This is a genomic window from Actinotignum inguinis, from assembly GCF_051265835.1.
Lineage (GTDB): Bacteria > Actinomycetota > Actinomycetes > Actinomycetales > Actinomycetaceae > Actinotignum > Actinotignum timonense.
Genome location: NZ_JBOZDP010000008.1, coordinates 1 through 57,671, shown reverse-complemented (window position 1 = coordinate 57,671; position 57,671 = coordinate 1). Strand labels below are relative to the sequence as shown.

General features: G+C 63.4%; 47 protein-coding genes, 3 tRNA genes and 1 pseudogene (1 of these 51 running past the window's edge). 35 read left to right on the top strand and 16 right to left on the bottom strand.

What is annotated here, in order from left to right; translation table 11 throughout:
* The 3 genes and pseudogenes from recR to ACRQFC_RS05615 all read left to right on the top strand — a co-directional run.
* Positions 1-395, top strand: a pseudogene (recR, locus tag ACRQFC_RS05625) (recombination mediator RecR) (its annotated part extends 211 nt beyond the left edge of the window); the annotation flags it as partial.
* Between the two features lie 459 nt (positions 396-854).
* The gene (locus ACRQFC_RS05620) at positions 855-2,120 is read left to right on the top strand and encodes an aspartate kinase (RefSeq protein WP_087070336.1); all 1,266 of its coding nucleotides are present in this window, start codon (positions 855-857) and stop codon (positions 2,118-2,120) included.
* Positions 2,117-3,172, top strand: coding sequence for an aspartate-semialdehyde dehydrogenase (locus tag ACRQFC_RS05615; RefSeq protein ID WP_284896882.1), 1,056 nt, complete (start codon positions 2,117-2,119; stop codon positions 3,170-3,172). Before ACRQFC_RS05620 ends, ACRQFC_RS05615 begins: the two co-directional genes overlap by 4 nt.
* Before the next feature lie 75 nt (positions 3,173-3,247).
* On the opposite strand, the gene ACRQFC_RS05610 is transcribed toward ACRQFC_RS05615, so the two are convergent.
* Together ACRQFC_RS05610 and ACRQFC_RS05605 are read right to left on the bottom strand one after the other, a co-directional pair.
* Positions 3,248-4,501 (bottom strand): DUF4032 domain-containing protein, encoded by a 1,254-nt coding sequence (locus tag ACRQFC_RS05610; protein WP_435734652.1) that lies wholly within the window; start codon positions 4,499-4,501, stop codon positions 3,248-3,250.
* Positions 4,502-4,599: 98 nt separating this feature from the next.
* Positions 4,600-5,415 (bottom strand): ABC transporter ATP-binding protein, encoded by an 816-nt coding sequence (locus ACRQFC_RS05605; protein ID WP_284896880.1) that lies wholly within the window; start codon positions 5,413-5,415, stop codon positions 4,600-4,602.
* Between the two features lie 132 nt (positions 5,416-5,547).
* On the opposite strand from ACRQFC_RS05605, the gene ACRQFC_RS05600 reads away from it, so the two are divergent.
* The 4 genes from ACRQFC_RS05600 (at position 5,548) to ACRQFC_RS05585 (ending at position 9,587) form a co-directional block, all read left to right on the top strand.
* Positions 5,548-7,302, top strand: coding sequence for a serine/threonine-protein kinase (locus ACRQFC_RS05600; protein ID WP_284896879.1), 1,755 nt, complete (start codon positions 5,548-5,550; stop codon positions 7,300-7,302).
* A 204-nt stretch (positions 7,303-7,506) separates the two neighbouring features.
* Complete coding sequence (locus tag ACRQFC_RS05595) at positions 7,507-8,406, top strand: DsbA family protein (RefSeq protein WP_284896878.1); 900 nt, start codon at positions 7,507-7,509, stop codon at positions 8,404-8,406.
* A gap of 171 nt (positions 8,407-8,577) precedes the next feature.
* Positions 8,578-8,650: transfer RNA gene (locus tag ACRQFC_RS05590), tRNA-Thr, on the top strand.
* Between the two features lie 217 nt (positions 8,651-8,867).
* A complete protein-coding gene (locus tag ACRQFC_RS05585) occupies positions 8,868-9,587 on the top strand; it encodes a hypothetical protein (protein ID WP_284896877.1) in 720 nt (239 codons plus the stop codon).
* A 12-nt stretch (positions 9,588-9,599) separates the two neighbouring features.
* On the opposite strand, the gene ACRQFC_RS05580 is transcribed toward ACRQFC_RS05585, so the two are convergent.
* The gene (locus tag ACRQFC_RS05580; RefSeq protein ID WP_284896876.1) at positions 9,600-11,102 is read right to left on the bottom strand and encodes a hypothetical protein; all 1,503 of its coding nucleotides are present in this window, start codon (positions 11,100-11,102) and stop codon (positions 9,600-9,602) included.
* A gap of 135 nt (positions 11,103-11,237) precedes the next feature.
* On the bottom strand, positions 11,238-11,906 hold the full coding sequence (locus ACRQFC_RS05575) for a uracil-DNA glycosylase (protein ID WP_087070355.1): 669 nt from the start codon (positions 11,904-11,906) through the stop codon (positions 11,238-11,240).
* Position 11,907: 1 nt separating this feature from the next.
* Between ACRQFC_RS05575 and ACRQFC_RS05570 the strand changes: the two genes are divergently transcribed.
* From ACRQFC_RS05570 to groL, 3 genes are all read left to right on the top strand, one after another.
* On the top strand, positions 11,908-12,243 hold the full coding sequence (locus ACRQFC_RS05570; RefSeq protein WP_284883719.1) for a DUF3263 domain-containing protein: 336 nt from the start codon (positions 11,908-11,910) through the stop codon (positions 12,241-12,243).
* Between the two features lie 138 nt (positions 12,244-12,381).
* Positions 12,382-13,008, top strand: coding sequence for a LytR C-terminal domain-containing protein (locus ACRQFC_RS05565; RefSeq protein ID WP_284883255.1), 627 nt, complete (start codon positions 12,382-12,384; stop codon positions 13,006-13,008).
* A 321-nt stretch (positions 13,009-13,329) separates the two neighbouring features.
* A complete protein-coding gene (gene groL, locus ACRQFC_RS05560) occupies positions 13,330-14,952 on the top strand; it encodes a chaperonin GroEL (RefSeq protein ID WP_016443292.1) in 1,623 nt (540 codons plus the stop codon).
* Positions 14,953-15,148: 196 nt separating this feature from the next.
* Here groL and ACRQFC_RS05555 read toward each other — a convergent pair whose 3' ends face one another.
* Positions 15,149-16,651, bottom strand: a complete 1,503-nt coding sequence (locus ACRQFC_RS05555; RefSeq protein WP_284883253.1) for an HD domain-containing protein — start codon at positions 16,649-16,651, stop codon at positions 15,149-15,151.
* Between the two features lie 200 nt (positions 16,652-16,851).
* On the opposite strand from ACRQFC_RS05555, the gene ACRQFC_RS05550 reads away from it, so the two are divergent.
* Positions 16,852-17,667 (top strand): SDR family NAD(P)-dependent oxidoreductase, encoded by an 816-nt coding sequence (locus ACRQFC_RS05550; RefSeq protein ID WP_284896875.1) that lies wholly within the window; start codon positions 16,852-16,854, stop codon positions 17,665-17,667.
* Positions 17,664-18,416, top strand: a complete 753-nt coding sequence (locus tag ACRQFC_RS05545; RefSeq protein ID WP_284883251.1) for a lysophospholipid acyltransferase family protein — start codon at positions 17,664-17,666, stop codon at positions 18,414-18,416. The genes ACRQFC_RS05550 and ACRQFC_RS05545 overlap by 4 nt, the downstream gene beginning before the upstream one ends.
* A 5-nt stretch (positions 18,417-18,421) precedes the next feature.
* Here the strand turns inward: ACRQFC_RS05545 and ACRQFC_RS05540 are convergent, their stop codons facing one another.
* The 4 genes from ACRQFC_RS05540 to ACRQFC_RS05525 all read right to left on the bottom strand — a co-directional run bounded on the left by ACRQFC_RS05540 (position 18,422) and on the right by ACRQFC_RS05525 (position 23,775).
* Positions 18,422-19,987 carry a sensor histidine kinase gene (locus ACRQFC_RS05540; protein WP_284883250.1) on the bottom strand — a complete coding sequence of 522 codons (1,566 nt, stop codon included), beginning with the start codon at positions 19,985-19,987 and terminating at the stop codon, positions 18,422-18,424.
* A gap of 9 nt (positions 19,988-19,996) precedes the next feature.
* Positions 19,997-20,740, bottom strand: a complete 744-nt coding sequence (locus ACRQFC_RS05535; protein WP_026428430.1) for a response regulator transcription factor — start codon at positions 20,738-20,740, stop codon at positions 19,997-19,999.
* A 220-nt stretch (positions 20,741-20,960) separates the two neighbouring features.
* Positions 20,961-21,716, bottom strand: a complete 756-nt coding sequence (locus tag ACRQFC_RS05530; protein WP_035276494.1) for a PspA/IM30 family protein — start codon at positions 21,714-21,716, stop codon at positions 20,961-20,963.
* Between the two features lie 100 nt (positions 21,717-21,816).
* Positions 21,817-23,775, bottom strand: coding sequence for a TPM domain-containing protein (locus ACRQFC_RS05525; protein WP_284883249.1), 1,959 nt, complete (start codon positions 23,773-23,775; stop codon positions 21,817-21,819).
* Positions 23,776-23,989: 214 nt separating this feature from the next.
* On the opposite strand from ACRQFC_RS05525, the gene ACRQFC_RS05520 reads away from it, so the two are divergent.
* From ACRQFC_RS05520 to ACRQFC_RS05450, 15 genes are all read left to right on the top strand, one after another.
* Positions 23,990-24,367: a cold-shock protein gene (locus tag ACRQFC_RS05520; RefSeq protein ID WP_026428428.1), complete on the top strand. Its 378-nt coding sequence runs from the start codon at positions 23,990-23,992 to the stop codon at positions 24,365-24,367.
* Positions 24,360-25,193 carry a DUF3027 domain-containing protein gene (locus ACRQFC_RS05515; protein ID WP_284883248.1) on the top strand — a complete coding sequence of 278 codons (834 nt, stop codon included), beginning with the start codon at positions 24,360-24,362 and terminating at the stop codon, positions 25,191-25,193. The genes ACRQFC_RS05520 and ACRQFC_RS05515 overlap by 8 nt, the downstream gene beginning before the upstream one ends.
* A 16-nt stretch (positions 25,194-25,209) precedes the next feature.
* Positions 25,210-26,601, top strand: coding sequence for a mannose-6-phosphate isomerase, class I (manA, locus tag ACRQFC_RS05510; protein ID WP_284883247.1), 1,392 nt, complete (start codon positions 25,210-25,212; stop codon positions 26,599-26,601).
* A gap of 311 nt (positions 26,602-26,912) precedes the next feature.
* Positions 26,913-28,388: an NCS2 family permease gene (locus ACRQFC_RS05505; protein ID WP_284883245.1), complete on the top strand. Its 1,476-nt coding sequence runs from the start codon at positions 26,913-26,915 to the stop codon at positions 28,386-28,388.
* Between the two features lie 207 nt (positions 28,389-28,595).
* Entirely contained in the window at positions 28,596-30,281 is a 1,686-nt protein-coding gene (locus tag ACRQFC_RS05500) for an MFS transporter (RefSeq protein ID WP_284883132.1), read from the top strand.
* Positions 30,274-30,978, top strand: coding sequence for a metal-dependent transcriptional regulator (locus ACRQFC_RS05495; protein ID WP_284883131.1), 705 nt, complete (start codon positions 30,274-30,276; stop codon positions 30,976-30,978). The genes ACRQFC_RS05500 and ACRQFC_RS05495 overlap by 8 nt, the downstream gene beginning before the upstream one ends.
* Before the next feature lie 412 nt (positions 30,979-31,390).
* The gene (locus ACRQFC_RS05490; protein ID WP_284883130.1) at positions 31,391-32,125 is read left to right on the top strand and encodes a C40 family peptidase; all 735 of its coding nucleotides are present in this window, start codon (positions 31,391-31,393) and stop codon (positions 32,123-32,125) included.
* A gap of 101 nt (positions 32,126-32,226) precedes the next feature.
* On the top strand, positions 32,227-33,165 hold the full coding sequence (locus tag ACRQFC_RS05485; RefSeq protein WP_284901003.1) for a universal stress protein: 939 nt from the start codon (positions 32,227-32,229) through the stop codon (positions 33,163-33,165).
* 126 nt (positions 33,166-33,291) lie between these two features.
* Positions 33,292-33,363, top strand: a tRNA-Arg gene (locus ACRQFC_RS05480).
* Positions 33,364-33,572: 209 nt separating this feature from the next.
* The gene (locus ACRQFC_RS05475; protein ID WP_284896874.1) at positions 33,573-34,865 is read left to right on the top strand and encodes an AAA family ATPase; all 1,293 of its coding nucleotides are present in this window, start codon (positions 33,573-33,575) and stop codon (positions 34,863-34,865) included.
* Positions 34,858-35,406, top strand: coding sequence for an RloB family protein (locus ACRQFC_RS05470; RefSeq protein WP_284883127.1), 549 nt, complete (start codon positions 34,858-34,860; stop codon positions 35,404-35,406). Before ACRQFC_RS05475 ends, ACRQFC_RS05470 begins: the two co-directional genes overlap by 8 nt.
* Before the next feature lie 45 nt (positions 35,407-35,451).
* On the top strand, positions 35,452-36,765 hold the full coding sequence (locus ACRQFC_RS05465; protein ID WP_284883126.1) for a glycosyltransferase: 1,314 nt from the start codon (positions 35,452-35,454) through the stop codon (positions 36,763-36,765).
* Complete coding sequence (locus tag ACRQFC_RS05460) at positions 36,762-37,766, top strand: PIG-L deacetylase family protein (RefSeq protein WP_284896873.1); 1,005 nt, start codon at positions 36,762-36,764, stop codon at positions 37,764-37,766. The genes ACRQFC_RS05465 and ACRQFC_RS05460 overlap by 4 nt, the downstream gene beginning before the upstream one ends.
* Positions 37,767-37,835: 69 nt before the next feature.
* Positions 37,836-42,437, top strand: coding sequence for a PDDEXK-like endonuclease domain-containing protein (locus ACRQFC_RS05455; RefSeq protein WP_410374535.1), 4,602 nt, complete (start codon positions 37,836-37,838; stop codon positions 42,435-42,437).
* Positions 42,438-42,450: 13 nt separating this feature from the next.
* The gene (locus tag ACRQFC_RS05450; RefSeq protein ID WP_284896871.1) at positions 42,451-42,849 is read left to right on the top strand and encodes a hypothetical protein; all 399 of its coding nucleotides are present in this window, start codon (positions 42,451-42,453) and stop codon (positions 42,847-42,849) included.
* Positions 42,850-42,986: 137 nt separating this feature from the next.
* Here ACRQFC_RS05450 and mscL read toward each other — a convergent pair whose 3' ends face one another.
* From mscL to ACRQFC_RS05430, 4 genes are all read right to left on the bottom strand, one after another.
* Complete coding sequence (mscL, locus tag ACRQFC_RS05445; RefSeq protein WP_026428418.1) at positions 42,987-43,370, bottom strand: large conductance mechanosensitive channel protein MscL; 384 nt, start codon at positions 43,368-43,370, stop codon at positions 42,987-42,989.
* A gap of 50 nt (positions 43,371-43,420) precedes the next feature.
* The gene (locus tag ACRQFC_RS05440) at positions 43,421-44,053 is read right to left on the bottom strand and encodes an SAF domain-containing protein (protein WP_087070405.1); all 633 of its coding nucleotides are present in this window, start codon (positions 44,051-44,053) and stop codon (positions 43,421-43,423) included.
* Between the two features lie 108 nt (positions 44,054-44,161).
* The gene (locus ACRQFC_RS05435) at positions 44,162-44,371 is read right to left on the bottom strand and encodes an FmdB family zinc ribbon protein (RefSeq protein WP_081689984.1); all 210 of its coding nucleotides are present in this window, start codon (positions 44,369-44,371) and stop codon (positions 44,162-44,164) included.
* A 175-nt stretch (positions 44,372-44,546) separates the two neighbouring features.
* A complete protein-coding gene (locus tag ACRQFC_RS05430; protein WP_284883122.1) occupies positions 44,547-45,182 on the bottom strand; it encodes a 5-formyltetrahydrofolate cyclo-ligase in 636 nt (211 codons plus the stop codon).
* 161 nt (positions 45,183-45,343) lie between these two features.
* Here ACRQFC_RS05430 and ACRQFC_RS05425 point away from each other — a divergent pair, with 161 nt between their 5' ends.
* The 7 genes from ACRQFC_RS05425 to ACRQFC_RS05395 all read left to right on the top strand — a co-directional run bounded on the left by ACRQFC_RS05425 (position 45,344) and on the right by ACRQFC_RS05395 (position 52,513).
* On the top strand, positions 45,344-46,570 hold the full coding sequence (locus ACRQFC_RS05425; RefSeq protein ID WP_284883121.1) for a molybdopterin molybdotransferase MoeA: 1,227 nt from the start codon (positions 45,344-45,346) through the stop codon (positions 46,568-46,570).
* Positions 46,571-46,698: 128 nt separating this feature from the next.
* The gene (locus ACRQFC_RS05420; RefSeq protein WP_284883120.1) at positions 46,699-48,180 is read left to right on the top strand and encodes a DUF6667 domain-containing protein; all 1,482 of its coding nucleotides are present in this window, start codon (positions 46,699-46,701) and stop codon (positions 48,178-48,180) included.
* A 149-nt stretch (positions 48,181-48,329) separates the two neighbouring features.
* A tRNA-Ala gene (locus ACRQFC_RS05415) sits at positions 48,330-48,405 on the top strand.
* A 782-nt stretch (positions 48,406-49,187) separates the two neighbouring features.
* Positions 49,188-49,463, top strand: a complete 276-nt coding sequence (locus ACRQFC_RS05410) for a DNA cytosine methyltransferase (RefSeq protein WP_200807170.1) — start codon at positions 49,188-49,190, stop codon at positions 49,461-49,463.
* Between the two features lie 14 nt (positions 49,464-49,477).
* Positions 49,478-49,690 carry a hypothetical protein gene (locus ACRQFC_RS05405; RefSeq protein WP_284883119.1) on the top strand — a complete coding sequence of 71 codons (213 nt, stop codon included), beginning with the start codon at positions 49,478-49,480 and terminating at the stop codon, positions 49,688-49,690.
* 104 nt (positions 49,691-49,794) lie between these two features.
* Positions 49,795-50,079 (top strand): DNA cytosine methyltransferase, encoded by a 285-nt coding sequence (locus tag ACRQFC_RS05400; RefSeq protein WP_350309897.1) that lies wholly within the window; start codon positions 49,795-49,797, stop codon positions 50,077-50,079.
* A 157-nt stretch (positions 50,080-50,236) separates the two neighbouring features.
* Entirely contained in the window at positions 50,237-52,513 is a 2,277-nt protein-coding gene (locus tag ACRQFC_RS05395; RefSeq protein ID WP_284883118.1) for a prealbumin-like fold domain-containing protein, read from the top strand.
* Positions 52,514-52,633: 120 nt separating this feature from the next.
* Here the strand turns inward: ACRQFC_RS05395 and ACRQFC_RS05390 are convergent, their stop codons facing one another.
* Genes ACRQFC_RS05390 through ACRQFC_RS05380 form a run of 3 tightly spaced genes read right to left on the bottom strand, consistent with a single transcriptional unit; the run spans position 52,634 to position 55,964 of the window.
* Positions 52,634-53,281, bottom strand: coding sequence for an ABC transporter ATP-binding protein (locus ACRQFC_RS05390; RefSeq protein WP_284883117.1), 648 nt, complete (start codon positions 53,279-53,281; stop codon positions 52,634-52,636).
* 8 nt (positions 53,282-53,289) lie between these two features.
* Positions 53,290-54,585: an FtsX-like permease family protein gene (locus ACRQFC_RS05385; protein WP_284883116.1), complete on the bottom strand. Its 1,296-nt coding sequence runs from the start codon at positions 54,583-54,585 to the stop codon at positions 53,290-53,292.
* 14 nt (positions 54,586-54,599) lie between these two features.
* Entirely contained in the window at positions 54,600-55,964 is a 1,365-nt protein-coding gene (locus ACRQFC_RS05380) for an ABC transporter permease (RefSeq protein ID WP_284883115.1), read from the bottom strand.
* A 187-nt stretch (positions 55,965-56,151) separates the two neighbouring features.
* Between ACRQFC_RS05380 and ACRQFC_RS05375 the strand changes: the two genes are divergently transcribed.
* On the top strand, positions 56,152-57,636 hold the full coding sequence (locus ACRQFC_RS05375) for a threonine synthase (RefSeq protein WP_284883113.1): 1,485 nt from the start codon (positions 56,152-56,154) through the stop codon (positions 57,634-57,636).
* Positions 57,637-57,671: the final 35 nt, after the last annotated feature.

The window sequence follows — 57,671 nt, the reverse complement described above, 5'->3', positions numbered from 1 at the left end:
GTTCGCTGTGCTCAGATATCCGGCGTAGTGATGCCGTGATCTGCGTCGTCGAAGAAGCCAAAGACATTATGGTCATCGAACGCACCCGCGAATACCGCGGGCGCTACCACGTGCTAGGCGGCTCCATTAACCCCATCCAAGGTATCGGCCCGGAGGACCTGCGCATCCGCGAACTCCTCACCCGGCTCCAAGATGGCCGCGTCACCGAAGTTATTATCGCCACCGACCCCAATATTGAAGGCGATGCCACAGCGGCCTACCTCATCCGCCTCCTCACTCCCATCGGAATAGCGCTCTCCCGCCTCGCCTCCGGACTCCCCGTAGGCGGAGACCTCGAATACGCTGACGAAATCACGCTCTCGCGCGCTTTCGAAGGCCGCACCCGCATTACCAGCGGTACAACCGCGACTACCACCACTGACACCGGCACCGGCACAGGTACCATCCCCGCGGATACGATGACCACCGGCGCAGAAACCGGTACCACCACAAGCACAGAAACCACCGGCACGGGCACCACGAACACACCCGGCACGGGCACCACGAGCACGCCCGGCACCGGCATGACAGATACGGGACGAATGCCCTCGGTGATTCCGGGCACCACGCCTTCCGCCCCAGTTGCGGAAACGCACGGCGAGCACAACTAAGCAGCTCAGTCCGGGATCACCGTAAAGCACAGCGCCCCGCCCCAATGAGGCACCTCGCACAAAGCGATGCTTCGCATAATGAGGCACCTCGCTCACAAGAGCACCGAGCAGGAGAACAATCTCACCTGAAAATCTCGGAATGACCCGCAGGCGGCCCCGCGCTTCCAGTTACCATTAGTAAGTCTCGGAAAAATAGGAGTTAATGTGGCACTCATCGTGCAGAAGTTCGGGGGATCCTCGGTCGCCGATCCCGCCGGACTCAGACGAGTGGCGAAACGAATTGCCCAGACCAGCAAAGCCGGAAACAAAGTCGTTGTTGTGGTTTCCGCCATGGGAGACACCACCGATAATCTCTTGGACCTCGCCCACAACGTCACCGATAACCCGCCCGCGCGGGAACTCGATATCCTCCTCACCGCGGGGGAACGGATCTCCATGGCCCTCCTCGCCATGGCCGTCAATGACGAAGGCGTCGCGGCGCACTCGTTCACCGGCCAGCAAGCCGGCCTGCACACCGATGCACGCTACGGCAATGCCTCCATCACCGGGATCGTTCCCGAACGCATTTTCCGGACCGTGCAAGACGGCGCCGTCGCCATTATTGCCGGATTCCAAGGCGTGAACGACACCAATGACGTCACCACCCTCGGGCGGGGCGGCTCCGACACCACCGCCGTGGCCTTCGCCGCCGCCCTCGGCGCGGACGTATGCGAAATCTACACGGATGTGGATGGTGTGCTTTCCGCGGACCCGCGCATCGTCCCCGCGGCCAGCCAACGCCGCGAACTCAGCTACGAAGAAACGCTAGAATTAGCGGCACACGGAGCGAAAGTGCTCCACCTGCGGGCGGTGGAATTCGCCCGGAAATTCAATGTGGCCTTGCACGTACGATCATCATTCTCCGAGAACGAAGGGACGTGGATAGTGGAAGAAACCGCGAAACAGGGCGGATATGAAGACGCCGTCGTCGTCGGAGTGGCACACGACCGCAACCAGGGCAAAATCTCGGTCACGGGCGTGCCCAATCTTCCCGGATCCGCCGCGAAAATCTTCTCCTGCGTGGCCGAAGCGGACTGCAATATTGACATGATCGTGCAGAACACCGCGCTCACCCGGGTGGGCCTGAGCAATATTTCCTTCACGGTTCCCCGCGATCAGGTGGACCTCGCCGTCGCCGCGCTACGCGCCAACCAGGCCGAATTCGGTTTCGAGGACATCGCCGTCAGCTCCGAAATCGGCATCCTCTCCATCGTGGGCGCGGGCATGCGCTCCCACAGCGGCGTCTCCTCCAAGCTGTTCAAAACCCTGGGGGATAACGGCGTGAACGTGGATATGATCAGCACCTCGGAAATCCGCATTTCCGTGGTGGTAGACCCGAATGTGCTAGACGCGGCCGCCCGCGCGGTCCACACCGCCTTCGGGCTGGACGCCAGCGAAGAAGCAATCGTTTACGGAGGGACAGGCCGATGAGCATCACCTTGGCAGTAGTGGGAGCAACCGGGCAGGTCGGGCGGGTTATGCGCGCCCTGCTGGAAGAACGCGACGTTCCGGTGGGCCGGGTGCGGTTCTTTGCGACGGCGCGCTCAGCCGGCACCGAACTGCCCTTCCGGGGCGAAAGCATCGTGGTGGAAGATATTGCCACCGCTGACCTGGCCGGCATTGACATCGCGGTGTTCTCCGCCGGCGGGGATGCCTCGCGCACCTACGCGCCGAAGTTCGTTGCGGCAGGTGCCGTCGTCGTCGATAATTCTTCCGCGTGGCGCCGCGATCCGGACGTGCCGCTCGTCGTCTCCGAAGTCAATCCGCAGGATATTGCGCGCCGCCCCAAGGGCATTATCGCTAACCCGAATTGCACCACCATGGCCGCGATGCCCATCCTCAAGCCGCTGCACGATGCCTACGGGCTCACTCGCCTGATCGCCTCCTCCTATCAGGCGGTTTCCGGTTCCGGGGTGCGGGGCGTGCACGAGCTAACCACCGGGGTGCGCGCCGCGCTGGATGGTGACGTGGAAGCCCTTGCCCTGGACGGGCACGCCGTTGACCTGCCCGAACCTGAGGTGTACCGGGCACCCATCGCTTTCAACGCGGTCGCTTTTGCCGGGAACCTCGCCGAGGATGGCAGCGGCGAAACCGATGAAGAACAAAAACTGCGCAACGAATCGCGCAAAATCCTCGGCATCCCGGACCTCGCGGTAGCCGGGACGTGCGTGCGCGTGCCGGTGTACACCGCGCACGGGATGTCCGTCAACGCGGAATTTGAGAAGGAGGTCGACGTCGCAGCTGCAATCGAGCTCCTCAAAGGTGCTCCCGGTGTAGAAGTGGTGGACCTGCCCAATCCTCTGGATGCGGCTGGGAAGGATGCCTGCTTCGTGGGGCGCATCCGCCGCGATCCTTCGGTGCCGGGCGGGCGCGGGCTGGCCTTCTTCTGCGTGGCGGATAACCTGCGCAAGGGCGCGGCCCTCAATACTATTCAGCTGGCTGAACTGGTTATTAAGGAGCTCACAGAGAATAGCGCGGCCTAGCGGCTAGGCGCGGCACCGGTGCGACTAGCTCGCGGCACCGGGCGCGGCAGTCGCGACTTGCGCAATAAGCGCGCCTTATTCCGGCGTGGCCGCGACCGCCGGAATCTCCCCGGTTTCCCCGTCCAGGAAGGTGGATTCGTCACGCCGGTGGCGCAGCACTTTCTCCACGAAGGAGGCCACGGCTTCGGCCTGCGGCACATCGCGCTGCTGGTCTTCGGAGATGAACCAGCGGTGTTCCAGGATTTCGTGGAATAGCTCGGCCGGCTCCAGTTTCGCGGTGAGCTCGGGCGGGATCGCGGCCACGGTCGGTTCATAAACATCGGCGAGCCAATCGTGGGCGATCATCATATCGGATTTGCCGCTCTTATTGTGGAGGGCGGCGTATTCGTCAATATCGTTGAGGATCCGGCGAGCCTGGTTTTCTTCCACATCTAGGCCGGTCAGGCGCCACACCTTGCGCGAATAGTGCCCGGCTTCCACGATCTTCGGTTGGATGAGGAGGCGGTCTTCGTCCGGGCCGGAATCGATAGCGATCTCATCCACGTCAAAGCCCAGGTCATTGAGGCGGCGCACCCGCTCCGTGACCTTCCACTTTTCATCCGGGCCGATGGCCACCTGCGCGGTGATTTCCTCCCACAGCTCGAAGTAGCGATCCGAGAACGTATCGCCCACCCCGATGGTGTCGAAATCTTCGGGAAGCACCCCGCCGGCCTGCAAGTCCATGAGCTCGCCAATAATATTCGTGCGGGCCACGTCGATATCGTATTCGCGTTTGCGCTGGGTGATGGGGCTGTAAAGCTCCCCGGTTTCCGCGTCCACCAAATACGCGGCGAAAGTTCCCGCGTCGCGGCGGAAGAGGGTATTCGACAGCGACACATCGCCCCAGAAGAATCCGAGGAGGTGGAGCCGGACCAGCAGCACAGCTAGACCGTCAATCAGTTGGGCGATGGTGGCACGCCGGTGTTGCTGCCCGAAAATCGCGCGGTAGGGAAGGGAGAAGGGGAGGTGCTCGGTGATGAGGCAGGCGTTGAGGGCATTGCCTTCCGCGTCGGTGCGTTTGGAGACCACCGCCACCGGTTCCACCGAGGGTGCCCCGAGGCGCTTGAGGGTGCGCAGCAGCTCGTATTCACGTACCGCCACCAGTTCGGAAATTTCTTTAATGGCGATGATCCGCCCGGAGAGCCGCACGAAACGCACGGTGTGGCGGGAAATACCGCGCGGGAGCGCAGCGATGAGATCACGAGGCCACTCTTCGAGCGCCACGTTCCACGGCAGATCGAGGAGATCAGGTTCAACGCTAGCCGCCATAATGGATAGCGGGGATCGCATGAGTGTCCTTTCCGGGAGTAGCTGCGGCTTAATCGTAGCCGAAAGCTCGAGAGCCCGGCGCGTTCGGGCGCGCTCGGGTAGTTCGGCGCGCGGGCGCGCTAGGCCGGTGCGGGGCTCGGATTATCCGCCACGAGCGCGCCGTCTACTCGCGCGCCATCTACTAACGCGCCATCAACCAGCGCCCCCGCCTCCACCATCCCGGCTTCCTCCAAGAAAGCCCGCACGGGCGGGGTGAGGTCCGCCAAAATTTCCGCGGGGGTCCCCACCTGCTGGAGAGCGCCATCCACCATGACGCCCACCCGATGGGCGCAGCTGAAAGCCTCGCGCGGATCGTTTGTTACGTACACCGTGGTGATGCCGGTGCGTTCCTGAAGCACGGCAATCTGTTCGCGAATCTCATCGCGAATTTCCACATCCATATTTTTCAACGGCTCATCCATGAGGAAAATTCGGGGCCGGCGCACCACCGCCCGCCCCATGGAGACCCGCTGGCGTTCGGCGCGGGTGAGCTGGGCAGGTTTCGCGTCCAGGAACTCGGTGAGTTCCAAAATATCTGCCGCCTGCGCCACCCGCGCGGCGATATCATCCGGGTCCGCCCCGGCAATTTTCAGGTGGAAGCCCATATTATCCGCGACCGTCATATGCGGATACAGGGCGTAATTCTGAAATACGATCACTACATCGCGCATGGACGGCGGCAGCGCGGTCACATCTTCACCGTCCAACAGCACCGCCCCGTAATCAACATCCTCCAGCCCCGCAATCATGCGTAAAACCGTGGATTTTCCGGAGCTGACCGGGCCGGTGAGGGCGAAAAACTCGCCGTCGTTGATATGGAGATTCACGTGGTCCACCGCGGGCGCAGGCGCATCGGGATAGTACAGTGTCGCATTGACGAGTGACACAGAAGCCATGGGAATTCTCCATCAGTTATAGCGGTCGGCATTGACACGCTCATCCACTATTATGCCACGTCAGGAACGGGAATACGAGAGTGAATTCCCGCTAAAAATGCGCGGGCCGGCACACTTCGGTATTTTTGAGGTATGCGGGAGGAAATTGGTGGCTATCGGCTGGTGCGGCGCATTGGCTTTGGCGGCATGTCCACGGTCTACGAGGCGGTGGACGGCGCCGGCACCCGCGTGGCCCTGAAACTCCTCCACCCGGCGGCCGTGGATGGGGCGGCCGGGCGCGAACGCCTGCGCCGCGAAGTTGCGATGTTGCAGCGGGTGCGTGGGCCCTATGTTGCCGAAGTGCTCGATGCCGAAACGGATGACGAGGATGCTTTTATCGTCACCCAACTGGTGGAAGGCCCCACTCTCGCGGAGGATGTGCGCGCGGACGGCCCCTACCCGCCCGCGGAATTAGTCACCCTTGCCCGTCAGCTCCACGCCGCGGTCACCTCCGTGCATCGCCTCGGGGTGCTGCACCGCGATCTCAAACCGTCGAACGTCATGCTCGGCGCGAACGGCCCGGTCCTCATCGATTTCGGCATCGCGCAAACGGGTGCCGATAGCCGCCTCACCATGTCCGGCGCGGTCACCCACACTCCCGGCTACCTCGACCCGCGGGTGCTGCGCGGCCACGCCCCGGACGAAGCCGCTGATCTGTGGGCGCTCGCAGCGGTCATCGCTTTCGCCGCCACCGGTCACGATCCCTATCCGGGTGCGAACCCGGCGGTGATCATGCGCCGCGTCCTCGAGGGGGACGTAGACGTGACCGGCGTGCCGCCGCGTATCGCCCACGCCCTGCGCGCCGCGCTTGCCGAGCCGGTAGAGCAGCGGTGGGGGATTGCTGAGGTAGTTGCGGCCCTCGCGGATCCGGTTTCATGGTACGACGACGCCGCTACCGCACCCCGCGCCCTACCCACCCAGCTGGATGCAACCGTGCCGGCGGCCCTTCCCGGGGCGGCGGCGCCGAGCTATAACGCCACGGATAGCGTTCCCAGTGCGTTCCCGGAAACCTGGCCCCAACCCATTTACGCCGGCTCGGCCACCGCGCCCTATCCGGAAGTTGCTGCTTATCCGCAAGCTGGGCCGGGTGTTGCGGCGCCCGCCACCACTCCCTACCCGCAAGCCAGCGGTTACCTGGAAACCGTACCGGGCTCCGCCGCGCCTTTCGCTTCCCATCCGGAAGCCGCACCCTATCCGGGCGCCGCACCGCTAGAACCCGCCCCGCTCCCGCTGTGGGCCCGCCCGCCTCGACGTACCCCCGTCCTCAGCTTCGTGCTGGGCGGGTTGCTCTGCGCGCTGGTGGCTGCCTGGCAGATCGCCGGATACGTGGGATATGCGCTTGTCACGCTGTGCTTGGCCTTCGCGGAGCGGAACGCGGCGCGGCTGCGGCGGCGTCGTGCAGAAGAAGGCGGGCCGTTCCGCGGTGAACACCTGGGGCAAATTCTGCGCGCCCCGCTCACCCTCGCGGAAAGCTCCCTCAGCGTGATCCCGCTGCACGGCGTGGGGCTCCTCGCGGTCACGCTCGGCTTTGTTGCGGCGCGGCTGGGCGGGCTCACCGGGCCGGGCGCGGGTGCGGTGGCGGCGCTCGCGGGTGTGGGAATCTCCTGGCTCAGCCCGAGCGGGTGGATAGCGCGCGGCGGCAGCGCGGTCATCTTCGCCAAGCTCGCCCCCACCCGCCCCTACCGGGCCTTTTGGGCCGTGGTGCTGGCTGCCGGAGCGGCCGCACTCGCGCTCCTCGCGCTCTCCGGGGTGCTGGGCGTGCCCGCGCATACCCCGCTCAGCTTCGGGTATTTCGGCGAACCGCTGGTCACGATGGTCAAGGATATTGTGGCCGGCGCGGGGCGCTAAACGGCCGGCGTACCCGGCAGCGCGGCCCACCAAACCGCCCGCGCAGCCCGCCAAACCGCCGCCAAACCGCCCGCGCGGGCAATGTCACCCGGCCGGCCCTCACTTTTCCCAGGGAAAGCGGCGATAATTGACATGTTAAAGTCAGGGTGAAAGGCGCAGTGGCCGGCTGGCCGCAGGCGCGTCGTCGTAACCGAGGAAAAGTGAATGGCACAGACTCAGAAGAATAACCGGCAAAGCTCCGCGGCGCAGCGGCGTGAAACCGCGCGCGCGGCGGCGGCCCGGCTCCAGGAACAGGAAAAGAAGCGGGCGCGGCGCAATCGCGCGCTCGCGGTTGTGGCGGCTGTTGTGGTGGTGGCGCTCATCGCGGCGGCCGTGTGGTTCATCCTCTCGAATAAGAAGGATGATGCGGGCGCCCCGGCCACGCAGGAAAGTTCCGCGGCCGCGTACCCGAGCGCGCCGGCCACCGCGCTGGCCGAACGCTCCGCCCCGAAGGTCACCGCGCAGCTGCCGAAAAACGTGACCCCGGATGTGGGGGTGAGCGTGGGCAGCTCGCTGGCGGCCGGCACCGTGAACGAAGGCAAGCCGGTTGTTGATATTTACTTCGACTACCTGTGCGTGTGGTGCAACCGCCTGGAAACCTCCTACGCGGAGGAGCTCACCCAGCGCGCGAAGAACGGTGAAATCACGCTGGTCTACCACCCGCTCGTGGTGGAATCCCAGTACGAATTCTCCCACACGGCTTCTGCTTCGGCACTGTGGGTGGCCGAGCATCGCCCCGATGTTTTCGCGGCCTACCATAACGAAATTTTCGCTATGACGGCCCCGCTCTTCGAAGCGAAGGAAAAGGTGCCGGTTCCGCAGACCGCGCAGTTGGCCGAACTCGGTAAGAAGGCCGGCCTCACCGATGCCGAAGCCGAGCAAATGATCGCGGATATCGCCGTTGGGGACGGCAAGCCCGCCATGTACTCCGAGCTGCTGGGCCAGTCGCTCCAGCAGTTCAGCGCCGACGGCTTCACCGGCACCCCCACCGTGCTCCTCAACGGCAAGCAGGTGGCGGACTGGACCGACGGCAAGCTCAGCGCCGCGCTCGACGCCCTCAAGTAAAGCTGGCCTCGGCGCCGCGTGCCCTTTCGGTACGACGACGCCGCAGCGGGGCGGTCGCTTCGCGCCGCCCCGCTGGGTGCTCAGCTCCCGGGATCCCTATTTGTTCCAGAGGGGGGATTCTGGCATGATAAACTCTGGTTCCTTGCTCGGCGGGTGTGCCGGGCAAGAATTGCCTCCGTAGCTCAGTTGGTAGAGCAGCTGTCTTGTAAACAGCAGGTCACAGGTTCGAGTCCTGCCGGGGGCTCCGATGTAATACATATTTCAGAAACACCACCCGCGTGAAGTAGCTGTTTGTGTGACGTAGCGGCGTGCGAATAGTAGGTGGCAAAACACGGTAGCACTGGACGAGCTTCGCATCGTACCGTTAGTGGTGGATGGTGCGTGGCATCGGTAGCCACGTCCAATCGATCATTTGACTGAGACGCGGTAGCCGCAGTGGCTCCTGGTTATGGAGGTTTTTCATGTCCTTTCCGGTAGGCGCTTTGGTTGCTGCTGCGCCCTCGTTCCAACGGGCTTTGCGGAAAATGAGCAAGTATCCGCGCGAGCCGCGGGTGTTCTCGCACAAAAAGATAGGCCTTACGTTTGGGTGGACAGGCGAAATCGTAATGGCAGTGACTATAATTGCGTTGGCAACCGCGGATGAGGAAAGCCGTCCCGATGATGCCACCCTCGGAATCATTTGCTGCTCCGGCATGATGATTTTTTGTTCTTGGTTCCTGTGGATGGGGTACAAACGGCGGCTGGGTGTGGATAATGAAAAGACCTGGTACAGGTTCCCTCCGTTTCCTTATCGAGAGGTCTACTTCGCTGATATAACGCGGATCGTTTATACCGGAGTTTCTTTTGGGCTTTACGCCGGCGAGAAGAGTAAGTTCTTCGCCAAGAAAAAGAACACCATTGGAATCGCCATTAACGTTTTCGATTACACCCTGGCCTACCTGCGGATCCTGGAGGAGATGCGGATCCGGCGCTTCACGGTTGGGAAAATCGAGCCCCATGATCCGAGGTGGCCAGAAGCATGGCAGGATATGCGTAATCGGCTGGCGGCCGAAGCGTATCGGAACCATCAAAATTACTATGATTCCCACCCTGCCGAATTGCAGGAGCTCAACGCATTAGCGGTAGGGCGATTCGTTACTCCGAACCCGGTTCCACCGCCTCCTACTCAAAACGGATACTGAGAAAACCCGGTTTTAGCTCCGGAAGCGGCGCCAAGCCGCGAGCGCTACTCCGGCCCCGCCCAACAGCGCCGTGAGCGCCAGGCCGGTAGCGGAGTTCGCGCCGGTGCGCTGTAGTGGCCTTGGGCGCGGCGTGGGCACCGAGGGCGGTGTGCTGGGGGCATTCGGAGTGCTCGGAACTGTGGGAGTGCTGATAGTAGCCGGCACGGTAGGTGTAGGTGCCGGCGGCGCAGGCGTGGACGGCGTCGGGCTGGGCACGTTCCGGTCGCCGGGCTCCGGCACCGGCGATTCGGAAGGTTCCGGTGACGTGGACGGTTCCGGCTCCGGCGATTCAGAAGGCTCCGGTTCCGGCGTAGGTTCCAGTTCCGGCGTAGGTTCCGGCGACGGCTCCGGTTGCTCGCACAGCGTGATGACCGCGGCGGCTTGATCGCAGCCGTCCTCGCCAACCCCGCTGATGGTGTAGGTAACCGCGGGATTGGCGTGGAGCGCGTAGAGGTAGGTATACCAATCGCCCGCGCCCAGGGAGCCCTCAATATCTTTCCCGATAAGATCGCTGCGCCCGGTTTCCCGCGTCACCACGCACTGCGGCGAGCCGGTCAAACCGGCATCCGTGACCCGCTCGCGTGCAGCCGCATTCACCGCGGGCTCGCTGAGCGAATACGCGGGCAGATCGCCCATGCGGCCCCACTCAAATTCCTGCAGGCTCTGGCAGCCCGCCATATACGAACCGGGCCCGCCGCCTTCCTGCGAGCATTTCCACAGCTTATTTATGGCGCGGATCGGCAGCACGGTCACCTCCGATTGCACCGCCACATCGCCTTCCACGCGGAGCGTGTAGACGCCCGGGCTGCCTATTCCGAAAGAGTATTCGTCATAGAGGTCCATATTCGCTACCTCGCCGCCGTAGGCGAGGTACGACGGCGGATTTGTGGCAACGGCCAAGTCGGCTTTTATACGCCGCACACCAAGATTAGGATCCTCGAAATCCGGTGTGACGTGTGAGTACCAGGGGAAATCCTCGGGAGCCATATCGGGATAGAGCTCGGGATCGAAAACCGCATCCCCGTTGCTGTCGCGGCCCACATCCCAGATACGGAGCTCCTGATTGACGGGCTTGGTGGGAACCGTCCAGCGGCTCTCCCAATCGAAATCAGGCTGCGCCTGGAGGGCCTCAAGAGCGGGGTAGTCCGGAACGCTGGTGAGCGTCATTTTTACGTTCTCCAGTACGGTCGGAACGAAAACCGCCGCGCCCTGCGCAGTCTGGATATGGTCCGAGGATTCCACCAGGCGAGCTACCTGAACCGTGTAACTCACATGGGCGACGTCGCCCACCTTCTCCACGCAGGTATCCCCGCCGCGGCAGTTCACTCCGCCTCCTGTAGCGGTCATGACATTGCGCATGAGCGTCCGGTCAGGATCGGGACCGCCGGCTGTGGCGGTGGCGGGAAGGAAAATGCCGGCGCCGGCCAGGGCGGTGGCAAGGGCGAACCGCCCGAAGGTGTGTGCGTGAATGGCCATGGGTACCCCCCCGTGGAAAATAATTCTCTATCCAGCTTCAGCTGTGAAACTACATTGAGAAACGGCGTGATATGCGGGCGGGAATCCCACACTACACCCCATGTTACGCCGTAGTAAATGAATATGCACAGATATTTAGGGTAACCGCCAATCCACCGGGCTGGCGCCCTGCTCGGCCAGCAGTGCATTGGCGCGCGAAAAAGGCTTGGAACCGAAGAAACCGCGCGAAGCGGAAAGCGGCGACGGGTGCGGGCTGGCAATCACCGGGGTGTTTCCCAGCAGCGGGCGCAGCTCCTGAGCGTTACGGCCCCATAAAATCGCCACCAGCGGTTTCCCGCGCGCCGCGAGGGTGCGAATCGCATGATCGGTAACTTTTTCCCAGCCGCGCCCCCGGTGTGAATTAGCGTTATTCGGGGTCACGGTCAGCACCCTGTTGAGCAGCATCACGCCCTGTTCGCACCACGGCGTGAGGTCACCGCTGCTGGGGAGCGGGGCGCCAACGTCGTCGTGTAATTCCCGAAAAATATTGACGAGCGAGCGCGGCGGCGCCACATTCGGCGCCACGCTAAAGGAGAGCCCCACCGCATTTCCGGGGGTGGGGTAGGGGTCCTGGCCCACAATGAGCACCTTCACGGAATCCAGGGGATAGGTAAAAGCGCGCAGCACATTTTTGCCCGCGGGAAGATAGCCGCGCCCGGCCGCGTTCTCTTCGCGTAAGAACGTACCCATCTCATGAATGATAGGTTCAACAGGGGCAAGAGCCCGCGCCCAATCGGGGCTGATGATCTCGGAAAGAGGCTGCATAGTGTCAGAGTACCGGAGTGAGGAACCTCCTTTTGCGAGCGCCCCTTCGAGTGAGGGTAGTGGGGAAGCTTCGTGGGAGGATTTCTTGCGTAGTGCCGGCCCTGCCTTGCACGACGACGAGCTGCGCGTCCTCACCACGGAGATGCGGTGGCGGGCCAGGTACCGCACGAAAACCGAAGCGATCCGGGCGCTCGGCATGACTCCCACCCGCTACTACCTCATTCTTTCCGGCATTCTCAATAACCCGCGCGCCGAAGTGGAGTACCCGGATGTGGTGCGAGCCATCACCCGGCTGCGGGACCTGCGCGATAAGGAACGCGGCGGGCGCGGTGAGTGACGCGCGCTGCAGGTGGTGACCCAGACAAGTGATGCGCGCTGCGCGGGCGGCGCGGGCGGCGCGGGCGGCGCGTCATTTGTGGCGACCGCGTGCCGCGTCACCGCTGATTGCGCGGCAGAAAACAGCTAGGCTAACGGTGTGGCAGGAAAGTACCCAGTAGACGAATTTGATATCGCGGCGCGCCAGCGCACAACCCGCGGCGCTCACCGCAAGCGCGAATCCTCGGCAAAGTGGTGGATCGCGCTCATCGCTATCCTCATTCTCGCCCCGGCGCTCGGGTACGGCATTGTCAAAATGAACCAGATTTCAGTAGCGCCACCCTCGCACAAGCCGAGCGTGAGCGCACCGGCCCAGTCCTCGGCTACGGCGCCCGAAGCCGGAGCCGAAGGTGCGGGCACGGAAGGCGGCCCGGCCCCTGCTTCGGAGGCGCCGGCGCCCGCGGAAGAAGCATCGCCTTCGGCTTCCCCCACCCCGGCCGCTGAAGTGGATCACAGCCGTTCCACCCTCATCCTCAACGCCTCTGGGATTTCCGGATATGCCGCCGCCCATCAGCGCCAACTCACCGACGCTGGCTTCACTACCACCTCCATCGGTAACTACCAGCACGCGGCACCGGCTCACTCCCAGATTTTCTATCCGGCGGCCGCCGATCTGCCCACCGTGGAAGCCATCGGTGCCGAACTGGGAATCACCGATTTCGTTGAAAACGCCAGCGCGAGCGGGGATAGCATCGTCGTCGTGCTGGCGGGGGATACCCGCGACTAAAGGACCTCGCGTGAAGATTCCCGGCTTCGCCAGCCGCTAAAACTTGAGTGCTTCCCGCTCAAGTTTCCGGGGCGGTTATCCGGGGTTGGGCGCGCGGAATCGCGGGCGTATCGCGCTTTTCTGGCGGGTGGCTGCTGCGTCGTCGTACCTGAACCACAGCTTGCACTCACGCCGTGAGAGTGCCAGAATCTCTGTTAGCACTCCGAGTATGTGAGTGATAAGTCCAACTGGTTGGTGAGGCTGACCGTGAGCGAAGAAAGGCTTCGCGCGGGAGGTCGTCCGTCGCGGGCACCGGCCACAGTGATTCTGGAGGAATATCGCATGGCAAAGACCATTGCTTTTGATGAGGAAGCACGCCGCTCCATGGAGCGCGGCCTCAATCTCCTCGCGGACACCGTCAAGGTGACGCTGGGACCCAAGGGCCGTAACGTCGTTCTTGATAAGAAGTGGGGCGCCCCCACCATCACGAATGACGGTGTGTCCATCGCCAAGGAAATTGAGCTGGAAGATCCCTACGAGCGCATCGGTGCTGAGCTCGTCAAGGAAGTCGCCAAGAAGACGGACGACATCGCCGGTGACGGCACCACCACCGCGACGGTTCTCGCCCAGGCTCTCGTGCAGGAAGGCCTGCGCAATGTGGCCGCTGGCGCCAACCCCATCGCGCTGAAGAAGGGTATCGATACCGCGGTCAAGGCCGTGACCGAACGCCTCCTCGCGGACGCGAAGGAAGTCGATACCCGCGAAGAAATCGCCTCCACCGCCGCCATCTCGGCCGGTGACCAGGAAATTGGTGAGGTCATTGCCGAAGCCATGGATAAGGCTGGCAAGGAAGGCGTCATCACCGTGGAAGAGTCCTCCGGCCTGGAGCTGGAGCTCGAGCTCACCGAAGGTATGTCCTTCGATAAGGGCTACCTCTCCCCCTACTTCGTGACCGATGCCGAGCGCCAGGAAGCGGTTCTGGAAGATCCCTTCATCCTCTTCGTGGATTCGAAGATCTCCAACCAGAAGGAACTCCTCCCGGTTCTCGAAAAGGTGATGCAGGCTGATCGCCCGCTCCTCATCATTGCCGAGGATGTGGAATCCGAAGCGCTGGCCACCCTCGTGGTCAACAAGATCCGCGGCACCTTCCGCTCCGTGGCCGTCAAGGCCCCGGGCTTCGGTGATCGCCGCAAGGAAATGCTTCAGGATATGGCCATCCTCACCGGCGGCCAGGTGATCTCCGAGTCCGTTGGTCTCAAGCTGGAGAACACCGACCTCACGCTCCTCGGCCGCGCCCGCAAGGTGGTTGTCACCAAGGAAAACACCACCATCGTGGACGGCGCTGGCGACCAGGAGCAGATCGACGGGCGCGTTTCCCAGATCCGCACCCAGATCGAAAACTCCACCTCCGAATACGACACCGAGAAGCTCCAGGAGCGCCTGGCCAAGCTCGCCGGTGGCGTGGCGATCATCAAGGCCGGTGCGGCTACCGAGGTTGAACTCAAGGAACGCAAGCACCGCATCGAGGACGCCGTGCGCAACGCCAAGGCGGCCGTGGAAGAAGGCACCGTCGCCGGTGGTGGCGTGGCCCTTATCCAGGCCGGTAAGGAAGCTTTCGCCGACCTCAAGCTCGAGGGCGACGAAGCGACCGGCGCGGCTATCGTGCGTTACGCTATCGAAGCTCCGCTCAAGCAGATCGCCAGCAATGCCGGCCTCGAGGGCGGCGTGGTGGCCGAGAAGGTCCGCAACCTCCCCAAGGGCGAGGGCCTCAACGCGGCTACCGGCGAATACGTCAACCTCATGGAGGCGGGCGTTATGGATCCGGTCAAGGTGACCCGCTCGGCGCTGCAGAACGCGGCCTCCATTGCCGGCCTGTTCCTCACCACCGAAGCCGTGGTGGCGGACAAGCCCGAACCGCCGGCTCCGGCCGCGCAGGGTGACGGCGGCATGGGCGGCATGTACTAAACCGCTAGGTTCAGCTGTAGCTGACGCCAAGAAGTAATAGTGCTGCCAGCGTGATCTGGTAGTTGTCGGGTGGCGCGCTTTCCGAGAGGAGGGCGCGCCACCTTTGTGGTATCCGGCCGGGCATACGAGGACGGCCGCGGTGTGCCGCTTCGGCGTGGTGCGCCGGGTCTGCTGCACTTGACCGCCACGGCCGCGGCTACATATCCGGTTCGCGCTCGATGCCGTGCGTGGGGGAGGGATCGGCGGGCCGGGCCACAATATCGCCTTCCGGATCGTCTTCGATCAGCGGCGGGATGCTCTCCGTATAGCGCGGGGTACGCCGAGGCGTGCTTTCGCGTTCCTTTTCCTTCCACACTTCCGCCTGGGCACGATCCGCGAGCGGGGAATCAATATTCTCCGCCAGCGCGATGGCCTCATCGCGTTCCTTCTCCGCCGCCCGCCGGCGCGCATTAATCTTATTGAGGGTGGCCTGGGAGACCTCTTCACGCTGGCGCTTGCGAAGCTGTTCTGCGCTCAGCTGCTGCTCGCTCGGCTCGGCGGCCGGCCCGGTGGGCAGCACCCGCGTCACCTCGCCGGCATCCTCTTCCGGAATCCGTGCCTCCACCGCTTCCAAAGTAGAAGTTTCGGTGCGGGCATCGCGATAGGCATCCGCCCCGGCCGGCGCGGTTGGTGCGGAGGGAGTGGCGAGCCCGGTGAGCGTCGTCGTACCTACATTCGCGTCCCCCGGGCGCGTTACGTTTGCCGGGCGTGTCACGTCCACGGTTCGCGCGGCATCTACTGTTCGCGCGCCTTCAGCAGTCCCGGACGCATCCATCGGGGGCACCGTATCCGCAGGCCGCGGCCTGTCCGCAGCGTGCGCCGTATCCGCGGCGCGCGGCCCGCCCGTACCCGGCTCCGGCTCGGCCAGGCGCTTGCGCAATTTCGCGGCCTCCGCCTGCAAATTCTGACGCGCCGCGTCCTCCCATTTTTGCCCCTCGGGCGTATAAAACAAATGCTTGCGCTCGAGCAGCTTCGCAACGATTTTCTCGCGCCCGCGCCAGAAACTCTCGTCGGGAATATGCGGGTATTCTTCGCGAATCGCCTGGGTATAGCGCCGGTAGCTCTGCGGGGACGAAGCCAAAATCGCCAGGTGTGCATCACGCAGCACCATAATGTCAATATCCTGTTCGGCGGTCCCCAGGCTGGTGGCCGGGGCACGCCCCATCACCGGCATTGCGGTGAGCGCCGGCGCCTTCATCCCCCAAATCAGCTCGGCCACCCGGCGCGCGGTTTCCGGCGCGATGCCGAGGTTCGTCAGCTCATTTTCAGCCGTGCGCGCCGAAAGCAGTTCATCTTCACCGCCGCGTTTCGTGTAGACGCGGTAGCGCGACGTCGAAAAAACCACGCCGTGGTACCAGGCCGCAAGCCGCACGGTATCCGGGTGATGCGTTTCGTTAATGAGTTTTTCCACATTGGCGAGCATGGCCGTGAGGTGGTGAATATCGTGGAAGATACGATCCGGTTCCGACCAGCGCGCCAGCACCGAGGTACACGTCTCCTGAATCTCCGCGCTGGACGCGGTCGCCCCCAGCCCCGTCACTGCCTTCTCGAAAGAAACCGGCAGCCACGAAGGAACGGACATATTTCCTCCCACCGTGGTGCGCACCCGCGGCGAACTTTTCGCCAGGGGACGACGACGCACGTCGCCCTCCGCACTCAAACGCAACTGATTCTAATCATGCCCAGGCCCGGGTGGGGAACATGTGGGTCTTTGTGCGGGGCGCGCCCGCCCCGGGGGAGTGCGGCGCGGCGCGTGGACGCGGGCGGAGAGTTCCCCGGGCCTGCCACTTTTCGCCCAGCTGAACGCGATAACCGGGCCGGCGGGGTGCACGGGCGCGGCCGGTGCACTAACGTAGAGACGTGATATCTGACGCAGCCTTTTCCGCCTCGCACGCAGCTGGCCGGCCCCGGGCACTGGTGACCGGGGGAAGTTCCGGCATTGGGCTCGCCTTCGCCCGCCAGCTCGCCGCCCGCGGATACGCGCTGGTCCTGGTGGCGCGCGGGGCGCAACGCCTAGGCGCCGTGGCTGAAAAATTCCGGGCGCGGGGCGTGGAATGCGAAACGATGTGTTGCGATCTGGGCGTGGGGAACGACGTCGCACGCCTATGCGATTATCTGCGTGACAATGCCGTTGATGTGGTTATCAATAATGCCGGGGCTGGCCTGTATGAGAGCCTCGTGGACGGGGATATGGACCGGATTGACGCGGCGGCTGCCCTCATGGCGGGCGCGCCGGTGCGGATCGGTGCGGCGGCCACCGCGGCGATGGCCGCGCGGGGGAAGGGCGCCCTCATTAATATTGCCTCGGTGCAGAGCTTCGTTCCCATGGGTGCTTACGCGGCCCTCAAATCTTTTGTGCGGGTCTGGTCCGAATCGCTGGCGGTGGAGCTGCACGGCAGCGGGGTGACGGTTACCGCGGTGCTACCCGGCTGGGTACGTTCGGATTTCCACCGCAACTCGGGCGGGAAACGCTCCGGGGTTCCCGATGTGCTATGGCTGGAGCCCGATACGGTGGCGCGGGCCGCACTCGCCGCGGCCGCGCGCGGAAAAGTCCGCTGCACGCCGACCGTGCGCTACAAGATCATTGGTTTCCTGGCGGAGAAAGGCCCGCGCTGCGCGGTAAACTGGGTGGCAAGGAAAATTAATGGCAGTGGGCGAAAGGCGGACCGCGGGTGAGCGAGCTCGAACCGATTGATCCGTATCTGGATGAGTCCAAGGCCCGCCGCCGGCATCGGGTGCGCCGCGCCCTGACGAAACCGGTCATGTCCACGATTCTTCGACCTACCGTGCTGGGGGAAGAAAATATTGAGAACTTGGACGGCGCGTTTATCCTGGTGCCAAATCATTCTTCGCACCTGGATGCCCCGATGATTTTCTCGCTGCTTCCCGATAAACTCACTGAGCGCTTAGCAACCGGCGCGGCCGCGGATTATTTTTATCGCCGCCGTGGCATTTCTAATCTCACTTCGCTGTTCTTTAATACCTATCCCATTGAGCGTGGTAAAAAACCCACCGGGAAAGCCGGCTCCGAATATCAGCCCGGGCGCGCCAAGGGGATGACGGGCCGCCTGCTGGCCGCGGGTGTTCCGATTCTGATTTTCCCGGAAGGGACCCGCTCGCGTACCGGGAAGCTCGGCACCCCCAAGGCGGGCGCCGCGGCCCTCGCGCAGCGTTTCAATGTTCCTATTGTTCCTATCGCCATGTCTGGCGGGCACGAGGTCATGCCGGTGGGGGCGGTGCTCCCGAAGTTCCGCGGCGAAGTGTTTTTGTTTATTGGCCGGCCCATGTACGGGCTGCCGGAGGAAGACCCGGCTGATTTTATGGGCCGGGTATTCACCGCTATTGAGATGATGCTCGAGCAGAAGAGCGCGCATCCGCTCACCCCGGAAGGAGCCAGCCCCTTTGATCCGCCGGCAGCTGAGTAGCCCGCCTATTCCTTCCCGCCCGGTTTCGCGGGCGCGAGCGCATCGGGGCTCTGGCACGGTTCGCTCGGTGCGGGGAAGGTGAGCTGCACCGTGAGCCCGCCACCGGGGGTGGTGAGCGCCCGGGCGGTGCCGTGATGCGCGGCCATAATGGCGGCAACAATGGCAAGGCCCAGCCCGGAGCCCCCCGATTCGCGCGAACGTGAATAGTCCGGGCGGTAGAACCGCTCAAAAATGCGCTGGGAATCCGCCTCGGAAATACCCGGGCCGTGATCGCGCACTTCGATAGTGGGCTGGCCCTCCGCGATGCCCACCGCCACTTCCACTGGGCTGGCTTCCGGGGCGTGCGCGAGCACATTCGACAGCAAATTGGCGATCACCTGGGTGATACGATCCGCATCCCCGTGCACCTCCACCACCTCGGGCGGCGGGGTGCTCCCATCCAAAGCGACCACCGTGGCGGTGCGCTGCGGGGCTCGCACCCGGAAATCAAGGATGGCGTTATCGGCCAGTTTGGCCAGATTGACGCAATCAAGATTAAGGGGCCGGTTTTCGTCCAAGCGGGCCAGTTGGAGCAGATCCTCCACCAGCCCGGCCATCCGGTTGGCTTCCGATTCCACCCGTTCCATTGCCTCGGGGACCCGCTCGGGGGGAACCCCGCCCAGGCGGTACAGCTCGGAATACCCGCGCACGGTGGCCAGCGGGGTGCGTAATTCGTGGGAGGCGTCCGAAACGAAGCGCCGCATTTTTGCTTCCGAGCGCTCTTTTTCCGCGAAGGCATGCTCGATTTGGGCGAGCATAACGTTAATAGAGTTAGCGAGCATCCCAACTTCGTCGTCGTCCTCACCGTGCGGGACGCGTTCGGCCAGGTGCCCTTCCGCGATGGTATGCGTGGCCGCCTCGATATCACGCAGGGATCGCAAGGTACGTGACACCAGGCCGGTAACGGCAAGCCCGGCGGCCAGCACGGTCGCGAGCCCGGCGAGCACGAAAATAAGACGCAGCCGCGCAATTGTAAATTCGATAGGGCCGAGCGGCTGGGCAATAATAATATTCCCGGTAATGAGGCCGCCGGTGGACGTCGGGCTAATGGGGTGCACGAGCACCCGCCAATCCGAGCCGTACAGGGTGGAAGGAACCGTCACGGGCTCTTCGGAACCCAAGCTGGCAATACGCTCAAGTTCGCGCGGGTAACCGAATTCTTCCACGGCCCCCGGGTTAGGGAGCTCGTAGGTGGTCACGTCTCGCTGCCCGGCAATACCCCAATTGACCCGCACGAAGAAATCGGAAAGGTTGAGGGAGGACTGGCTGGCGCCGGGCATTTCCTGGAGGAACATTCGTTCCACCGAACGCGCATTCGTGGTCAAATCCTGGTCGATTGTGGAGACCAGGTATTGCTTGAGGAGGGTGACCGAAGCGAAACCCAAAAAGGTTGCCGCGGTGCCCACCAGAATAACGAAGGCAATAATGAGGCGGCCGGCCAGGGTGCGGGCCGGCCGCAGCGCGCGCCGGAAAATTCCGTCGCGGCGGGTGTGAGCGCTTTCCGCAGGGAACGGATCGTGACGTTGGGTCATAACCGAATGCTATTTGGAAGCACGCAGAACGTAGCCGATGCCACGGCGAGTGTGGATGAGCGGCACAAGATTGCGTGCCTCCTCCGGGTCGGTAATCCCCAGCGCTTCCGGGGAATCAATTTTGCGCCGCAAATAGGAAATATAGGATTCCACGATGGAGATCTCGCCCTGCCAGTTGTAATCCCATACATGGTCGAGGATCTGAGATTTAGAAACCACCCGCTCGGCATTAATAATAAGGTAGCGCAGCAGCTTGAATTCGGTGGGGGAGAGTTCCACCGGCCGGCCGGCGCGGGTGACCTCATAGGAATCTTCGTTCATTTCCAGGTCCGCGTAGCGCAGTACCGCCGATTCGGTTTCCTCAGGGCTGGTGCGCCGCAGCACCGCGCGGATCCGAGCCACCACTTCCTCCAGGGAGAACGGCTTGGTGATGTAATCATCCCCGCCCACTGTCAAGCCCTGGACCTTGTCTTTCACATCATCGCGGGCGGTGAGGAACAGCACGGGCAGATCGTGATCACGTTCGCGCAGGCGGCGCAGTACCTCAAAGCCATCCATGCCCGGCATCATAATATCGAGGACGGCCAGGTCCAGATGCTGATTTTGCTGGTGAGCGAGGGCTTCCGCGCCATCGGCGGCGGTGTACACATCGAATCCGGCGAACCGGAGAGAAACGGAAAGAAGTTCACGAATCGAGGGCTCATCATCAACAACGAGGATGGCCGCTTCGGGAGTGTGCTCGGTAGGCGTCATGACGTTAAGGAAACTCGAGGTATCTGGAAGCTTCCTGAAAGTTTGCGGGAAGCGAAAGCAAAGCGGTGGGAGCGGTAGAGGTGGAACGACGACGCCGCGGGCCGGGGTGGCACCGCCACCCCGGCCCGGGAAGCCACGCGGAGTTCGGGGCACATAGGTGCATCGGGCTCGCGCCCGTGCCCGGTGCGGGAGATTTCTCCGCGTCGGCGAGCCTTGCGCTTTAGTAGCTGGAGAAATCCCGGCCCTCGAGTTGCGCGGGTTCTTGGCCACTCTTGAGGGCAGCTAGGCGCGCTTCGATTTCTGCGTCGTCGGAATGATCCTCCAATTCGGCGAATTGATCGGCCAAGCTCAGGGAGGCAACTTCGGCCTTGCCCTGCGCCAGGGCTTCCTGGCGGCGGACCCGGTCTTCGAAACGGGCCAGCTCGCTGGTGGGATCAAGCACGTTGATCGAGGAGATGGCATCCTGCACCTGGCTTTGCGCCTCGGCGGACTTCTGGCGCGCCACCAGGGTGTCACGCTTATTCTTGAGCTCGGTGAGCTTTTCCTTCATCTGGGTGAGCCCGGACTTGAGCTGCTCCACCACCTTTTCCTGGGAGGCGAGCATGGGTTCGGCATCCTTGGCTTCGCGCTCGTACTGGATCTGCTTGCTCAGCGCCACTTTTGCCAGGTCATCCCAGTGGTTCGCACCCGCTTCATCGCCCTTGGCGCGCATCTCATCGGCGCGGCGGGAGGAGGCGATGGCCTTCTGGCCCCAGTCGCGCGCGGCCTTGACGTCCTCGTTGTAATCGGATTGCGCCAGGCGCAGATTGCCCACGGTCAGCGCCACGGCATCTTCGGCTTCCGCGATGGAATTCTTGTAATCGCGCACCATCTGGTCGAGCATTTTCTGCGGGTCTTCCGCGCGGTCAAGGAGCGCGTTAATATTCGCCTTCGCGAGCTGGGTAATGCGTCCGAGGATTGTTTGTTTTTCAGCCATGATCAGCCTTTCTCTGTGTTATCGAGTAGGAATGGGGTGATGTACTGGATAGATAGTATCCGGGCGGGGCGCGATCAACGGACGCACGCGGCCACCGGTGTTAGAACGAACGGCTCCCTCCTCCCGCGGCGCCCCCGCCGCCAAATCCGCCGAAGCCCCCGCCGGAGCCGCCTCCGAAACCGCCGAAGCCCCCGCCGAATCCGCTGGAGCGTTCGCCGCCAAAACCGGAACCCCAGCCCGAACCCCAGCCGGAATTGTGGCGGGATCCGCCGCTGGTCAGCGAGCCGAGGAACATGCCGAGTAGCAGGCTGCCCACGTCCCCGCCGCCGTTGCCGCCGTTTCCGCCGAAACCTCCCGCAGCGCGGGCGGACATCGCCTCCTGCACCGCATCTGTGGCGCGCTGGGCATAGGATTCAGCCCGCGCGTAATAATCGCGGCGCTTGGCTAGGTCATCGCTGGTATCCCCGGCTTGGAGCGCGGTGCGAGCCGCCTCCAGCGGGGCGCGCGCCTCATTCCCGGTGCTCCAGCGGTTCTGCGAGACCATCGCCTCCGCCCGCTGCACCGCCGCCTGGGCCCGCTGGCGATCCCGCTCCAGCCCGGCCACCTGGCGCCGGTAGTTTTCCTCCGCATCCCGAGCCGGGGCAAGAGCCGCGTCCAGCGCATTTTCCGCCTCGGTGAGCTCGCGGATTCCGGCGAGCGGATCCACCCGCTCCCCGCGATATTTCTCCACCAGCGCCGCCGCCCGATCCCGCGCGGCCCCCACCTGGGCATTCCCGCCGCCGATGCGGTGGGCATCCGCGATATCCGCGGAAATCGAGGAGATATGTTCACCTAGCTGGGCAAAAGCCCGATTGACAGATTCTTGGACGTTGGAAATAGCGCGGTAGCGTTCCGCGGCCTCATCCAGGGCTTGTTCGGCGATGCGCACAAAAGGCACGGCCTGGTTGCGTTCACCCGTGCCGAGCAGCTGATCGACCTGCCCGAGCGCATCATCCGCCCCGGCCAGCAAAGCTTCAATATCCGCCGGGTAGGTGCGGAAACTCGCCACCGCATCCTCCCCGTAGGTGGCCGCCAAGGAATCCAATTGCCGGGTGGCGTTGGGAAGATTGGCGCGAATATCCGCCGCGCCCTCGCGCACTCGCGCCGCGGCCTCTTCCACATTGGCCGCCAAATCCCGCAGCCGCGCGAATTCTTCTTCCTGTTCGGTAATAGCCCGCTGCGCCTTTTCTGTGAGCTCCAGAATCGCGGTGTTATAGGCGTGCACCTGCTCCGGGGTATCCGGAATATCGTCATCCAAAAGCTGACGCTGGTTGAAAGCTTCCTGGAGATACTGCTGTGCCTGCGCCAATGCCTGGTCAAATCCGCGCACCGAATTCACCCCGAATTGCGCCCGCGCGAAATTGAGTTCCGCGGCGGCACTGCGAACGCCGTCGTCCGTCGCTAAAAGCGCCGCGGCGGCACGTTTGCCGAGAGCGGCCAGATCTTCACGAGTTTTATGTTCCGCCTGCTTGCGTTTCCGCGCGCGCACGAACACAATGGCCCCGATAATAACGACGACGGCGCCGCCCCCGAGCGCCAAACTGGCCCAATCCGTTTTTTCGCCCTGCGCCAGCTCCCGGGTGTAGGCGAGGGAACCTTCCAGCCAGCGGCCCTCCCGGTAGGCGTTGCGCACCTCCGCGGTAAAAGCCTTATCCAGATCGGAAGCGGAAAAACTCGCGCGGCCGTAGGCGTAGCCCAGCTGGCGGCTATCCACGGCTACCGCGATGAGGGTGGCATCGCTGGACAGCCCGGCCCGGTTGAATGTTTCGATGGGCCACTGGTCGGCGCCTGCGCCGTCGAACCTATTAACAAAAACGAAACGCACCGCGTAATCCGTCTCATCTTGGAGGCGATTGAGGGAGGTGCGTAGCTGCTCTTCTTCGCTGGCGGAGAGAACCTGGGCCTGATCGGTGACCGGATCAACGCTGGAGAGGGGTTCTTCCGCGGCGGCCAGCGGGCCGGAGAAAAGCAGCGCGCCCGCGAGCGCGAGTGTTCCAGCTATCCGGCGTACGATCCCCATAACTTCAACCTTCCGTGCGCCCGGTGCGGCACCGGGCCTGCCCCTTACGTGGTGGACAGCACAATTTAACCACAGCATTCTGGGAGCGGGATGGGAAAAGGGGCCGGGGGCGTTCAGCCGGTAGCGTTGCCTGTTCCCGCGGGGGCGCTGGTAGAATGACGCTGGTGCTTCGCCCGACCGTGTGCGAAGCGTTTTTGCTAGAAATGAGAGTGTTGTGCCAACCGGAAAGGTTAAGTTTTTCGACGCCGCTAAGGGCTTCGGCTTTATTGTCAGCGATGAGGACGGTGCGCAGGTCTTCCTGCCCTCCTCGGCCCTCCCGGAAGGGCTCACGCCGCGCAAGGGTCAGCGGGTGTCCTTCGGGCTTGCCGATACGCGCCGCGGCCCGCAAGCACTCAATGTCGAACCGATAACCAAACTTGAATCGCTCGCGCGGAAGAATAGGCGTTCCCCGGAAGAAACGGTGGTGATCGTGGAAGATCTCATTCGGCTTCTGGACGGGGCCTCCACCCAGCTTCGGCGCGGCCGCTACCCGGAAGGGGGAGGGCAGATCGCGCGCGCCTTGCGCGCGGTTGCCGATGATTTTGATGCCTAAGAATGAAGAAAAAGAAGAATGCGCGGGGGGTGCGGGGGCTGAAGCCCCGGAATTGCACTTCCCCGAGGTGCGGGTAGAAGGTCATGCGGATGAGGGTGCGGATGTGGCGCGCCCGGAGGATCGCGTTGATGAAAACGTGGCGGTGACCCCGGATGATAAGCGGGTGGAGCCGCAGCCCGGCCTGCCCGAAGATCGGGTGATTGCCGCGGCGGTTGACGAAGCGCGGGCAACCCTGATCGAGGCCGTGGCCGAACGTTTCGTGGGGGAGTACGCGGGATTCCTCGCGGAGGATACCCGGGTGGTGTCCTACCTCTTTACCTGTACCCATCCGGGGTATCACGGCTGGTACTGGAGTATTACGGTGAGCCGGGCGAGCCGGGCTCGCGCTGTGACCTTTAATGAGATTGAGATGCTGCCCGGGGCGGGTGCTTTGCTGGCTCCGCGCTGGGTGCCGTGGAGCGAACGGCTGGCCAAGCTGGAAACGGAAAAAGCGCAGGCGCGGGCTGCCTCGGAAAAGGAACGTAAGGAATCGGCGCGGGCGGCCGCCGCGGAGAAGGCCGAGCGGGCCGAGCGCAGCGGGCGGCGGCGCCGGGTGCGGCGCAAGATCGCGGGCGTGGAAAGCGAAACTGGCGCGGTAGAAACGGACGCTGCCTCCCCGGCAGCAGCACCGGACACCAAAGAACCCGCCCGGGCTGAGGCCACAGCTGCGGCCCCAACTGCGGCCCCGGCCAATGGCGTGGCTCCGGTCATTCGCCGCGGGCGCGAGCGCACCGTGGTGCGCGGATCGCGCGGGCGGCGCTACCAGGCCACCGGCGCCCTGAGCTAAAGCGGGAGCAGCGGTGATGCGGATTCAGGGGCGAGCCAGGGACTATGCGTGGGGCGGCACGAGCGCGCTTCCCGCGCTCTTCGGCTATGCGCCGGCGGAAACCCGGGTGGCGGAAATCTGGCTCGGCGCACACCCTGATGATTCCGCTCAGGTGATCGCTGCCCAGGATGCCCCGCTTTTCGACCTGGCCCAGCTCTACCCGTCCGCACCGACCGGGGAACACCGGATCGGGCGCGAATCGGAGGCGAACGAGCCCGGGCGCGCCGCGCTGCGCGGGGTACGCGGGCGGCGGCGTTCGCGGCGCCGGGCCGGCCCGGCGCGAGGCCCGCGCACCCCAGAGCGCCCAGAAGAATCCGCCACCCTGGTAGCGCCCGGCGGGCCGAGCCTGCGTGATCTGATTACCCGGGCTCCCGAGGAGATGCTCGGCGCGGATGTGGCCCGCCGGCACGGGGGCGAATTACCGTATTTGCTCAAACTTATTGCCCCGCACCAGCCGCTCTCCCTCCAGGTTCACCCCTCCCTCGAGCAGGCCCGCGCCGGCTTCGAGCGGGAAGAAGCCGCCGGAATTTCCCGCACCGCACCCCACCGCTCCTACCGGGATCGCAATCACAAACCGGAACTGGCCTACGCCCTCACGCCTTTCGAGGCGATCTGCGGGCTGCGCACCCCGCGGCGCATCGCCGAAGTACTCGGCGGCCTCGGCCTGCCCCTCACGAACCGGCTCGCCGCCCTCGTGGAAGAACGGGGGGTAGGAGCGGTCTTTGCCGATCTCCTGTCCGCGGGCACCCGCCCGGCACCTGAACAAATTCAGCAGGTGGTAGCCGCCTGCGCCGCCCGCCTGGAGCGCGGCGCCTCGCCCTCCCCGCGCGCGGACCGCATTGTGGAAACCCTGGCCCAGCACTATCCCGGCGACCCGGGAGTGGTGGCCTCCCTCCTCATGAATCCGGTGACCTTACGCCCCGGAGAAGCCCTCTTTATCCCCGCCGGGACGGTCCACGCTTACCTGTCCGGAACCGCGGTGGAAATCATGGCGGCCTCCGATAACGTGCTGCGCGCCGGCCTCACCCCGAAACACGTGGACGTGGCCGAATTGCTGCGGATTATGGACGACGCCGCAGTCCCGCCCATCCGCATCGCCCCCGAGCATATGAGCGAAGCGGTCTCCACTTTCTATGTTCCGGTGGACGATTTTGAACTCTCGGTGGTTCACCTGCGCGATGCCACCACCATTGAAAAGCTGCGCTCGCGCGGTCCGCGCACCGTGGTCTGCCTGGAAGGCGCGGTGGAAGTCTTCGCCGGGGGCCGGCGTGAACCGCTCAACTCCGGGCAGGCGGTTTTCGTGCCGCACTGTGATGGAGAATTAGCGGTCCGCGGGTTTGGCGACGTCGTCGTCGCATCTGTTCCGTAACAACCCGGGCCGGGCGCGCTGGTATTCGCATCGCGGCGAGGTCTGGTACGGAGTCTGCGTGGCCGGACTCACGCGGGAGGTGAAGGGGCGGAAAACCGCGCCACCGCGCCATTTCTCCACCACACCCCGCGCGCGTCTCAAAATGTGAGACAAAAAGGGCGAAAAAGCGTCCAAATAATGAGACGCTCCTTGCGTGGGTGGTGACCGCAGTTCAAGAATGGGTGCCGGTGGCGGTCAGGACCGCCCGTCAATCTTGCGGATCACGCGCTCGCCAGCGCATAACGGACCGCACGACTACCGAGGAGATCTTCGTGAGCGTAACTTCCACGCACGTCGAGACGAACCACAGCACAACCTCCGAGCCGAAGCGGGATTTTTTCCGGCTGCGCGAACGCGGGACCACCGTGGCCCGCGAATTGCGCGGCGGGCTGGTCACCTTCGTGGCCATGGCCTACATTCTGGTTCTTAACCCCATTATCCTGTCGGGTCCGGATTCCACCGGCGCCTACCTGGGCGGCGGCACCGACGGCCCGAACCTCCCGGCCATCGCGGCCGGCACCGCCATCGTGGCCGGCCTTATGACGCTGCTCACCGGCGTCATCGCCAATTTCCCGCTCGCAATGGCGGCCGGGCTGGGCCTCAATACCATCGTCGGCGTAGTCATCGTGCAGATGCCCGGCATGACCTGGGCTGACGGTATGGGAATTATCGTTATTGAAGGTATCGTCATCACGCTGCTCGTGGTGACGGGCCTGCGTGAAGCCATTTTCCGGGCGGTGCCGAAGTTCCTGCGCACCGCCATTTCTGTGGGCCTGGGGCTCTTCATCACGCTGGTCGGGCTGGTCAACGCCGGCCTCATCCGCCCCGGCGAAGGCACCATCATGTCCTTCGGGATCAACGGCTCCATCGCTTCCTGGCCGCTGGCCGTCTTTGTATTCGGCCTCTTCCTCACCGCGATCTGCCTGCTGCGCGGGGTGCCCGGCGCGCTCCTCATCGGCATCGTGTCCTCGACCGTCGCGGCCGTGATCGTCAATGTTATTGCCAAGCCCGGAAGCGTGGCCGGTGGTGACGTGACCGGTTGGAACGGCGGGGCGCCCGCCCTCAACGGCTCCCCGGTGCAAATCCCGGACTTCTCCACCCTCGGATGCTTCTCCGTGGTGGGGCCCTTCCAGAAGCTCGGCGTTATTTCCGTGGTGGTGCTGGCCTTCTCCGTTATGCTCGCCGATTTCTTCGACACCATGGGCACCATGGTCGCGGTCGCTTCCGAAGGTGACCTGCTCGACGAAGATGGCATGCCCTACCACACCTCCCGCATCCTGCTCCTCGATTCCCTCGCGGCGCTGGCCGGCGGTATGGGTGGCGTATCCTCGAACACCTCGTTTGTTGAGTCGACGACGGGCGTAGCTGACGGTGCGCGCACCGGCCTCGCATCGGTGACCACCGGCGCCCTCTTCCTGCTCTCTATTTTCTTCGCACCCCTCGTGACCCTGGTTCCTTCCGAAGCGGCCGCTCCCGCGCTGGTCGCGGTGGGCTTCCTCATGATGCAGCAGGTCACCGAGATCGACTGGGACGACCTGAGCGTGGGGATCCCGGCCTTCCTCACCGTTGCCCTCATGCCCTTCTCCTACTCCATTACGGTAGGCATCGGGGTGGGCTTCATCGCCTACGTCATTATGGCGGTGGCGGCCGGCAAGGCCCGCAAGGTTCACCCGCTCATGTGGGGCACGCTCGTTGCCTTCGTGATCTACTTCCTGCTTGACCCGATTCAGAAACTCCTGCTCGGCTAAGCACTTCGGCTGCCAGCTCAATCACGGCGGGCCCGCCCCTCCCCGGGGCGGCCCCGCCGTGCGTCGTCGTACTATTTTCGCCGGTGAGACAAAGGCGAGCTTTGCCTGGCCGTGCGTGATAAACTCACCGCAGATAGCGCAGCTACGAGCCCGCCGCGCCCGTCGGCCGCTATAGTTATCGGATTTTTCCGCAGGGGGCAGGATTTAGTGGGGCGTACATTCGCCAGTTTGAAATACCGCAACTACGCTATTTGGTTCGCTGCCTCGTTGGTCGCCAATACCGGCGGGTGGATGCAGCGCACCGCCCAGAACTGGCTCGTCATGAGCGACCTCACCAATAATGATGCTTTTGCCGTGGGTATTGTGACAGCGCTGCAATTCGTCCCCATTCCTTTTATTATGCCGCTGGCCGGCGCGCTCGCTGACCGCCTCGATAAACGCAAAATGGTGGTCCTCACCCAATTCGGGATGCTGCTCACCGCGGTGGCCCTGGGGGTGCTGGTGCTGCTGGGCTGGGCGAATGTGCTGGTGGTCTGCCTCTTCGCCCTGGCCATCGGGGTGATTCAATCTTTCGATAATCCGCCGCGCCTCGTTTTTATTTCCGAATTGGTGCCCCCGCGCTGGCTGCCTAACGCCGTGGGCCTGAACTCCATGTCCTTTAATATTGCGCGCCTCATCGGGCCGGCGCTGGGCGGTTTGCTTATCGGGGTGATCGGCACCGGTTGGGTCTTCATTATTAACGGCATCATGTTCGGGGCCACCCTTATTGCGCTGGCCCTTATGCGCCCGGAGGAATTTCATCCGGCGCCGCGGCCGGAAAAGAAAGTTTCCGCGATTCAGGGAACGATTGACGGCCTGCGCTACGTGGGCAACCGTTCCGACCTCCTCGTGATTTTCGCGGTGGTGGGGGCGGTGTCCTGCCTGGCCATGAATACCCCGCTCACCACGGTGTCCATGTCCACCATGGAATTCCACGCCGACTCCACCCAATTCGGCATCGTTTCCTCCATGGTGGCGGTGGGTTCGCTATCCGGTGCCGTGGTGGGGGCGCGGCGCACCAAGCAACCGCGGGTACGTTCCGTGGTGGGAGCGGGCGTGGCCATGGGTATTGCGGTGACCGCGAATGCGCTGGCCCCGAATCTGCTGATCTACACCCTCACCCTGGTGCCGGTAGGTTTCTTCATGCTCATCATGCTCACCGCTGCCAATGCCGCGGTGCAGATGTCTACTTCTCCGCAGATGCGCGGGCGCGTGGTCTCCCTCTACCAGACGGTTAACCAGGGCGTGACCCCGATTGGTTCGCTGGTGGTCGGCGGTATTTCCGGGGCGGCCGGGGCGCGCTGGGGCGTGGGCATCGGCGCGATTGGCTGCCTGGTGGCCACCGTGGGTGCCTACCTGTGGGGCCGGCGCAAATGGGATGTGGAAGTGCATTACCGGGTGCGCCACCCCTTCCAGCTGGAGATCCTCGGGCCGCTCGAACATGAAAATGAGGAGCGCGAAGCCCAGCTGCGGGCCAACCGCACCGGGCAGACGGATAGCGGGCAAAGCTTCACCGCGGAGGACCACGACGAAGTCGAAGCCGATCTTTTCGAACCGGAGGACGAAGCGCACGATAGCGAGCTGCGGTCGAGTGAGGCATCGGCCGCCGCGGTGCAGGAAACGGAACCGAACGAAAGCGCGCCGGGCGAGAGCGCAGCTCACGATAGCGAGCCGCAAGAAAGCGCAGCGCGCGATAGCGAGTCGCACGAGAGCGTCGCTCGCGGCTCGGAAACTGGGCATTCCCCGCAGCGCGCGGGCAGCTTAGAATGGCAAGATACGCATGAGGAACCGGATGCGGGCGGGCACCCGGATGCCGCCCCCGCCGCAGAGACGAAGGAGACGCGCGATGAGTGATGACCTTGTTGATACCCGCGAGATGTACCTCAAAGCGGTCTACGAACTCGAAGAAGAAGGAATCGTTCCGCTGCGCGCCCGGCTCGTAGAGCGCCTGAGCCAATCCAAACCCACCGTCTCGGAAACTGTGGCGCGCCTGGAACGCGACGGCATGATGTACCTGGATACCGACCGTGCCATCGTGCTCACCGACGAAGGCCGCCGCATCGCCACCAGCGTGATGCGCAAGCACCGGGTAGCCGAGTGTTTCCTCCTCCACGTGCTCGGGATGCCCTGGGAGCACGTGCATGCCGAAGCCTGCCGCTGGGAGCACGTGATGTCCCGCGAACTGGAAGAACGCATTTCCCACGTGCTGGGCGAGCAGGGCTACGAACTCAGCCACGATCCTTTCGGCAACCCGATTCCCGCGGAAAATTCTATGGGCCCCGGCGCGGATATTGCCGCGCGCACCGGCCTACTCGCCGTGGCGGATTACCTGGAACGTAACCCGAACGGCGGGAAGGTCACCATTGCGCGCATCGGCGAAGTGGTGCAAACCGACGACGACCTCCTCGAAGCCATGGCCGCGGCCGGCATTAAACCCAATGCTGCGGTGACTATCAGTGTTGAGGACGACGGCGATATCCTCGCCCACGGGGCAAGCGGAGTTCTTCCCCTGACTGACTGGATTCGCAAACACCTCCTCGTGCACGCCTGAGGCGGCCGGGCTGGAGGCGATGCGCCTCGAGTGGCGGTGGTGACGTCCGGGTGGCAGCGGTGAGTTCCGGGCGCCCGGCCTGTCTTCGGTGGCAATGAAAGCTGGATTATCGGCCTGGCGGAGCGGTAGTGCGGCGTCGTCGTGCCCGTGGTCTCCACCACAGTTCGTCACCTCAGCGTGACGTAAGCCGCGAAAAAGTATATCAAAACGTTATAAACGGGTGCTGGGAAAAGCCTGGTATCACGCGAAAAAAGTGGAGGAAAGGCCGGGAGTTCGCCGTTTTGGGATGATAACGGCCCTCCTGTGCCACTTGTTACATAAACGTGACAATTCGTTGCCTAATCGTTACGCTAATGGACGTACCGAAAGTGCCCCTCGGGGCGCGCAGGAAAGTTTTGTAGGAGATCATCCCATGACCGGACGCCACGCTCTTGATACGCGGTCGCAGGCTCATAACCTGGCGAACCCCGCAGTACGTGGTCTCACCGCAGCTCTCGTTGTGGGCGGCGCAGCAGCACTGCTCGTTCCGAATGCGGCAGCTGATACCGCGGCGGCGCCCGCCAAGGCGGCGCTGTCCAACCCGCACGCGCAGGACGTTGCCGCTGGCATCGCCGGCACCACGAGCGCCACCTCGGAATGGAAGATCGAGCAGATCAACATTCAATCCGCAGCTCCGGCTATTGAAGTTGCTGCCCCGGCCGCCAGCGCCACCACCGCCGCGGCTGAAACCGCCACCGCCTCCTCTGATAACGATGCCGCTCCCGCCGCCGCGGGCATTGGCGTGGAAGTAGAAGCCGCGCCCAGCGCCATCGGCTCCTCCGTTCTTGATACCGCCCTCAGCGGCGTTGGCTCGCCCTATGTGTGGGCTGGCACCACCCCCTCCGGGTGGGATTGCATCGGCTTCGTGCGCTGGGTCTACGCCCAGCACGGCGTTGCCATCGGCGGGTACACCACCTCGGTGCTCTCGGTGGGCCGCCAGGTTTCCTACGCGGAAGCCCAGCCCGGTGACATCCTCTACTGGCCCGGCCACGTGGCGATCTCGCTGGGCAACGGCAAGAATGTGGCCGCGTGGAACCCGAGCATGGGTACCCGGGTGGGCCCGGACTCGTGGTGCGGTGATACCCCCATCGTGATCCGCGTTTCCTAAAGCGCGCCTGCCGCGAGGTTTGAGAAGAATTATGTGCGAACGCCGTCGGAGCTCCCGGCGGCGTTCGTATTTTACGCACAGTTCCACCCCGGGGCGGGCCCGTGGGAGAATGGGCAACGGAGGTAACGATGTACCAGCATGAGAATTCCGTGGTCGTTGGGGTGGATGGCTCCCCCGAATCGCGCGCAGCACTTGTGTGGGGCGCGCACGTGGCCGTGAGCCGCAATGCCACCCTGCGGGCCCTCACCTGCTACCAGGAAGGCCCCGATCCGCGCGGCTCCTATGAGAGCGCCATGAGTATCGCGCGAGAGGCGCTCGCCCAGGAAGGCGTGGCCGGCCTGGCGGGCGTGGAAGCCACCGCGGTGGCGCTGCCCGGGGATCCGGTGGAGCTGCTCCTGGCAGAATCCAAAACCGCTTCCCGGCTGGTAGTCGGGTATTCCGGGGCGGATACCGCGGATATTGACCAGCTGGGTGTGGTGGCCGGCGCGATTGTTTCCAAGGCGTACTGCCCGGTTGCCGTGGTGCCGCTCCAGCATTCGCGGCGCCTGCCGATCCGCCACATTGTGGTGGGAGTGGATGGCTCACAGGAATCGAAATACGCGCTGAATTTGGCGGTGCGGATGGCCGGGCGCTGGGGCGCGCAGGTCTCCGCAATTAACGCGGTGTCGGTGACGCGCGCCGGGGGCGGCCTACTTCCCGGCGGGGATATGACCCGCGAAATTCTGGATGACACCCGCCTGGGCCTGGAAGAAACCGTGGCCGAAGTGCTGCGCGGGGATGAAACCGTGCAGGTGCGCTGCTACGCGGTGGAAGGCTCCGCGGCAGAAATCATGGCGGAATTCTCTAGCTCCGTGGACCTGGTGGTCGTGGGAGCGCGCGGCCGCGGCGGAATTACCGGACTGCTCTTTGGCTCCACTAGCCACACGCTGCTCCTCGGCACCCAATCGCCGGTGCTCGTGGTGCCGACCCACGCCACCAAGAACCTCCACGTTCCGGATACTAATGTGCCCTGGGATGTGCCCGATCCTTCGGCGCGGTAACTGGGCCTGTGAGCGGTAAGTATCGGGGCATGTAATCGTAAGTGGCGCCCACGGTACCACGCAGAGTAACCTGGAACGGTTATCTTATTCCTACCGTCGTTCGGATGAACGGTCGGCGGTGGGCCCGCCCTCGTAGCTCAGGGGAAGAGCGACCGCCTCCTAAGCGGTAGGTCGAAGGTTCGAATCCTTTCGGGGGCACAGTGGGATATCCCGCGTCATAGGTCTGCCTGTGACGCGGGATTTTTCGTGTGTTCAGGTCGGCTACCGGCACTAGTCCACTCTGCGGCCTATAGCCCCACTCTGCGATTGAACTCTGAAACAGTTTCGCTAGGCATTTCATGTCTGAAAATGCGCAAAATGCATATTTGTTCTGTATTTGCATGTATTTCGACATTAGAATGGTTGGTATGATACTCCTCGGTGTTGGCGGTGCTAACTTTAGAAGTTTGCGTGATGAATGGGAGCTGTCCCTCCTCCGCCCTTCGTTGCGGCATAACATTCCACCCAAAGGTGAATCGTGGCGTGAGCACGTGTGGCCATGCGCGGCTATTTACGGGGCAAATGCTTCGGGCAAGAGCACCGTGCTGGAGGCACTTAACTTCATCCGAGACGCCGTTTACAACTCGGCACGCTCGTGGGCCAGCGCCGATAAGTTGCCCGTGCCTCCTTTTGCACTGGACCCGGAAAAACGGAACGCGGATACCACGCTATGGATTGATTTCGTGACGGATGGTATTCGCTACGTCTATAGCTTCACGCTCAATGAGAGGGTGATTGTTCGGGAAGAATTACTAGCCTATTACTCAACTCGCGCCACAACGCTTATTGATCGGGACGCGCGCGGGCATAAGGTGCACCCCACGCGGGTGGGGAAGATCAATGAGGTTTCACCCCGTGAGCTGGTTCTTTCGCGTGCCGCTGTTCTTGATGCCAAGGTTTTAGGCGACCTCGCACGCATAATCGGCAGAGAATTACTCATGTATCGCGTGGGTAACTCCGATTATGATCTGCAGGTTCATAAGCTCACTAGCGACCTTTCTAAAAATATTGCCAAGCGGCGGCTCTATGCCAGTTTGGCAAAGGTCGCTGATGTGGGGATTGACGATATTAGCGTTGAGTCGAGGGAATTTCCGCCAGAATTACTGGATATGTTCAAGAAGCTGATTCCTGAGGAACACCAGGATGAGGAAATCACGGCTGAACTAGTTAAACAATTCGCTTTAGCTCTGCGTTTTTCCCATAAGGGTGCGAAGGATTCAATCACCTTTGCCGCTGAACAAGAATCCCTCGGTACCACATCCTGGCTCGCGTTAGGGAGTTTAGCTGTCGAAGCTTTGCGTACAGGAAAAGTTGTGTGCGTGGATGAGATTGACGCGAGTTTGCATCCAATGCTGGCAACTGAGCTCATTGCTGCTTTCCAAGATCCAGAGCTGAATGCCAATGGTGGTCAGATCATTTTCACGAGCCATAACCCTTATTTCCTCTCGCACGAATCTGGTACCGACTTGATGCCGGGACAGGTATGGCTGACGGAAAAAAATAATGACGGCGCTACAGATCTGTTCTCCGTGGCCGATTTCCCTGACGTGAAGCCCGGCACTGATATGGCCAGCCTGTACATGTCGGGCCGTTTAGGCGCTACGCCGTTACTTGAACCCTGGCTGTTCCGGAAAATGATCGGCGGTCACAGCGATGGCTAGAAAACGTCCCCAACGGCGTCTGCGTGAGAGCTACCTGATTGTTACCGAAGGCTCAGTAACAGAGGTCGAGTACTTCGGCTTGTTCCAGCAGCTGATACGTGACAATCGGGCAGTTACTCTCAAAATTGTGTCCGGTGGAGGCGAACCTAAGCGAGTATTAGATAAAGCTATGTCCATCGCCGGGCACTCGGGAAAGTATCAGCATATTTGTCTTGTCATGGATACTGACCAGCATCCAACGCTGCAGGCTGTCGTGAAGGAAGCTCAAGAACAAGGTTTCGAAGTTTTCGTCTCGAATCCGTGTTTCGAGATCTGGTTGTGGTGGCATATTGCGGATCATTTCGCACACGTACGCCCAGGTGAGCTTGAGAAGAAACTCTTTCCCCACCTTGATGGTAAGAGCGTACCTAGCACTTTTCCGGTTGAGTCGTGGCGAGATGCATACGAGAGAGCGAAAAGTGCGGATAAACAGAACGGAGAGGTGGGGCTGAATCCATCGAGTCGAGTCGGGGAACTGTTGAGCATCCTCGCCTCCACGTAAAAGCGCATGTACCTTTGGGGCGTAATTCCCGGGTAGGCTGGGGGAATGACCTTGGGAAATACGCACCACGCACAAGAACCGGATAGGAACGACGACGCGCCTGCCCCGCTCCATATCGCTATGACCTCGGTGCATACCTCCCCACTGGCCACTCCCGGCTCCGCCGATGCCGGCGGCCTCAACGTGGTGGTGACCAATACCGCACAGGCCCTGGCTCGTGCCGGGCACCGGGTCGATCTAGTCACTCGCGCCAGCAAACCCGGCCAGCCCTATATGCATGAGGTCATGCCGGGCGTGCGTGCATTCTTCTTGCCGGCCGGCCCGCGCCACCCCGTGGCGAAAAGCCACACCGATGGCCTCATCGCTCCCTTCACGGTAGAATTCCGCCGGTGGATGGCCGAGCATGGCAGCGGCGTCGATCTTATCCACTCCCACCACTGGTTCGCGGGCGTGGCCTGCCTGCCCGTCGCCCAGGAAACCGGGCGCCCGCACGTGCAGTCCTTCCATTCGGTAGCTGCGCGGGAAGGCCAAAATCTTGCCGACGGCGAACCCGCGGAATCCTCCGGGCGGGTGCCCGGCGAGGCGCGCTGCGTGCGCGAATCAGACCTCATTATTGCGGTATCCCAAGCGGAAAAAGAGATGATCGCCCAGCGCTACGGCACCCCGCCCTGTCCGGTCGAGATCGTGTATCCGGGCGTGGATATTGAGATGTTCCACCCGGCCCGCGCCGGCGGACTCTTTGCCGCCTCACCGGCCCCAGCGCCCGCCGCTCCCGACTGCGTCACCGAGGTGACCGGCGGGCGGGACTACGTTTTCTTCGCCGCCCGCCTCCAACCCCTGAAAGCCCCGGATTTAGCGATTCGCGCGCTCGCGGAGCTACCCGCTGGCACCCGCCCGCTCCTCGTCATTGCCGGGGCGGCCTCCGATGACTTCGCCGGCTACGAGGACCACTTGCGCGCCGTCGTAACCGAAACGGGAATGGAAAGCGACGTCCGCTTCATCGGGCCGCTCCCACGCGCCGGCCTCGCGGCCTTCCTCGCCCACGCGCAGCTCCTCCTCAACCCCTCTTTCTCGGAAACTTTCGGGATTATCAACGTGGAAGCGGCCGCCTGCGGCATCCCCGTGGTGGCCTGGGATTCCTCCGGGATCCCCGAATCGGTGCACGGTGGCGTGACGGGCACCCTGTGCCACAGCCGCGAGCCGCGCGAATGGGCCGGCGCGGTGCGGGCCTACCTGGACGATCCGGCTTTGCGGGCCCGGCACGGCGCCGCGGGGCGCGCTTTCGCCGAATCGCGCACCTGGGACGCGGTCGCGCGCGATTACGCCGCTGCCTACCGCAAACTCGGGAGGCACGCATGAGCACCGCCGGCGGAACCAACGCGCACACCAACGCCCGCACTAGCAACCAGGCCAGCGCGGGTACCAACGCAGCCCCCTACACCTGGGGCCCTGGCGACCCGCTCTTCGCCCGCACCCTTTTCCTCCACGCCCACCCGGACGACGAAGCGATCCAAGCCGGCGGCCTCACCGCGCTTCTCACCGCCGCCGGGCACCGCGTCAGCATTCTCACCTGCACGCGCGGCGAAGAAGGCGAAGCGGTCCCCGGAACCCTGCCCGCAGGGGCGGGGGAGGCCGAACTCGTTGCCCGGCGCGAAGCGGAAATTACCCGAGCGCGCGCCATCCTCGGGGTCACGGACGGCTTCTGGCTCGGCACCCCGCCCGCCCTCGCCCCCGGCGCCGCGCCGCGCCGCTACCGCGATTCCGGGATGGCTTGGATTGCCCCCGGGGTCGCCGGCCCCGCGCCCAGCGCCGGACCGCGCGCCTTTTCCCGCGCGGACCTGAGCGAAGAAATCGCAGATGCGCAGGCACTCCTCGCGCACGTGCGGCCCACCGTCATTATTGGGTACGACGCCGCAGCAAGCTACGGCCATCCCGACCACATCCGCGTGCATCGCCTGGCTCGCGCCCTAGGCCGGGTGAGCGGAATTCCGGTACTCGAGCTGGCGTCCACTCCCGGGCAATCCGGATGGTGCTACCGCAACGCCCGGGCTCATGAAGCCACTGTGGTGGCAGCGCTGCGTTGCTATGCCTCCCAGCTGACCGTAGTTGATCGCGCGGATCCAGGGCTTGCTGGCCTGCCGGTTATTGGCGCCGCGGGAGCCGGCGCCCCGGCACCGGGCTCTGCGCCCGATTCCGAACCCGCCCCGCAGCTGCTTATCCGGCACGTGGGCGGCCAGCTCCAGGAGCTCCCTCTGTGGCCGGGATTGCGCCCGGCCGAGGAGGCGTCGTCGTTCCCCACTGCGGATTCTTCCGCGCGTGCCGCTAGCATGCCCCAGCCTTCCACGCCGGTGGCGGAATAAGGCCGTAATTTTTGGCTTATTGCGGCGCGCATAGGGACTTTTACGCCGGACCTGAGTAGCGTTAAGGTTGTGACTCCTCTCTTCAGACGCTCATCTCGCCGGCATTCGGCTCGTGAATCTCTTTCTCGTGATACCGCCGCGGTTCCCGAGGCCGCCGCGCTGCCCGCGGGCGACCGTGACCCCGCGGAACCCGGGCAGGATACGCCCGTCGTTTCCTCACCGGCCCCGGCCCCTGCCGAGTCCGCCGCCAGCGCGGAAGCCGCCGGAAACTCCGCCACTCCAGCTCAGCAGGCACCGCAGGCCGGCGCTAGCGGCGTCGCAGCGCACGGCGCCTCGGAAACCGCAGCTGTGCAACACGGAACTGAAAGTGACAGTAGTGGAGCGGAAGCGGAGGAACATCCCGCGCCGCTTCCCGCTCCGCAGCGCGAAGATCTCGTGTCGCGGGCCTATGCGGCCTGGCAGGAGGAGCTGGCCGCGCGGGCCGAGCGCGCGGCGGAGAATGTGGCCGCGCGGGTGTGCATCGATCTCACCCATCCGCACCCGACCGGGGGCGCGCAGTTTTCTTCCGGGGCGCCCACCCGCCTCACTTCGCTTATTCGCGAGGAGCGCAGCCAGCAGGAGGCCCTCGCTACCTGGCGAACCCTGCGGGACCAGGTGGCGCGCGCCGCGGAAGAATACGGGTACGCCCCGATTCAGCTGGCCAGCGGCAACCTGACGTGGACGGAGCTCCCGCCGCGCCGGCCCAGTGACGAGCTGGAACCCGGCTATGAGGACACCGGCGAACTCAAGCTCGACCCGGAAGCGATGCGGGCCTGCGCGGAGAAGGCTGCCGGGCAAAGCACCGCGCAAACCAGCCCAGCGGATAACACCGCCGCGCAAGCCGCCGCTCCCAACAGTGAAGAAACCCGGCAGGTGCGCGAAGTGAGCGTGCCGATTGTGTACCGCCTGCTGCAGGTGGAGGATGTAGGCACCGATGCCCTTATCCAAACCACCCCGGCCCTGTCCGTCAATCCGGATATTGTGAGCGCGCTGCGCCAGCACGGCGCCCCGGTGCGCGAATTGGCCCAGCTCACCCGGGTTGAGCGAGCCACCGAAGATGAACTCATTACCCGGGTGCGGCGTCTATCGCATCTCTACCTGCCCGGGGCTTCTTACCGCCCCCAGGTGCTGCTGGGGATGTTTGCCGATCCGGCTGCGCGCGCGATTACCGACGCGGAGCTGTTGCGCCCGGTCATGATTCGTTCCGGGGTGCTCGCGGCGATTGCCGGGGATCGCGGAACCCACCAGCTCACCAGTGCTCCGCTCCCACCGGCCGAAAAACGCGACCGGGCCCCCGAAGGTGAACGCGGGGTGGGCGATTTGGATGTGGCCGAACTTGCCGCGGTGGAAGCCGTGGCAACTGGCCGCGACGTCGTGATCGATACCCCGCCGGGAAGTGCGGACGTGACCACCCTGGTCGCGATTGCCGCGGACGCAGCCGCATCCAGCCGGTCCGTCCTCTATATTCCCGGCACCCGGGCGCGGCGCGCCGCGGTGACCGCGCGGGCCGGTGAGCTCGGCGTGGGTGAACTGCTCATTGATCTTTCTGATATTAACGGCGCGGCTTTGCGGCTGCGCCAGGGCCTGCGCCAAAAGTTCCCGCAGATCGACGAAGAACGTACCCTGGCCGTGCGCCGCGATCTCAAGGCGGCGCGCCGCAGCCTGCGCGGCTACGTGAATGCCCTGCACGCCGTCGATCCGGTGTGGAATACCTCGGTATATGACGTGCTTGAACATCTGGCTGAGCTTGCCGCCCAGCCCCAGGGGCCGGCCACGAAGGTGCGCCTGGATGCCACCGCCGCGGCCCGGGTGCGTGAGGATCGCGAGGCGGTGCTCGAACGGCTGGCGGAAGCGAGCCGCGCCGGGGCTTTTAGCGGGGGCGGGAATTCGGAATGGTTGCGCGCGCAGGTGCGCACGGAGGACGACGCCGCCCGCGCCTTCTCCACCGTGACCCGCATGGCCACCGAAACCCTTCCCCTGGTTATGGAGCAATCCCAGCGCGTGGCCGGGGAAACCGGCCTAGCCCGCCCGAAGACCCTGGCCCAGTGGATGGAACAAATCAAGATGCTCGAAGGGATCGCCGATACCCTCGAGGTCTTCAAACCCGCCGTGTATGAGCGCTCAGTTGCCGATATGGTGATCGCCACGGCGAGTGATGAATGGCGCGCCGAACACGGCGAAAGCATGAAACGTGCCCAGCGCCGCGCCCTGACCAAGCAGGCCCGCGATTTTGTGCGCCCCGGGATCCGGGTGGCGGATATGCACGCGGCCCTGAGCGAAGTGGCGCGCCAGCGTGATATTTGGCGCCGCTACAGCGCGGAAAGTGATTGGCCCACCCTCCCCGAGGGCATGACGATGATCCGGGCCACCGCCGCGGAAGTGGACGGGCAGGTGCGCGAACTCGAAGAATTCCTTCCGCACCGTGCCGGCCTGCGCCGCGAACCCATCGAAAACGTGCTGGCCCTGGTGCGCACCCTGGTCTCCCAGCGCCGGGTGCTTGATTCCCAGCCGCGCCGCATCGACCTGCTCCACGACCTCGAGGACAGCGGCCTGGGCGATTTCGCCCGCGATATGGCCCGCCGCGAAGTGAGCGGGGAAGCAGTGGCCGCCGAACTCGACCTGGCCTACACCAACTCTGTGTTCGAGCAGCTCATCGCTCGGAATACCGTGCTGGCCCAGGCCGGCCCGCAGCAGCTGGCCATGCTCGTGCACACGGTGCGGGACCTGGATCGCGAACACGTGGAGAGCCTGCCCGGGCCGGTGCTGCGCGCCGCAATTACCCATATGCAATCGGTGGCCCGCAAGCAGCGCGAAGAAACCGTGGCGGTGGACCGCTACCTGGCCCGCGCCGGCGTGAGCGCGCTGGCCGACGTGGCCGCTTCGGCAACTGCGCTGGTCCAGGCGGCCCGCCCCGTATGGGTGGTGCCCCCGGCTCTGGTCCCGGAGCTCATCCCCACCCTGCCCTGGGCGGATGTGGTGATTCTGGACGGCATCGAGGATGTTCCGCTCGCCGCGGTGGTCGCCCTCATGGCGCGCGGTTCGCAGCTCGTCGTCCTCGGTGAGGTGGCGCGGGCGGGTGCGGATAGCGCGCTCGCGGCCCTGGCCGATGCGCTTCCGGTGTGCGAACTTCCCACGTTCCGTGCGCATCACGATGATCTTGCCCTCGCCTGCTTGCGCACCCTCGGGTACGACGACGCCGACCGCGCCGCTCCGGCGGGGCGGGTGCGCCGGGCGGACCGCCTGCAGGTGGTGGACGGGCGCGGGGTCCCCTCCCCGAATACCGGGATGGTGGAAGCTCCCAGCGCGGAAGTGGATGCGGTGGTGGATGCGGTGGTGGATCACCTCCTCACCCGCCCGGAAGAATCCCTCGCGGTTATTACAATTTCGCGTTTGCATGCCGTGCACGTGCGCGCGGCGGTGGAACGTACCATCGCGAATAGCCCGGCGCTGGCCGAGGCGGGCGAATCCGCGGCCAGCCTGGTACCGGTGGTGGATATTACCGGTGCGAGCGGGCTGCGGCGCGACCGGGTTATTTTCTCGGTGGGCTTCGGCAAGACGGTCCACGGCCGGGTGCTTCATACTTTCGGCCCGCTCACCGAAGCGGAAGGCGCGCGCTACTTGAGCGAGGCACTCCTGGTTCCCAGCCGCTATATGAGTGTCATTTCTTCGCTGGGCCCCGGCGATATTGGCGTGGATGACCTTTCCGGGGCGGCGCCCCGGCTCCTAGCCACCCTGCTGGAGACGGCCGCCCGGGAAGAACTACTTATCGGGGCGGACGAGGACGTGGCCAAGGCCAGCCCGCTGCTCTTCGACCTGGCCGCGCGCCTGCGCGGGCGCGGGCTTTTCACCGCCCTCTACTACGGCTACGACGCCGGCTTGCGCATCCCCCTGGTTGTTGCCGAACACGAAGGCGATTGGCGGGTGGCTGTTCTGACCGACGACGCCGATTACGTTGCCGAACCATCGCTGCGCCGCCGGGACCGCTACCGGGTCGAGATGCTCGAGGATTTGGGCTGGAAGGTGGTCCAAACCTTCTCCTCGTCGATTTTCCTTGATCCGGAAGCCGAGGCGGACCGTATCGAAGCGCTCGTGCGGGTGGTGCGCCGCGATGAGGCCGCCGCGCGCCACCGGGCTGAAGATACCCCCGCGTTTGGGGCGGACGTCGCGGATGTGGCGGATGAAGCGGATGTTGCTGCGGCGGGTGCTGGTAGCGATGCTGGCGCATCGGGCGCGCCGGGTGCCGGAATGCCGGGCGTTGCTGACGCGGAAAGCACGGAAGGCGCGGAAGCTCAGCAGGGTGAAGCCGGCGCGGATAACAGTTCAGGTACGCACACTCCGGCCCCGGGTAACGCGGCTGGCAGTGCACAGGCCGGAACTTCCGCGCCGGATCCGGAAGTATCGCGGCGAGCCCGCGGAAAGAAACCCGCGGTGCGGCCGGGATTGCCGCTGGCCGCCTACTCGGACGATCAGCTTGATGACATGGTGGCCTGGATTGCCTCCGATGGGGTGGCTCGTAGCTCGGAACAGCTGGTGGAAGAACTGCGGAGCGAACTTGATATTCGCCGCCGCGGGCCCCAGGCCGATGCGGTGCTCGGTAACGTGGTGCGCCGCTCCGGCCTGGCCCAGGATTAGGTGCGCGACCGTGGTGAGCGAGGCACATTCCGGACACACCCGCCGGGCCGCAGATAGCGGCCAGGGGGCAGATAGCAGCCGGGGGGATTGCGCTCAGCGGCAACCACGCGTCCACCGGGCGGTCGTGCGCCTCTCCGAGGTGGATGCCAGGCGGGTGGAAAGCGGCGAACTCAAGGATGCCGCCGAAGCTCTCCAGCGCCTCGCACGCGGGGAGGGGCAAGCGGAGCTGCCGCGCACGGAAGCCTCGAGCAAAAAAGCTGCGTTAAAAAAGAGCGCCCCGGGGGCCACCACCGTGGCACCCCGGGACGCGGCCGTATCCGCACGCGATATTCGCACGCGGGATATCGTGGCGCGCACCGCTCACGAACAGAGCATTCTTGACGAACGCCCGCCCCACTTCGGCAAGCTCTAAATATCGGCAAGCTCTAAGCGGTAGCGGACTCCGGAAAACAGCGAAGCACCGCACCCGCTCAGAACCGCGCGAGTTCAGAACCGCACGTATTCGAGCGATGAGTCGCGCCGATTAGTCGGGCACATCAATCGCGCAGATTAGTCGCGCTTGGCGCGCAGCTCATCACGGATCTCCTTGAGGAGGATGAGCTGGGGATCTTCCGGGGCTTCCGCGGCCGGCTTGGCGTGGCGTTCACGCATCTTATTCATGGGGAGTACCAGGAAGAAGTACAGCGCGAAAGCCACGATGAAGAAATTGACCACCGCGGTGAGGAAGCTCCCGAATTGGATTTCGCCCCCACCCAGGTGCCACACAAAATTACCGTCAAAATTCGGCTGCCCGAAAATCGCGGCGATAAGCGGCATGAGAATATGGTCCGTCAGGGACTTCACCACGGCTGAGAAAGCCGCACCGACGATAACACCGACGGCGAGGTCCATGACGTTACCCTGCATAATGAATTTCTTGAAACCCGCGAGCACCTTCCATCCTTTCGCGCGGAGCGCCACCGGGACCACCCCGGTGGCAGAAACTATGGAGGGGCTACCAGCACTGCCCGCAAAGAATCCGCGGCAGCATAGCCCACGATAAGATTAGCGTCTTTTTCGCGAACAACCAGGTAGAGCACTCGATATGTGACACCTTCGGAGAGCATGCCGGCGTTCTTTTCTTCTTCGCCGATCCCCACCACCGCGGCTCGTTCCACCACGCGAACCGCTCCGGCCTCCGTGCTGTGTTCTGGGGCCGGAGCATATAAGCCAATAAAATTACCCGGCTCAATAAAGCTTCCGGTCCCATCGGAAGCGACCCGCACCGCCACCACCACGTGCCCGGCGGGCGGATCGCGTAAAAATTCTTGGGAGAGCAACACCCCGCGGGCCAGGGGATACCCGGCCGGAATATTAGCGGCCAGGCGCTGCCCGCTGGCCTCAGCTTCCGAAGAAAGCGCATTCTCCGGAATAAGATCCCGGGCCACGGTGCGCGCCTCCACATCACGCCCGCTCAGCACATGCCCGGCCGCTAGATTGCGGCGCGCGACCAGCACTTGCCCGGTTTCCGGGTAGCGGCGCTCAATCGCCTGAAGAATAGTGAAAAAAGCCAGGAGGGCAACCCCGGCCAGCAGCAGGTGGCGTGCCCGCCACAGCCGCGTGTGGATACCTGTCATAGCTCGAGGCTAGCGAGGAATGCTCAGCCGCAAACCAGAAGTGGGCCCGCCTGTGGATACCGGCAGCGTTTCGCGAAGCTGGGGATAAACCGAGCTGCGCCGTCGTACTTAGTTCTGCGTGGAGCTCCCACCCGAAGAACGCGAGTCATTGTGGTAGAAACCCGAACCCTTGAACACGATTGCGCTAATCCCTGCCATTACCTTCCGCAATGCGTCTTTCCCGCACTCCGGGCACGTGACCAGGGCGGCGGCTGTCATCGACTGGTGCGCATCAAAATGGTGACCGCAATTGTCACAACGGTAACTGTAGGTAGGCACGTTCTTCCTTTCCGGGCCGGTGGCCGAGCCGAGGAGCGGCCGGCACAAGCCGTACGGCGCATTATTCTAGCGCGTGACACGTGCCCTCGGGGAAGTCGCCCGCGGGCACGCCTCGCGTATGGCGCCCCGCGCGTTGCCCGGCGCAAACTGCCCCGCGGTTCAGCGGTCCGTGCCCCTAGTGCAGGGGAGAATGTCCGCCCAGGTCCACCACGGTTTCGGGGAGGAGCACGTAGCGTACCGGCACGTCCATCTCATCGTGGGGGAGGGGCGTGTGCACGTATTCTTCGGGCCATATCAGGGCGCCGACCGGGGTGGCGCTATCGAGCTGCTTGAGCACGCGGTCATACCAGCCTCCGCCCTGGCCCAGGCGCACGCCGTCGTGATTGACGAGCAGCGCGGGGATAAAAGCGGCATCTACCTCGCGCAACACCGTGGAATCGAGGGCCTCGCCCCGGGGTGCGGGCGGGCGGCCGGGTGCCTGGTCGGTAAGATTGTCCGCGCCGGTGTAGCGCGCCCACTGGCGGGTGAGCCCGGGGCCGAGCTTGGGCACAAGGAGGGTGCGCCCGCTGGCCACAATGGCATCGCATAGCGCCCGGGTGCCCGGTTCGTTATTGACGGAAATATAGCCGGCAACCGTGGTGGCGGTGCCGAGGAAATCCAGCACGGTGGTGACCCAGCAGGCTTCGGCTTCCTCACGGGCGGCGGGTGTGCGCTTAGCTCGAGCCGCGCGCACCGTTGCGCGCAAGGCTTGTTTGGCTTCCGGCACCGCCATCGCGGAGACATCAGGAAGAGATATGGTGTGGTCGGTCATGGCACCAGTGTGGCACGAGGTGCTGGATGACCGCTAGGAGCAAGGCCCTTATGGCTCGGAGCCAAGGCCCGTTGTGCTCTAATAACAGGGCCCGTGCGCGCGGCGCGAGCGCCGGCACGCCCCCAAACCGGTACGCTGTGCTGTGTACCGAGGAGGAATACGTGAAAACAGTAGCCGAGCAACTCGATGAATTCTTAAAGGTCGCCCAGCCTTTGGAGGCTCTCGATGTGGAGCTTGCCGACGCGATGGGCTGTATTCTTGCCGAAAACGTTGTCGCGACTGTTGATGTTCCTCACACCGACCTGGCGGCCCTGGATGGGTACGCGGTGCGCGCGGACGAAACTTTCGGTGCCGAGCCAGCTCGCCCGGCGCATTTCCCGGTGACCGATGATATTTTCGCCGTCACCACCGACCGCATCGCCCACACTCCCGGCGCGGCGGCCCGCATTGCTTCCGGGGCGCGGATGCCCACGGGCGCGGACGCCGTTGTTCCCCTCATCGATACGGATCACGGGGAAGCGCAGGTGGATATCACGGCGCGCGTGGCCCCCGGGGAGAATGTGCGCGCGCAGGGCGAGGACCTGCGGGCCGGCACCACGATTCTGGAGGAAGGTACCCGTATTGGGGCGCGCCATATTGCCTTGCTGGCGGCGGCCGGGCGCGACCGGGTGCGGGTGCGGCCGGCGCCGCGCGTCGTCGTGATGTCTGTGGGCGATGAACTGGTGGCGCCCGGAAAAGCTTTGGGTAACGGAAAGATTTACGACGCGAATTCGCACGCGCTTGCCACCGCGGTGCGTAACGCCGGGGCGGTTGCGTACCGTGTACCGGCGGTTTCCGATGACCGGCATCTGTTGCGCGAGTCTTTGGAGGACCAGCTGTTGCGCGCCGACGTTATCCTCACCACCGGCGGTTTGAGTTACGGGGGTGGAGATACCCTCAAGGAGGTCCTGTCCCCGCTCGGTTCGATGCGGTTCGACGCCGTCGCTATGAATCCGGGCCGGCACGTCGGGGTGGGTACCATCGGGGGCGACGGCGCAAATTCGGCACTCATGTTCTGCCTTCCGGGCAACCCGGTGGCCGCGCTGGTGTGCTTCGAGGTGTTTGTGCGCCCCTCGCTGCGGAAAATGGCCGGCTACAAGCATGTGACCCCGCGCTCGATCCGGGCTCGGGCGGCGCGCGGGCTGCTCTCCCGGCCCGGCGTGCAAGATTACGTGCGGGTGCAGGTGTACGGCGATCCGCGCGCCGGCTACGAATTTGACCCGGTGGGGGATGTGGAGCTGCTCTCCCTGGCGAATTTCGCGAAATCGAACGGGCTCGCGGTGGTTCCCGCGGATCAGGAAAGCGTGGGGATTGGTGACGAATTGGAGTGCATGATTCTCAACGGGTAGGCCCAGCTTGAAGGGATAGCCCAGCTCAATAGCCCCATCCGTCCCACGAATCACACCGTTGTTATTCTCTCTACGAAAGTAACGGCGCGTCCCTGCCTGAGCGCCCCGCGATTGGTTAAAGTGGCTGTGTGGGATTCCAGGGATACGCGTTGATGGCAGTGGTTGTGCTGCTCATGGTCTATGTCATCCCTGGTGTGTATCGGCGGCGCGTCATTCTCGCTGATGTGCGCATCGACGAACGCTATTCACCCCAGCTACGCACCCTCGCGCTGCCGGACGGAACGGCGGGCGTGGAAACTGGCGGGCCAACCGGGGCCATTTTTTTCCGGAAGCCGGAGGTCATCATGGCAGAGAACGACGAACGCGATATTCTTCCACCCAGCGCGGGGCGTAATGTGCGCACCCTGGCGCGGGAACGCGCGCGCCGTAAAGCACGTATTTCCCAACGTGCAGCGAATCGGCAGCGCGGTTTCGTGGTTGCGGGCGCTTTAGGCTTGCTTATTGTGGTGCTCGGCGCTCTTGCTTTTACGACGACGATGCCCCGTTGGATTTTCTACGTTGCTGTGGGCATCGGGGTGCTGTACGGGGCGGGCTTCGGCTACCTCCTCAGTGAAATGGGGAAAGCAACCGCTCGGGACCGCGAGGATATTGCCGAGCTCACCGAGGAACTTGGTATCCGGAAGACCCGCGGGGCGCAGCGCCATTCGCGCCGCCCGGCTCGCCCGCGCCCCGGGCGTTCGGCGGTCTCGGCGGCTTCCGCCCATTCGGCTTTGAGCGCGGCCAGCGCGGCCCTGGGAAGCGACGACCTCGGGGCGCTGACGGCCGATGCGAGCCGCAGCGCGGATCTGGGGCGGAGTGCTGATCTCAGCCGGAGTGCGGAGAGCGCGAGCGCGGGGAGTGGGAGCGCGGCTACCACGCCGACGGCTGCCTCCGCGGCCACCGGCGGCGCAGATGCAGCTGGTGAAGGTGAAGCTGAAGCTGCTGGCGATGCTCGTGACGGTGGCGCTGGTGAAGCTCGCGATGCTCAGGCCGCGAACGCCGATGAATATGAAGCCGGGGTGAACCCGGGAAAAGCACGGAGCCGGAACGCGGGGGCGCGGGCGCCTAAGCGCCGTTCCGGCATTTCGGTGACCCTTGAACAAGGGATTATCGCCGCGGAAGATTTCGCTCCTATCGCCGGTTCGCAACGCGAACAAGCGGAGAAACTTCCCAAGCGTTTCGTGGCCGGAGCGGTTCCGCGCCGCCAGCTGCCCAGCTATACGCTCAAGCCGCAGATTCAACAGCGCACGGTAGCGCCCTACCAGGCTCCTGAAGCCCCGGTAGCTCCGGTGCCCTACCGCCCCAAGGAGATTGGCGAGCGGGTGACTTTCGTGGATGCTGTGGCGCAAGGTGCGGCGGCTTCCACAGTGCCGGCGGGTCAAGCTGCTCCGCAAGGTACCGCTCAGGCTGCGGTGGGGCAGGCAGCCGCTGTGACAGCGCCTGCTGGCCAAGCAACGCCGGCATCGATGGCCGAAGCCGCATTGCCTCCCGCACAGGCAGCTGCACCTGCGCATGATGGCCTCGCGGGTGGCGCGGCTCTGGACGAGCTGCTGCGCAAGCGCCGCGCGTAGCTGTGGTCGGCCGGGTGGCCTTGGCTGAAGGCTGAGTTGCCGCGCCGCGGGTACTAACTGAAAACGGGAAGATCGGGGAGTGGTGTAATGGGAACCACTCCCCGAAATTTCATTCCGGGCCGTTCGGGTGCTAAACTAATCAGGTCTTTGGGGCTATGGCGCAGTTGGTAGCGCGTCTCGTTCGCAATGAGAAGGTCAGGGGTTCGAATCCCCTTAGCTCCACCATTCTGGCTGGTAAATACCCACACACATCCATTTCGCATGCGGCTTGCAGACCTCACGAGAAAAGGGTAGACGAAACCCCGGCGATTTAGCCGAAGCTAGGGATCGTTCCGGGGTCTTTAACGGCTGACTATACCACCCTGGATCATAGAAAACTTGGGATGTGAGCCAGTACTTGCCGTAGAGGAATATTCCGCTTTTGGGGAGTCAGGGATTTAACTGGACTTCTTCTGCTGGTAAAGCGCGGACATCCAGATCTAGCGCTGGAGCTTCAGTTTTAACAATGAGCTTTTCGACCCTCCCCACAGCCGTGCAGTGTTGCGGAGCATTCGGCGGTGTTCCCTCGATGACTGCCACCTCAATGCGTCCATTAGTTTCCTTGACGACGGTACGTAACTTGAAACATTTGGGGTCGCCCGTGATAGCGGTAAAGGTCAGCTCGTGTGAATTTGTGACTTCGTACTTTGTCCAGTTTATTATCTTTTCCGAGTGTGAAGTGGCTTCGCTGCTCGAACAGCCACATAACGCAACGACGACGCTTAGGGATACTGTTAGCCCTCTTCCGATTTTTCTCGGTGGCGATTGAATCATTTCGCCTCCTAACCCGGTCTATGAGTCCTATTTTGACGTATGCGCGGATCCTGGAAAGCCATAACCCCGGCGATTTAGCCGAGGCTAGGGATCGTTCCGGGGTCTTCGATGGCCAGGATATCATGGACGGAGACGCTCATGGAGGCTTCCTTCTGCTCCAAAATTCTGTCGTTGGCCACCAATAAGCTTCGAGCATGTCACAGAACAGTCGTCGCCCCATTGCTGTGGATCTCTTTTCGGGAGCCGGCGGACTTTCCCTAGGTCTGGAGCAAGCCGGGTATGACGTTGCCGCGGCCGTTGAGTACGATCCGATCCACGCTGCCATCCACGAATTTAATTTCCCCTACGGCAAAACATTCTGCGTGGACGTGCGTAAGGTCAGCGGCGCAATGATCCGCTCCGAATCGAATATTCAGGACCAAGAGATTCACCTCGTAGCGGGAGGTCCACCCTGCAAGGGATTTCACTGATAGGCAAACGCTCTTTGGATGATGAACGTAATTCCCTCCTCAAGGAATTTGTCCGTTTAGTCCTGGAATTGCGCCAGCGCCCCAGCTACCCGAGTCCGCGGTATACACCACGCCGTATCAATGGTTCACTTCCGGAAGGGAACCTGCTCCCGCTGGGGCCCAGCGTCAGCGACGCTCTCGCAGTTCTACCCGACGCAGATACTTTTGAGGAGTTTGCTGCCCAGTGATTCGGTGGAGAGCGTTGAATACTCGGAACCAAGCCCCTACGCGGCAATCCTGCGTGGTGTCACACAAGATCTGAGGAATTACGCTCGACCCCGTCCATCCTCGGGTGATTACAGTACGGGAAGCAGCACGTTTGCACGGCTACCCGGATTGGTTCAGATTCCACATAACCAAGTGGAACGGCTTCAGAGAAATCGGAAACTCCGTTCCTGTCATGCTTGGCCGCGCGGTAGCCGCAGAGCTACTCAAGGCCGATAACATAACGCCGACCCGCGGTGAATTCACTCCACTCGGCAATGAAGCATTGCTCTCTTTCACCGCGACCGAAGCCCGCATCTATTTCGGGCTTACAGGACACGTTATCCCGCAACGTAACAGGGCTCAAAGTTAGGGATTGGTGTATTGAAACGGAGGCGATGTCACGGTTATTATGTTGCAAAATGGATAAGTATTTATCTTAGTGAATACTATAAATGAAATTATCATTATCGTATTCTATTGATTCGTTAAGGATGTCCATAGGGGGACGTCCTTAGACGGGAGAGCTTATGAAACACCGCAAACTTTGGGGGCTTTTCGCATCCTTGATTTCCGGTGCGATTGTATTGGCGGGTATCGCTATTCCTACGGCATCAGCCGCTAATGACATTTCCGGATTGGTTGATCAGTCTTCCATCGGGATGAACCGTAACTCCAACTTGACCGTGAACTCTCATATCGGAACCACCACTGAAGTTAGTGCGACTACGGGATGGGCGGGAACTCTCAAGTTCAAGTTGGCTAAGAAAGGTGCGCATCCAACTGTTAATGCGGGGGATGTCCTGAAGGTTGGTTTGACCCCGATTGATCCCGCTTTGGACTTGTTGCGCATAAGTGGCAACTTCAATTCAGTCACTCAAATTACAGATTCTGTCACCGGTGCCAAACTCGCTGATGTGGCTACTGAAGCTGGGCATATTGGAGTCTTTACTTTCACTGACGTGAGTGAAGATTTTGTTACTTCCCAAATTGAGATGCCGTTCTACGTTGATAAAGGCGTACGTGACACGTATTTTGAGGAAAACCCAGATGTTACCCACGTTGATGTCGCTTACGACATTACAGTCGACGGCAAGTCGACGGGGAAGCAGGTTACTTATCGGGTAAAGAAGCCTGTTGTCAAACTCCCGGATATGGCTTCTTTGGAGAAGACGGGTGCTTCGAAAGTAGATGGCGATAAATCGTATATCTACTCTGAGATCCAAGTTGGTACCAGGTTGCGGCCGAATAATGAATTTATCATTTACGACACGCCCGATGTGAATATGGCTCTTCACGGGAATGTTGCCGTTTACGACGAAAAAACTCAGGGAGGTAAAGATTCCTTCTTGGCTGAACTCGGGGCAACGAATCCGCATTGGGTAAAAGATTCTACAAAGCCCGCTGAGCAGCGCATGGAGATGTGGCTTTATGACATCTACTTCCGTACACCCGAGCCAGAAAATCCTGTATCTTCCCGAACTGCGGCGTTTGAGGAAAAACCCATCCCTTTGGATCGCTATGACATCGTAGCCAAGAAACAAGGCATGATGAGCATGGCGAACGCTACCGTACCGAAAGATATTCTGCTGCAAAAACCGGCAGGAGAGCCCCTCACAGCTGAGGAACAAAAGCTTATTGATGATGCTGGCGGCCTGTATAAGGTCGTTGGTAAAGGATTCATGCTGCGAGTGAAGAATTACTCCTCGAAGTACTTTGACGGGGGTGGATACTTCAATATCGGCTTTGATGCTGAGCCTGTTAATGATTCGGTTATGCTCAGCAAAAACGGGCGGCCTATTTATGTCAATAAGGCGTCCTATTACGCTCAAGAGATTCCGAACTGCGATCCGCAAGTGCATCAGAATTGCACTCCGATTAAATACGAAGGATCCAAACCCGGTGACGTTGAAGCGAAGGGTAAAGGATACAACCCCGAAGAGCTTAAACCGCCGGGGATTACTGCTGAGACCGATGGTTATCAACTGATCGACTTTGTGAAGCAGGATGATACGGGTAAGGCTTTGGCAGGTGCGGTGTTCAGCATCTACAAAGCGAAATCCGACGGAACTCCGGGTGATATTGCCACTAATCGGGATGGCGTAAAACTGGAGAACCTGGTGAGTGGCGCGGATGGCAAACTCTATCTACCGGATCGTACGACAGGCGTGAAACTTGAGCTGAAGCGCGGTAACTATGTCTTCGTTGAAGTCAAGGCTCCGGAAGGCTTCGTCAAGGCAAAAGACACCGTCGTGCCGGTGCAGTTCAAGCAAAAAGTTGTGGTGGTTTCCAATACGAAAGTGAAGAACCCGGGTGATAAGCCCAGTGTGGAACCGAGCGCTACTCCGAGTGTCGAACCAAGCGTGAAACCGAGCATCGACCCCAGTAGTGGCCCAAGCGTCGAACCAAGCGGTGCCCCGAGTGTGGAGCCGAGCAATACTCCAAGCACCTCGCCCAGCGGCAGCCCGAGTGTGGAGCCGAGCGCGGATCCCAGTAGTGGCCCGAGCGCGGACCCCAGTGGTGAACCTAGTGGTGCCCCGAGCGTCGAACCAAGCGCGGATCCGAGCATCGACCCCAGTGCTCACCCGAGTGTTGAGCCTAGCGATGTTCCGAGTGTGGATCCGAGCACTACTCCGAGTTCCGAACCCGGCGGTACCTCGAGCGCGAAACCTACTCCGAATATCAAGAAGGTGGAAAAACCCAATAAGAAGCTGCCGGCTACCGGATTCGAAGGTGGCTTACTTATTGCGGTGATTGCCGTATTCGGAACAGGTATCGCCCTGTATCGGAAATCGAAAGCCAACTAAGGTTTGTTGGAAGCGAAATAATTAGAGTGAGCGGGGGCCGATAACTTTCGACCCCCGCTCACGTTTCAAGAAACCCTGGGCTCCCGTGGATCTTCGCGCAGGTGAAGTGCAGTGCTGTGGCTAACGCACTCCCGCCCGTGGCTCGGTGAGGCGCCGGTGGGAGAGCGTGAGAACGCGATCCGCGCCGCGGGCAATATCCGCGGAGTGCGTGACAAGAATGACGCACTTGCCGTGCAGATGTGCGGCGTCGTGCAAAATCTGGACCACGCCGCGCGCGGTATCCTCATCAAGATTCCCCGTCGGCTCGTCCGCAAGAATCACCGGCGCGGGTGAGGCCAGCGCCCGCGCAATCGCCACCCGCTGCTGCTGCCCACCAGAAAGCCGCAGCACATTACGGTGAATCTCATCCTCACTCAAACCCAACTCCAGCAGCACGGAACTATCCGCCCGCCGATCCACCAGCCGCACATTTTCCAGCGGAGTCAAGTAATCAATGAGATTGTAATTTTGGAACACCAGCGAAATATGGGCACGGCGGTGATGGGCGTAGCCCGTCGTCGCAATATCCACGCCCTCAAAAAGCACCGCGCCCTTCGTGGGCGTATCCAAACCCGCCAGCAAACTCAACAGCGTCGATTTCCCGGCCCCCGAAGCGCCCAGCAGCGCCGTAACCGTGCCCGGCTCGAAACCTGCGCACACATCGGTCAGCACCTTCGCGCCGCTACCCGGGTAGCTGTAACTCACGTGATCAAGTTCCATAACATTCATAATTTTTCCTAACTCAGTGACGAAAGAATCTGCCGGGGAGACCGGCGCAAAATCGGAAACAGCGCAATAGCCAGCGCCACGGCAAGAATCCCGGCGCCAACACCCAGCGCCCACGCAATATCCGCGCCACTCACCGCTACCGGAGGCAAACCGGCCAGCGCGCCCGGCGCAGCACCGTCCACAACGGCCCGCCCCACAAGCGCGGTAAGCTGGCGCCCCGCAAGAATAGCGACGACGCCGCCAGCCAGCGCCAGCGCGCCCAACTCAAGCGCGAAACCGCCGGCAATCACGCGGCGGTGCTGCCCGAGCGAGAGCAGCACCCCAATTTCCCGCATCCGCCCGCGCACCCACAGGGCCAACACCGCCGCGGCAATCACCACGCCGGCCGCGCAGGCACCGCTGAGAAGCGCACTCAGCAGCCCCTCCACGCTATCCACCGCGCGCAGCACCCCGGTGAAACTCGCGGCATTGTGCTCGTAAGTGAGATCGGGGAGCGCGGTGCGGGCCGCGGCTAGGCTCGCGGGTAACTCGCTCGCGCTCGCGGTGAAACACCGTACCCGGGTGGCACCCGCGTCCCCGCTGAGCTCGCGGCCGGCCGTGCTATCCACGAGGATGCGATTCGCGGCCGCGCTCGCCGGCAGCCCCGAAGGATTCGGGGTGGTGCCGTCGAAAATCCCGGTGATCTGGCGGGTGACCTCACCGGCCGGGCCGCGCAGCCGCAGCTCATCGCCGACCTGCAAGCCATTCGCCTCGGCAAAATCACGGTGAATGAGGGCACCCGGTTCCGCGCCGCTGTTCATCTGTCCGGACGTGAGCCGGTAGAGCTTGGCCGCGAAAGCCGGGAAACGTGCCGGATCGGAGCTCGCGGTCACCGTCACCGCGCCCATGACGCCGGCATCCAACTGCACCCCACCCGCGGTGTCCACAGCCTGGGCGCCTACCGGAGTGGCCAGAATATCTTGCTCGGTGGCAGTGCTCGCCACGCCGGGCAGCGCCGCGAGCTGACTGGCCTGGGCCTGACTCAGGGTGGGCGCGGCTTGGGTGAACGGATTATCGCCGGGGTTGGTATGTGGGCTATCGCTTGGGGCCGCATCACCCGCCCCACTGGGCGCACCAGCTGGCGCGCTCGCCACGAACCCGGCTCCCACCTGGGCATCAATGGCGGTGCGCAGATGGCCCATGGCCCCGCGCACCCCGGCCTGCGCCACCAGCGCCGTAAAAATCACGCTAATAACCACGAAAAGCAGCACATTGCGAACCGGGCGGCGCCGCAGCGCGAGTCCGGCGCGCGTCCCCGCGCTCATGGGACTTACCCCACTCATGCCGCACTCACCAGCAGTTTGCGCGGGGAAGTGCGCAGCATGGGGAGGGCCGCCAGCACGGTTGCCCCGATAAGCACGGCGAGGGTGAGGGCCAGAGCGAGCGTCGTCGTACCCGCGCTCAACTGGACCGCAAGATCATCCAAGGTTCGCGTGGCTGTGGTGACGTCCACCCCGCCCCCGAGCGGCGCCTGCGAAGTGAGCTCCTCCATCCCGGATTTCTTCACCGAGGCCAGCACGCTGGTCCCCACCCGTTGGGCGACCACGGTGCTGAGCGCCACCCCGCACGCCGCCGCCGGAATAGTAATAAAGAGCAGCTCCACCAGGTACTGGCCCAGAATCTTCGCTTTCGAGGTGCCGATGGCGAGCAGCACCCCGGTTTCGCGGCGGCGTTCGCGCAGCCACAGCACCAGCACCAGGCTAAGAAGCGCAAGGGCAAGGAGCGCCGTCGTAATAATCGCGCCGGTCATGACGCTCTGCACCCCGGCCACCGCGCCGGTAATCCCGGTGAGCAGCTGGGAGGTGCGGGTGAGTTGATAGTTGCGCCAATCGATGGGCAGGCCGCGCGCCTCGTTCATCACCGTTTCGCTATCGGTGCCGTCGGCCACGAAGAAGGTGGTGTCCTGGTAGATCTCGGTTTCCGGGGTGTAGGCGTAGAGCGCGCGGGTGGTGGCGAGGTCCGTGTAGACCGCGTTGGCGAAAAGTTCGAGGCGGCGCGCGGCCGGCTGCGGATTATCCCCGCGCACCAGCCCCACGATTTCCACGGTGACTTCCGCGGTGGATTTCTTCGTATTGTCGTAATCGTAGGGGTTTCCGCGCAGGGTGAGTTTCGAGCCCACGGTCAGGCCGTTGAGCCGCGCCAAATCCTCGTGAATAATCGCCTTATTTTTATCTTCGCGGGTAATATGCCGCCCGGCCACCAGCTCCAGGGTGCCGCTGCGAATATTCGTTTCATCAGCGCTGGCGCTCACCCCGCGCACGCTCACCGCGTTACCGAGCTGCGCCTCGCGCTTGGCATCATATTCTTGGCGGTCCAGCCGGGCCACCTTGGCGCCCACCAGATCCGCGGTCACATCCTGGCGCGCGGTGTAGCGATCCACCCCGGGCAGGGCGGCGATCCGCTCCACGTCCGCGGGTTTGACGGTGCCGCCCCCGCGCGGGGTGCCGGAATTATAGGGGGAGTTTTCGAGCACGAAACCGGAGCCCAGGGTGCGTTCCGCGTCGCGGCCCGCGGCGGCCGATGCTGTGCGCACCGCCCCGGCCGAAACCAGCACGGTCACCACCGCCGTGATAATGACGAAAAGAAGCAGGGTACGGATATGTTTTCGGGCGACGTAACGCCACGCGCGTCCAGCTAAGGTCACTACCGGGTACCTTTCACGTCTTCGGGAAAATTTCTGATAGGTAGTAGCTTTTCTCAGCTTACTGGAGACTTCCTGGAGGCTTCGTGAAGAGAATGTGAAGAGCCGTTCGCGAGGTTCTGCGCGCCGGGAGCCACTATGATGGGAGAGCGGCCTTCTTCCCCGCGCCCACCCTCAGCGAAAGGCGAGCATGCAGTTCATCTCCACGCGTTCCGGGATGGAACCGGCTTCTTTCACCGATATTCTGCTCGACGGCCTGGCCCCGGACGGCGGCCTGGTGGTGCCCGCCAGCATCCCGCGGGTGAGCGCCGCCCAGCTCGAAGCCTGGCGCACCCTGAGCTACCCGGAGCTGGCCGCCGCGATTATTGGCCTGTACGCCACCGATATTCCCACCGCGGACCTCGCGCGCCTCACCGCGGCCGCCTATAGCCCGCAGAATTTCCCGGGCGGGGTGCCGCTGCGCCGCGTGGATAACACCCTGGTGCTGGTGGGCCTGTCCGAAGGCCCCACCATGGCGTTCAAGGATCTCGCCATGCAATTCCTGGGCCAGGCCATTCCTTATGTGCTGGCCGCCACCGGGCGCGAACTCACCATCCTGGGCGCCACCTCGGGGGATACCGGCTCCTCGGCGGAATACGCCTTCCGCGGCCAGCCGGGCGTGCAGGTGGTCATGCTCTCCCCGCGCGGGCGCATGTCCGCGGTGCAGCGCGCCCAAATGTATTCCCTCCAGGACGCCAATATCCACAACCTCGTTGTCGATGGCGTTTTCGACGACTGCCAAGACATCGTCAAAACCCTCAGCTCGGATATCGATTTCAAAACCCGCTACCGCATCGGCGCGGTCAATTCCATCAACTTCGGGCGGATCGCCGCGCAGATCGTTTACTACTTCTGGGCGTGGTTGCGTTATACCGATGGCACTTTTTCGCAGGCTTTGAACGACGACGCCGCCGCTGCCGCGGCGCCCACTCCCGCTCCCAGCGGGGCCGGCGGGGCGGGTGCCGGGGCCGGGGCTACCCGGGTGGATTTCTGTGTACCCTCGGGTAACTTCGGCAATATTTACGCCGGTCACCTGGCCCGCTGCATGGGCTTGCCCATCCGCCGCCTGCTACTGGCCACCAACGAAAATAATGTGCTGGAAGAATTCTTCACCACCGGGCGCTATACCCCGCGCTCGCGCGAGCACACGTTCGCCACCTCCAGCCCCTCCATGGATATTTCCAAGGCCTCCAATGTGGAGCGGTTCATCTGGCAGGTGCTGGGGGAGGATTTCCCGGCCGCCTGGGCACAGCTGGGCGCCACCGGGACGTTAGATATGCGCGATTATCTGCCGGAATTCGAGGAGACATTCGGTTTCGCGGCCTCCTCATCCCACCATGCGGACCGCCTGGCGGCTATTGAATGGACCTACCGGACCAGCGGGATCCTCATTGACCCGCATACCGCGGACGCGGTCACGGTGGCCCGCCGCCTGAGCGACGGCGCGGTCCCGGTGCTCGCCATGGAAACCGCCCGCCCGGAGAAATTCGCGCATACCGTGCGTGAAGCGGTCGGGGATGTGGCCGATGGCCTGGAGGAACGCCTGGCCGGGCTGCTCGCCCTCCCGCAGCGTGCAACCCAGGTTCCCGCCGATCCGGAAGCGGTGCGCGAGTATATCGCCACGCATTGCGCTTAGTGGGCAGTGGGCGGGTTCCCCGCGCGGCGCTGCGC

Excerpts from the sequence above, each read along its gene's own strand:
- ACRQFC_RS05615 (WP_284896882.1), top strand. The coding sequence starts at position 2,117 with ATGAGCATCACCTTGGCAGTAGTGGGAGCAACCGGGCAGGTCGGGCGG.
- ACRQFC_RS05610 (WP_435734652.1), bottom strand. The coding sequence starts at position 4,501 with ATGCGATCCCCGCTATCCATTATGGCGGCTAGCGTTGAACCTGATCTC.
- ACRQFC_RS05605 (WP_284896880.1), bottom strand. The coding sequence starts at position 5,415 with ATGGCTTCTGTGTCACTCGTCAATGCGACACTGTACTATCCCGATGCG.
- ACRQFC_RS05600 (WP_284896879.1), top strand. The coding sequence starts at position 5,548 with ATGCGGGAGGAAATTGGTGGCTATCGGCTGGTGCGGCGCATTGGCTTT.
- ACRQFC_RS05595 (WP_284896878.1), top strand. The coding sequence starts at position 7,507 with ATGGCACAGACTCAGAAGAATAACCGGCAAAGCTCCGCGGCGCAGCGG.
- ACRQFC_RS05585 (WP_284896877.1), top strand. The coding sequence starts at position 8,868 with ATGTCCTTTCCGGTAGGCGCTTTGGTTGCTGCTGCGCCCTCGTTCCAA.
- ACRQFC_RS05580 (WP_284896876.1), bottom strand. The coding sequence starts at position 11,102 with ATGGCCATTCACGCACACACCTTCGGGCGGTTCGCCCTTGCCACCGCC.
- ACRQFC_RS05575 (WP_087070355.1), bottom strand. The coding sequence starts at position 11,906 with ATGCAGCCTCTTTCCGAGATCATCAGCCCCGATTGGGCGCGGGCTCTT.
- groL (WP_016443292.1), top strand. The coding sequence starts at position 13,330 with ATGGCAAAGACCATTGCTTTTGATGAGGAAGCACGCCGCTCCATGGAG.
- ACRQFC_RS05540 (WP_284883250.1), bottom strand. The coding sequence starts at position 19,987 with ATGACCCAACGTCACGATCCGTTCCCTGCGGAAAGCGCTCACACCCGC.
- ACRQFC_RS05535 (WP_026428430.1), bottom strand. The coding sequence starts at position 20,740 with ATGACGCCTACCGAGCACACTCCCGAAGCGGCCATCCTCGTTGTTGAT.
- ACRQFC_RS05530 (WP_035276494.1), bottom strand. The coding sequence starts at position 21,716 with ATGGCTGAAAAACAAACAATCCTCGGACGCATTACCCAGCTCGCGAAG.
- ACRQFC_RS05525 (WP_284883249.1), bottom strand. The coding sequence starts at position 23,775 with ATGGGGATCGTACGCCGGATAGCTGGAACACTCGCGCTCGCGGGCGCG.
- ACRQFC_RS05515 (WP_284883248.1), top strand. The coding sequence starts at position 24,360 with ATGCCTAAGAATGAAGAAAAAGAAGAATGCGCGGGGGGTGCGGGGGCT.
- manA (WP_284883247.1), top strand. The coding sequence starts at position 25,210 with ATGCGGATTCAGGGGCGAGCCAGGGACTATGCGTGGGGCGGCACGAGC.
- ACRQFC_RS05495 (WP_284883131.1), top strand. The coding sequence starts at position 30,274 with ATGAGTGATGACCTTGTTGATACCCGCGAGATGTACCTCAAAGCGGTC.
- ACRQFC_RS05490 (WP_284883130.1), top strand. The coding sequence starts at position 31,391 with ATGACCGGACGCCACGCTCTTGATACGCGGTCGCAGGCTCATAACCTG.
- ACRQFC_RS05475 (WP_284896874.1), top strand. The coding sequence starts at position 33,573 with ATGATACTCCTCGGTGTTGGCGGTGCTAACTTTAGAAGTTTGCGTGAT.
- ACRQFC_RS05470 (WP_284883127.1), top strand. The coding sequence starts at position 34,858 with ATGGCTAGAAAACGTCCCCAACGGCGTCTGCGTGAGAGCTACCTGATT.
- ACRQFC_RS05465 (WP_284883126.1), top strand. The coding sequence starts at position 35,452 with ATGACCTTGGGAAATACGCACCACGCACAAGAACCGGATAGGAACGAC.
- ACRQFC_RS05460 (WP_284896873.1), top strand. The coding sequence starts at position 36,762 with ATGAGCACCGCCGGCGGAACCAACGCGCACACCAACGCCCGCACTAGC.
- ACRQFC_RS05440 (WP_087070405.1), bottom strand. The coding sequence starts at position 44,053 with ATGACAGGTATCCACACGCGGCTGTGGCGGGCACGCCACCTGCTGCTG.
- ACRQFC_RS05430 (WP_284883122.1), bottom strand. The coding sequence starts at position 45,182 with ATGACCGACCACACCATATCTCTTCCTGATGTCTCCGCGATGGCGGTG.
- ACRQFC_RS05410 (WP_200807170.1), top strand. The coding sequence starts at position 49,188 with ATGTCACAGAACAGTCGTCGCCCCATTGCTGTGGATCTCTTTTCGGGA.
- ACRQFC_RS05395 (WP_284883118.1), top strand. The coding sequence starts at position 50,237 with ATGAAACACCGCAAACTTTGGGGGCTTTTCGCATCCTTGATTTCCGGT.
- ACRQFC_RS05390 (WP_284883117.1), bottom strand. The coding sequence starts at position 53,281 with ATGAATGTTATGGAACTTGATCACGTGAGTTACAGCTACCCGGGTAGC.
- ACRQFC_RS05385 (WP_284883116.1), bottom strand. The coding sequence starts at position 54,585 with ATGAGCGCGGGGACGCGCGCCGGACTCGCGCTGCGGCGCCGCCCGGTT.
- ACRQFC_RS05375 (WP_284883113.1), top strand. The coding sequence starts at position 56,152 with ATGCAGTTCATCTCCACGCGTTCCGGGATGGAACCGGCTTCTTTCACC.